General features: G+C 56.4%; 38 protein-coding genes (1 of these 38 cut by a window edge). 13 read left to right on the top strand and 25 right to left on the bottom strand.

Annotated elements, in window-relative coordinates; all coding sequences use genetic code 11:
- Positions 1-12: 12 nt before the first annotated feature.
- The 4 genes from AS89_RS0115205 to AS89_RS0115190 form a co-directional block, all read right to left on the bottom strand.
- Positions 13-711: a hypothetical protein gene (locus AS89_RS0115205; protein ID WP_010133578.1), complete on the bottom strand. Its 699-nt coding sequence runs from the start codon at positions 709-711 to the stop codon at positions 13-15.
- A gap of 57 nt (positions 712-768) precedes the next feature.
- On the bottom strand, positions 769-1,722 hold the full coding sequence (gene corA / locus AS89_RS0115200; protein WP_010133577.1) for a magnesium/cobalt transporter CorA: 954 nt from the start codon (positions 1,720-1,722) through the stop codon (positions 769-771).
- 227 nt (positions 1,723-1,949) lie between these two features.
- Positions 1,950-2,384, bottom strand: a complete 435-nt coding sequence (locus AS89_RS0115195; RefSeq protein ID WP_010133576.1) for a host attachment protein — start codon at positions 2,382-2,384, stop codon at positions 1,950-1,952.
- A 76-nt stretch (positions 2,385-2,460) separates the two neighbouring features.
- A complete protein-coding gene (locus AS89_RS0115190) occupies positions 2,461-2,850 on the bottom strand; it encodes a hypothetical protein (RefSeq protein ID WP_010133575.1) in 390 nt (129 codons plus the stop codon).
- A gap of 263 nt (positions 2,851-3,113) precedes the next feature.
- Between AS89_RS0115190 and AS89_RS0115185 the strand changes: the two genes are divergently transcribed.
- Entirely contained in the window at positions 3,114-4,241 is a 1,128-nt protein-coding gene (locus tag AS89_RS0115185) for an S-(hydroxymethyl)glutathione dehydrogenase/class III alcohol dehydrogenase (protein ID WP_010133574.1), read from the top strand.
- Between the two features lie 9 nt (positions 4,242-4,250).
- A complete protein-coding gene (fghA, locus tag AS89_RS0115180) occupies positions 4,251-5,096 on the top strand; it encodes an S-formylglutathione hydrolase (protein WP_010133573.1) in 846 nt (281 codons plus the stop codon).
- A 136-nt stretch (positions 5,097-5,232) separates the two neighbouring features.
- On the opposite strand, the gene AS89_RS0115175 is transcribed toward fghA, so the two are convergent.
- On the bottom strand, positions 5,233-5,799 hold the full coding sequence (locus AS89_RS0115175; RefSeq protein ID WP_010133572.1) for a BON domain-containing protein: 567 nt from the start codon (positions 5,797-5,799) through the stop codon (positions 5,233-5,235).
- A 307-nt stretch (positions 5,800-6,106) separates the two neighbouring features.
- On the opposite strand from AS89_RS0115175, the gene AS89_RS0115170 reads away from it, so the two are divergent.
- Complete coding sequence (locus AS89_RS0115170) at positions 6,107-6,736, top strand: MliC family protein (RefSeq protein WP_010133571.1); 630 nt, start codon at positions 6,107-6,109, stop codon at positions 6,734-6,736.
- Between the two features lie 17 nt (positions 6,737-6,753).
- On the opposite strand, the gene AS89_RS0115165 is transcribed toward AS89_RS0115170, so the two are convergent.
- Positions 6,754-7,254: a hypothetical protein gene (locus AS89_RS0115165; RefSeq protein WP_010133570.1), complete on the bottom strand. Its 501-nt coding sequence runs from the start codon at positions 7,252-7,254 to the stop codon at positions 6,754-6,756.
- A gap of 153 nt (positions 7,255-7,407) precedes the next feature.
- Here AS89_RS0115165 and AS89_RS0115160 point away from each other — a divergent pair, with 153 nt between their 5' ends.
- Positions 7,408-8,847, top strand: coding sequence for a sigma-54-dependent transcriptional regulator (locus AS89_RS0115160; protein WP_050901717.1), 1,440 nt, complete (start codon positions 7,408-7,410; stop codon positions 8,845-8,847).
- A 113-nt stretch (positions 8,848-8,960) separates the two neighbouring features.
- Here the strand turns inward: AS89_RS0115160 and AS89_RS0115155 are convergent, their stop codons facing one another.
- Positions 8,961-9,167, bottom strand: a complete 207-nt coding sequence (locus AS89_RS0115155; protein ID WP_010133568.1) for a hypothetical protein — start codon at positions 9,165-9,167, stop codon at positions 8,961-8,963.
- A gap of 499 nt (positions 9,168-9,666) precedes the next feature.
- On the opposite strand from AS89_RS0115155, the gene AS89_RS17860 reads away from it, so the two are divergent.
- Positions 9,667-11,175: a mechanosensitive ion channel family protein gene (locus AS89_RS17860; protein ID WP_158217376.1), complete on the top strand. Its 1,509-nt coding sequence runs from the start codon at positions 9,667-9,669 to the stop codon at positions 11,173-11,175.
- A gap of 108 nt (positions 11,176-11,283) precedes the next feature.
- The gene (locus AS89_RS0115145) at positions 11,284-13,491 is read left to right on the top strand and encodes a S9 family peptidase (protein ID WP_010133566.1); all 2,208 of its coding nucleotides are present in this window, start codon (positions 11,284-11,286) and stop codon (positions 13,489-13,491) included.
- A gap of 71 nt (positions 13,492-13,562) precedes the next feature.
- Here the strand turns inward: AS89_RS0115145 and AS89_RS0115140 are convergent, their stop codons facing one another.
- The 6 genes from AS89_RS0115140 to AS89_RS0115115 all read right to left on the bottom strand — a co-directional run bounded on the left by AS89_RS0115140 (position 13,563) and on the right by AS89_RS0115115 (position 20,857).
- A complete protein-coding gene (locus AS89_RS0115140; RefSeq protein ID WP_010133565.1) occupies positions 13,563-14,582 on the bottom strand; it encodes a cytochrome d ubiquinol oxidase subunit II in 1,020 nt (339 codons plus the stop codon).
- On the bottom strand, positions 14,579-15,967 hold the full coding sequence (locus AS89_RS0115135) for a cytochrome ubiquinol oxidase subunit I (RefSeq protein WP_010133564.1): 1,389 nt from the start codon (positions 15,965-15,967) through the stop codon (positions 14,579-14,581). Before AS89_RS0115135 ends, AS89_RS0115140 begins: the two co-directional genes overlap by 4 nt.
- Before the next feature lie 114 nt (positions 15,968-16,081).
- A complete protein-coding gene (locus AS89_RS0115130) occupies positions 16,082-16,666 on the bottom strand; it encodes a GbsR/MarR family transcriptional regulator (protein ID WP_010133563.1) in 585 nt (194 codons plus the stop codon).
- A gap of 96 nt (positions 16,667-16,762) precedes the next feature.
- Positions 16,763-17,701: a DUF1853 family protein gene (locus AS89_RS18310; protein ID WP_010133562.1), complete on the bottom strand. Its 939-nt coding sequence runs from the start codon at positions 17,699-17,701 to the stop codon at positions 16,763-16,765.
- Between the two features lie 65 nt (positions 17,702-17,766).
- On the bottom strand, positions 17,767-20,118 hold the full coding sequence (locus AS89_RS0115120; protein ID WP_010133561.1) for an autotransporter family protein: 2,352 nt from the start codon (positions 20,116-20,118) through the stop codon (positions 17,767-17,769).
- Positions 20,108-20,857: an OmpW/AlkL family protein gene (locus AS89_RS0115115; RefSeq protein ID WP_010133560.1), complete on the bottom strand. Its 750-nt coding sequence runs from the start codon at positions 20,855-20,857 to the stop codon at positions 20,108-20,110. The genes AS89_RS0115120 and AS89_RS0115115 overlap by 11 nt, the downstream gene beginning before the upstream one ends.
- A gap of 335 nt (positions 20,858-21,192) precedes the next feature.
- On the opposite strand from AS89_RS0115115, the gene AS89_RS0115110 reads away from it, so the two are divergent.
- Positions 21,193-21,906: a tRNA-uridine aminocarboxypropyltransferase gene (locus AS89_RS0115110; RefSeq protein WP_010133559.1), complete on the top strand. Its 714-nt coding sequence runs from the start codon at positions 21,193-21,195 to the stop codon at positions 21,904-21,906.
- A gap of 38 nt (positions 21,907-21,944) precedes the next feature.
- Here AS89_RS0115110 and AS89_RS0115105 read toward each other — a convergent pair whose 3' ends face one another.
- Together AS89_RS0115105 and AS89_RS0115100 are read right to left on the bottom strand one after the other, a co-directional pair.
- Complete coding sequence (locus AS89_RS0115105) at positions 21,945-22,949, bottom strand: CobW family GTP-binding protein (RefSeq protein ID WP_010133558.1); 1,005 nt, start codon at positions 22,947-22,949, stop codon at positions 21,945-21,947.
- A gap of 94 nt (positions 22,950-23,043) precedes the next feature.
- Entirely contained in the window at positions 23,044-23,442 is a 399-nt protein-coding gene (locus AS89_RS0115100; protein ID WP_010133557.1) for a MerC domain-containing protein, read from the bottom strand.
- Positions 23,443-23,664: 222 nt separating this feature from the next.
- Between AS89_RS0115100 and AS89_RS0115095 the strand changes: the two genes are divergently transcribed.
- Positions 23,665-25,257: an arylsulfatase gene (locus AS89_RS0115095; RefSeq protein WP_010133556.1), complete on the top strand. Its 1,593-nt coding sequence runs from the start codon at positions 23,665-23,667 to the stop codon at positions 25,255-25,257.
- A 37-nt stretch (positions 25,258-25,294) separates the two neighbouring features.
- On the opposite strand, the gene AS89_RS0115090 is transcribed toward AS89_RS0115095, so the two are convergent.
- On the bottom strand, positions 25,295-26,839 hold the full coding sequence (locus tag AS89_RS0115090; protein ID WP_010133555.1) for a glutamate synthase-related protein: 1,545 nt from the start codon (positions 26,837-26,839) through the stop codon (positions 25,295-25,297).
- Positions 26,840-27,133: 294 nt separating this feature from the next.
- Here AS89_RS0115090 and AS89_RS0115085 point away from each other — a divergent pair, with 294 nt between their 5' ends.
- Both AS89_RS0115085 and AS89_RS0115080 read left to right on the top strand, forming a co-directional pair.
- Positions 27,134-28,726 (top strand): MFS transporter, encoded by a 1,593-nt coding sequence (locus AS89_RS0115085; protein WP_010133554.1) that lies wholly within the window; start codon positions 27,134-27,136, stop codon positions 28,724-28,726.
- A gap of 62 nt (positions 28,727-28,788) precedes the next feature.
- A complete protein-coding gene (locus tag AS89_RS0115080) occupies positions 28,789-29,742 on the top strand; it encodes an aldo/keto reductase (protein WP_029250076.1) in 954 nt (317 codons plus the stop codon).
- Positions 29,743-29,744: 2 nt separating this feature from the next.
- Here AS89_RS0115080 and AS89_RS0115075 read toward each other — a convergent pair whose 3' ends face one another.
- The 8 genes from AS89_RS0115075 to AS89_RS0115035 all read right to left on the bottom strand — a co-directional run bounded on the left by AS89_RS0115075 (position 29,745) and on the right by AS89_RS0115035 (position 38,372).
- The gene (locus tag AS89_RS0115075) at positions 29,745-31,397 is read right to left on the bottom strand and encodes a M56 family metallopeptidase (RefSeq protein ID WP_010133552.1); all 1,653 of its coding nucleotides are present in this window, start codon (positions 31,395-31,397) and stop codon (positions 29,745-29,747) included.
- Positions 31,390-31,761 carry a BlaI/MecI/CopY family transcriptional regulator gene (locus AS89_RS0115070; protein ID WP_010133551.1) on the bottom strand — a complete coding sequence of 124 codons (372 nt, stop codon included), beginning with the start codon at positions 31,759-31,761 and terminating at the stop codon, positions 31,390-31,392. Before AS89_RS0115070 ends, AS89_RS0115075 begins: the two co-directional genes overlap by 8 nt.
- A 271-nt stretch (positions 31,762-32,032) precedes the next feature.
- On the bottom strand, positions 32,033-32,797 hold the full coding sequence (locus AS89_RS0115060; RefSeq protein WP_010133549.1) for an SDR family NAD(P)-dependent oxidoreductase: 765 nt from the start codon (positions 32,795-32,797) through the stop codon (positions 32,033-32,035).
- A 199-nt stretch (positions 32,798-32,996) separates the two neighbouring features.
- Entirely contained in the window at positions 32,997-33,878 is an 882-nt protein-coding gene (locus tag AS89_RS0115055) for a hypothetical protein (RefSeq protein WP_010133548.1), read from the bottom strand.
- Positions 33,875-36,457 carry a fimbria/pilus outer membrane usher protein gene (locus AS89_RS0115050; RefSeq protein WP_010133547.1) on the bottom strand — a complete coding sequence of 861 codons (2,583 nt, stop codon included), beginning with the start codon at positions 36,455-36,457 and terminating at the stop codon, positions 33,875-33,877. Before AS89_RS0115050 ends, AS89_RS0115055 begins: the two co-directional genes overlap by 4 nt.
- Positions 36,457-37,143: a fimbrial biogenesis chaperone gene (locus AS89_RS0115045; protein ID WP_010133546.1), complete on the bottom strand. Its 687-nt coding sequence runs from the start codon at positions 37,141-37,143 to the stop codon at positions 36,457-36,459. The genes AS89_RS0115050 and AS89_RS0115045 overlap by 1 nt, the downstream gene beginning before the upstream one ends.
- Position 37,144: 1 nt before the next feature.
- Positions 37,145-37,822 carry a fimbria/pilus periplasmic chaperone gene (locus AS89_RS0115040; protein ID WP_010133545.1) on the bottom strand — a complete coding sequence of 226 codons (678 nt, stop codon included), beginning with the start codon at positions 37,820-37,822 and terminating at the stop codon, positions 37,145-37,147.
- Positions 37,823-37,910: 88 nt separating this feature from the next.
- Positions 37,911-38,372, bottom strand: coding sequence for a hypothetical protein (locus tag AS89_RS0115035; protein ID WP_010133544.1), 462 nt, complete (start codon positions 38,370-38,372; stop codon positions 37,911-37,913).
- Between the two features lie 351 nt (positions 38,373-38,723).
- Here AS89_RS0115035 and AS89_RS0115030 point away from each other — a divergent pair, with 351 nt between their 5' ends.
- Complete coding sequence (locus tag AS89_RS0115030) at positions 38,724-39,869, top strand: C45 family autoproteolytic acyltransferase/hydolase (protein WP_138976419.1); 1,146 nt, start codon at positions 38,724-38,726, stop codon at positions 39,867-39,869.
- 38 nt (positions 39,870-39,907) lie between these two features.
- Here the strand turns inward: AS89_RS0115030 and AS89_RS0115025 are convergent, their stop codons facing one another.
- A complete protein-coding gene (locus tag AS89_RS0115025; RefSeq protein ID WP_010133542.1) occupies positions 39,908-41,977 on the bottom strand; it encodes an alkyl/aryl-sulfatase in 2,070 nt (689 codons plus the stop codon).
- Between the two features lie 234 nt (positions 41,978-42,211).
- On the opposite strand from AS89_RS0115025, the gene AS89_RS18490 reads away from it, so the two are divergent.
- Both AS89_RS18490 and AS89_RS0115015 read left to right on the top strand, forming a co-directional pair.
- Positions 42,212-42,385, top strand: a complete 174-nt coding sequence (locus AS89_RS18490; protein WP_010133541.1) for a light-independent protochlorophyllide reductase subunit B — start codon at positions 42,212-42,214, stop codon at positions 42,383-42,385.
- A 74-nt stretch (positions 42,386-42,459) separates the two neighbouring features.
- Positions 42,460-42,465, top strand: partial view of a DUF429 domain-containing protein gene (locus AS89_RS0115015; protein WP_033230621.1) — the start only. The gene runs 810 nt beyond the window's last position; the window shows 6 of its 816 coding nt (coding positions 1-6); the start codon lies at positions 42,460-42,462; the stop codon falls past the right edge of the window.

Genomic DNA, 42,465 nt, shown 5'->3' with positions numbered 1-42,465 from the left:
CTAGGCCTTCGCTCAGTAATGCGTTGCGTGCTGGCGCTCGGCTGCGTTTAGCACCTTGCCCAGCAGTCGGGGATCGAGCTTGGTGCGGTCGCTCAGTTCGTCGGTTAGCCAGTTCAGGTCGTGGGGATGTTCGTGGGGCCGGCCATTTTCCATGGCCATCTGTTCCAGCTGCCAGATCACGTCCAGCAACAGGCCCGCTTCCAGGGGCTGCTCGCCTTCGTCGGTGAGCATCTGGCTTTCCAGGTTGTCCAGATCCCGGCGTCTCACCACTAGCTCGGAATAATTCGGGTACCAGCGGCCGCTGAATGGTTCGGGGCGGTCGTGGAAGCCAAAGGTGATGCGCAGGCGATTGCCCTCGGCATCCAGCAGGGTAGGGGTGTCGTTTTCCGTCGCCGGCAGGGCGGGCTGGTGGCGCAGGATACCGACGATCGCTCGCCAGTCTCCGCGGTTGTCGGGGGACAGGCGCAGGGGTTCGCTGAGCTCGATGGTGCTCCAGCCTGTTTTATCGATGTATTTAAGGTGCTGGCCCGGACGGTACCAGTAGAGATCCAGCTTCTGGTCTTCCACGAGACGGGCCAGGTCGTCGCTGGTGAGCTGCTCTTCCGTTAGCACATTCAGGTGGTCGACGGCCTGCTGCGCGCTCAGCCAGCGGCGCAGATGGAAAGGTTTGTGCGTGGATTGCTCTGAATTGTTACTGCCCGCCGTCGCCATTATCGTCCTGCTTCCCTGTTATGGCTTTCCAACGCATTAAGGTTAGCAGGTGGTGGCCTAGAGCCACCCTTTCTTTTTGAAATACAGGTAGGGTGCCATGCCCGCCAGAAGCATCAGTAACAGTGCCCACGGATAGCCCAGCAGCCACTCCAGTTCCGGCATGTGTTCGAAGTTCATACCGTAAATGCTCGCCACCATGGTCGGCGGGAGGAAAACCACTGCGGCGATGGAGAAAATCTTGATGATTTTGTTCTGTTCGATGCTGATAAAGCCCTGGGTGGAGTCCATCAGGAAGTTGATCTTTTCGAACAGGAAGGTGGTGTGGGACATCAGGGTGTCGATATCACGCAAAATTCCCCAGCAGTCCTCGCGCAGCTCCGGATCATCTTTCAGGTGGCGTTGCAGGAAGGCAATGGAGCGCTGGGTATCCATCAGGCACAGGCGGATCTTTCCGTTGGAATCCTCCAGCTTGGCCAGGTGATCGATGGCATCCTCCAGGTTGCCTTCCTCTTCCTCCAATACCAGGTGGCTGACTTCACCCAGTTTGAGGTAGTTGTCTTCCAGCGCGTCGGCGAGGTTTTCAACCTTCTGCTCGAAGAGTTGGATCAGCAGCTCCTGCGCGTTGTGTGCTTCCACCTGGTTGCGGCGGGCGCGCATGCGCAGCAGGCGGAAGTCCGCCAGTTCCGTGTCGCGTACGGTGATCAGGCGTTTGGGTTGCAGGATGAAAGCGGCGGTCGCGGTATCGTGCCGGCCCTCAGAATGGGTGAGGTACAGGGAGTGGACATGGATACCGGCGGCGTCAACGAAATAGCGCGCAGAGGACTCGATTTCATCCACGTCATCGGATTCAGGCAGTTCTGTGCGCAGCAGCTGTTCCAGCAGATCGCGCTCGTCTTCCTCCGGTTCCTGCAGGTCGATCCAGGCGGCATCTTCCAGAGACTGGCTGCGATAATCGCTACCGGCGTAGGTTTCTCTGATTTTACCGTGCTGGATTTCGAACAGTCGTAGCATGCCGCTTCCTTGGAGATGTGACTTGTGTGCCGAGCGGAGCCGAGGCGCATGGGCTCTCGGGCTGGATGGAAGGCATGGTCGCAGGGTGGCGATAACAAATCAAATCCCTCCAGCAGGCAGAAAGCCCGGTGGAGGGATAGTTTTCAACTAACCAATACAGGCGCGAAGCACCGCCGGAAGTGACGCGTCAGGCCCAGCTGTGCACGCCTAGCTGGGCAGACGTAGCATCACAACCACATGGGTAACTGTGCGCGAATTTCCGCCGTATCGCTTTTGGTCAGGTTTTTGCGCGCCTCGCCGGCAATAGTGGCCAGGCAGGGAGAGCTCATGGAGAGGCGCAGATTGCCGGCCATTGAGGGTTCCGCGACGATGTACAGGCGGTCAAATCGACCCTGCTGGCGCCCCTTCTCCAGGGTATGCGCAATATCTTTGGCGAAGCGTTTGGCGCCCTGCTTGCGGACGCTGGGAATCTCCATGGCATGGCGGCCATCGCCGCGGCTGTCGAAGGTGCGCCCGGGTGCATCGCTAAGTAGCTCCTGCCCCTTCATACGCCCTTCCGGGTATACCAATGTTTCGATCTCGTTGAGGGTCCCCGCGCGTTTTTCCGCCTCGAACAGGCGGGCGTGAGTGTGATTTGCTACCAGAACCCAAGCTTTTGACATGGCGGTTACCTCTGTTTTTCTCAGTTTTACCGCTGAATAGTAGGGCCGGCGGAGACGGGTTCCTAATTGTTGATGTTCAGTTCCTGACCGCACGCCCGCGGTACATTTTTACCGGGGTTTCCGGCTGCTTGTCCTGCCCGCCGTGTAGCGTGAATTCGTCACCATAGATCATCTCGTAGATGTCTTGTTTCCGCCCCTCCTCCACTAATACCTGGCGCCCGCGATACAGGCGCTGAGTGCCTTCGTCATCGGTTTGAAAAGGGGTGCCGCGCAGCGCTTCGAGTTCGGCGATTAACTCGCGGCTCTGCTCGTCCTGTGTGCGCAGCTTCAATGCGGCGAGGTGTGATTCGAAGTCAAAATCGGAAAAACGCAGGGTGATATCAAATTCTGCCTGAATACGCTTGCGCAGCTTACGCAGAGTATTGAGTGCTTGGGAGCTCATCAGCCACTGGTGGTCGGTCATCATCTATACGCCTTAGAGGTTCTTCTTTTCATTGTGTTTGCACCAGCAAGGAACGGGCCAAGTTAATTTTCGATGAACTCTGCGCCAAATGAGGCGCTTTCGCGCGGACTTGGCACTGACTTGATGCGCCAAACCTGTGCTTGGCATGCGTTGGTGCGCGCTTCTGCACTATTTGGATGCGTCTCACGGCCCGGATTCTCCCCCCAAATCTGATAAGCTGGATGGCGATTGTCAGGACGATAAACTCTTAGCCCAGGAGAACAGGAATGTCAGCAGAACCCATAACGTGCAAAGCGGCGGTTGCGTGGAAGGCTGGAGAGCCGTTGTCGATCGAGGAAGTTGTGGTGGCACCGCCCAAGGCGGGCGAGGTGCGCATTCGGCTGCTGGCTACCGGGGTTTGTCATACCGACGCCTTTACGCTGTCTGGCGCCGACCCGGAGGGCGTGTTTCCCGCGATTCTCGGGCACGAGGGCGGTGGCGTGGTCGAGTCCGTAGGCGAGGGAGTCACCAGTGTGGCGGTGGGGGACCATGTTATCCCGCTCTATACCCCGGAGTGTGGCGAATGCAAATTCTGCCTGTCCGGAAAAACCAATCTGTGCCAGAAAATTCGCGCCACGCAGGGCAAAGGCCTGATGCCCGATGGCACCTCGCGCTTTACGGTAAACGGCAAGCCTGTATTTCATTACATGGGGACCTCGACCTTTTCCGAATACACGGTACTGCCTGAAATTTCCGTCGCCAAGGTCAACAAGAACGCTCCGCTGGAGGAAATTTGCCTGCTGGGCTGTGGCGTTACCACAGGTATGGGGGCGGTCGCCAACACTGCGAAAGTGGAAGAGGGAGCATCGGTTGCGGTGTTTGGACTGGGTGGTATTGGCCTGGCGACGATTATTGGTGCCAGGCTGGCAAAAGCCGGCCGGATCATCGCCATCGATATTAACGAAGGCAAGTTTGAGCTGGCGAAAAAACTTGGTGCCACCGACTGTATCAACCCCAAGAGTTTCGACAAGCCGATTCAGGATGTGATCGTTGAGCTTACCGATGGTGGTGTGGACTATTCCTTCGAGTGTATTGGCAATGTCGATGTAATGCGCTCGGCCCTGGAATGTTGCCACAAGGGCTGGGGTGAATCGGTGATTATTGGCGTTGCCGGCGCGGGTAAGGAAATTTGCACGCGCCCGTTCCAGCTGGTGACCGGCCGTGTGTGGCGCGGTACGGCTTTTGGTGGCGTCAAGGGGCGCTCACAGTTACCCGATTATGTGGAACGCTATCTGGCTGGTGAGTTCAAACTCGACGACTTTATCACCCACACCATGCCGCTGGAAAAAATTAACGAAGCTTTTGACCTGATGCACGAAGGTAAAAGTATTCGCAGTGTTATCCATTACGCGTGAGGTTGGCCGATGACTCTAGAACTTGTCAGCAAGACGCAGTGTTTCGATGGTAGCCAGTGCCAGTATGCCCATCGCTCCAGTGTCCTGGACTGTGCGATGCGCTTTTCCATATTCCTGCCATCACAAGCGGAGAAAGATCAGCGCTTCCCCGTGTTGTACTGGCTGTCTGGATTAACCTGTACCGACGAGAACTTCTCCCAGAAAGCGGGTGCGCAGCGCATGGCCGCCGAGTTGGGCATTGTCCTGGTCGTCCCGGATACCAGCCCCCGCGGTGACCAGGTGGCGGATGATGACGGCTACGACCTCGGCAAAGGCGCGGGCTTCTATGTCAACGCGACCCAAGCCCCCTGGAAACCGCACTACCAGATGTACGACTACATCGTGGATGAGCTGCCAGGTCTGGTCGAGCAAAATTTCCCGGTTAGTGATCGTCGCGCGATAAGTGGACACTCTATGGGCGGACACGGTGCCCTGACTATCGCGCTGAAGAATCCCTCTCGCTATCAGTCTATTTCGGCATTCAGTCCAATCTGTAATCCTATGGCGTGTCCCTGGGGTGAAAAAGCCCTAGCCGCCTACTTGGGGGCGGATCGAGGCCTGTGGCAAGAATACGACGCGACAGCGCTATTGAGCCGTGCCACCGAGCAGCTGCCGATATTGGTGTCGCAGGGGGAACAGGATCAGTTCCTCGAAGAGCAGTTAAAGCCCAATGCGTTGGAAGCTGCAGCGCGGGCGGCAAACTACCCGCTCAAGCTTGAATACCATGCGGGTTACGATCACAGCTATTATTTTATCGCTACCTTTATCGAGCAACACCTGCGCTTTCACGCTGACCATTTACTGCATAACGAATGACCTGCGAAATCCCCACCGTCTACATAAAACTAAAAAAGGCCGGTGGGGAGCCGGCCAAAAGAAGGGGAGGTTAGGGTGGTTAGCGGTGGTTAGAGAAACCACATAAAATCCTGTGAGAGATTTTGTGTGCGCCGGATCAGCCGGCGATTTTCAGTTTGTTTTCCACTTTTTCAACATCATTGGTGTTGCGGGCGATGGCCTCCGCCAGATCCCGTTCTGCATCGGACTGTACAAAGCCGCGCAAAATAATTGTACCGCGCCGTGAGGAAACGTCGATGTCAGTACCGGCGACCTCCCGATCCATTAATAAGCGTGTCTTTACCACGGTGGCGATTTTTGTATCGACATACTTGCGATTAATCTTTTCACCGAGCGGCTCATGACTGGCGACCGTCAGTTTGTTGTTCACGCTCTTCACGCCGTCAACGCTCGCAATCAATTCCTCAGCTAGTCTGCGATCGACATTGCTCTCGACTTCGCCGGTGAGCAATACAACGCCATCCGAGACTTCGGTGTCGATGATAAAGCTATTTAGGTTCTGGTTTAGCAACAGCACTGCTTCCGCTTTCCCATCCAGCCATGCGTCATTCGGCGAGTCGCCTTGCGCTTGCTCTCCCGCATAGGTCATGGCCGAAAAACCGAAAGCCGTGCCCGCTAAAGCAGAGAGCAGAGTGGATTTGGAAAAGTGTGTTTGGCGTTGCATAAATTCAATCCTTTATTGCCTGTTTCACTACCTATACTGCAACCCCTGTGCCAGTTTTATTGGCAGGTACGATCCACCGCCAAAAACTCCATAGCTAGCCGATATTCAAAAGCGAAAGCACTACTCTGCCGTCGCAGATGCAGGCTAGGTAATGGGTTTTTTAGGGTATTGAGACTCCGCTATGGCTCGTCAAAGGATTTGGGGAGAATATTTTTCAGGGGGCCATGTAATATTTTCTGGCGCATGGGCTATCCTCTAGCCGATTCCTCTAGCCGATTCCGCGCGTTTAAACTCCAGGAGTGTTTCCATGTTGGCCTCTTCCTCAGCCTCCCCACTGATCGCCAGGTATTTAATGGTCATGCTCGCCATAGGGACGGTGGCTTGCAGCGCGGACGCTCCGCAGGCGGGTCCCAGTTTTGATTGCGCTAAAGCGCGGGGTGAAGTAGAGCAGCTCATCTGTAAAGACGAGAAACTGGCCGCCCTGGATAATCAACTGGCCAGTGTCTACACCGCCGCCGCGGCTAAAGCGGCCAACGAGCATCCACCTGTGCTCAAGGCAATGCAAAGAGGGTGGATCAAGGGGCGCAATGATTGCTGGAAAAGTGACGATAAGCAGCAGTGTATTGCTGAGACATATCAGAGGCGAATTGCAGAATTACAGGCAAAATATCGGTTGGTGGAGAGAAGAGGGCCGATTTTCTATGCATGTGAAGGCAACCCGGCGAATGAGGTGGTCATCAACTTCTTTGAGACCACCCCACCCACGCTCATTGCCGAGCGTGGAGACAGTGTTGCACTGATGTACCTGGAGCCCAGCGCTAGTGGTACGCGGTATAAAGGCAAAAACGATAGTTTCTGGGAGCATCAGGGGCAGGCCTCATTGGTGTGGGGGTATGGGGCCGCCGAGATATCCTGCATGCCCAATCCGAATCAGTGACCCCGCCCCGGTGCCATCTATCTTGCAGACATATCTTCCATGAGAAGTGAGTCCAATTTGTCGATGGTGATCTGTAACATCGCGGTTTGCGCTGACAAGGCAATTTTCAACGGGGAGTCACCCAATTCTTCCAATATCTGTGTCTGCATCCGTTTCTGCCGCTGCTCGGTGGCGATGAGGTAACTGAGTAACTCAGATCCGGGGCGCGGACTCAGTATGGCGATCGATTGATACCGCAGTGCTATATCGGCCGACTCGGCATCGGTGTCAGCGGCTGAAACTGCCAGAGTGTGGCGCTGGCTCTCCGTTTCTGGGGAGAGTAGTTTCTTCACGGCCCCGTGTAATTCTTTCAGATCGCGGAAGCAATGACGCAGCGGATAGTCGACGTGCAAGCTAAGCCGGGATCCGTAGAACTGGAGTGCATGGCCGCTCGCCTGCCGGATTCCTGCCAGTTTCTTTTGCAGTTTTGGCGGGAACCCTGATTGATCACTGCGCTGTGTGGATATTTTGCTTTTCACATGTACCTCCTATGTGCCTCCTCGAATGGCTCTTGGCGAATCGGAGTGCAAACGCATTCACGTTAGCAAGGTGATACAATTCAAGCTCTGTGCCAGTCAGGCTGCTCTGGCTGAGAATCGCTGAGATTCGTGAGATTCTAAGAGGAACCTGATATGAGTCGGAGTCGAATATTCCTGCGGGTTAAGGACGCCTCGCTACGAAGTCGAGTGCTCGACGTGGTGGTCAGTTCGATTGCGGTGGATGATTTCAGCGAAGATCCAGATTGGTTGGAACCGCTGTTGGCCAATCGCTACGACCTGGCCATCGTCGATACCGGCGAGGTTGAAGAAAGCACTCTGGCGCCTTTGGCGGACTCGCCCGTGCTGGCCGGCTGTGACTACGTGTTCCTCAGTGACGGTGCGCCCAACGCGGTGCTCGACCGCGCGACCTCCCGGTCTGGAGGGTTCCACTTTCGCCAGCCCTATTGCGCCGAAGACATCTGCGATGCGATCGAAGAGATTGTCGCTGAGCTGGACGTTGCGGGGGTGGTAGAAGAGGGCCCTGTGAGCAGCCAGTTGGACCAGTACGGTTTGCTGGTGGGCTCATCGCGTCCAATGCGCAAACTGTACCGCACACTGCGCAAAGTCGCGGCGTCCGATGCCAATGTGCTGGTGGTGGGTGAGAGTGGTGTTGGCAAAGAGCTGGTAGCCAATACGTTACACCAGGCCAGTGAGCGCGCGTTGGCGCCTTTTGTTGCAATTAACTGTGGCGCACTGAGCCCGGAGCTTGTGGAAAGCGAGCTGTTTGGTCATGTCAAAGGTGCATTTACCGGCGCGCACAAACAGCACGAGGGTCTCTTTGCCCAGGCAGAAGGTGGCACCCTGTTTCTTGATGAAGTGACGGAGATGTCTCTGGATCATCAGGTCAAGTTGCTGCGGGTGCTTGAAACCGGTGAGTATCGGCCGCTGGGTGGCACTCAGGTGCGAAAAACCAATGTACGTGTGGTGTCGGCGACAAACCGGGAACCCGAGGCCGCGGTCACCGAAGGCCTGTTTCGCGAAGACCTCTACTTCCGCCTGGCGCAGTTTCCGGTGCGCGTCCCGCCTTTGCGGGAGCGCGGAAACGATGTTGCCGGGCTGGCGCAGCATTTTCTGGTTTACCGCAATAGTGAAGAAGGCGCCGCCAAGGCATTTTGTCCAACTGCACTCAAACGGCTGGAAGAGTATTACTGGCCGGGCAATGTGCGGGAGCTCAAGTACTGTGTCGAACGGGCCTTTATCCTCGCCGAAAATATCATCGAGCCTCGGCACATCATTCTTGGAGATATGGAGCCAGCATCCGATCAACAATTGGATGCGGTAGCGAGTGGGAAGGTACCTCCGGTGCCCGCTGGTGTGCCTTTAGATGTGCTCGAGAAAATCGCCATTGAGCGCACACTTGAGCAAAACGCGGGCAATAAAACCGAGACGGCCGGGCAGCTGGGGATTAGCGTAAAAACCCTGTATAACAAGCTGGAAAAGTATGAGCAGCAGGCCACTGAGCAGTCTGACTCCAAGGGCCGCAGCAACGCCACTGAAAAATCGAATGGCAGTTCTTCGGTTGAACTCTCCTAGGTGAATGTGTGATTCCTTAGAGAGATGTTTTCTCCCACAGTAGAATGGCCAAAAAAAGGAGCGCACTGCGCTCCTTTTTTTGTTTAGGGTTTGCTCTCTGCGGGCGGCCTGAATTAGCAGTCTGTGTCTTCCGCGTTCGCACTTTCCTTGGCTTCCTCACAGGCATCCTCAATCGCATTGCCGGTATCGGTAATGGTGTCGTCAATCGCCTCACCAATGGATTCAGCGCTTTGTTCCTCGCTGCATGCGGCCAGTCCGGCAGTGGTGGCGATGGCGATTGCGAGATAAAACGCTTTGCTGGCGTTAGTGAACAGTTTCATAGGCTTCTCCTTGGTCAGTGTTAAGAGTGGCTGGTGCCGTTGCGTAATTTCAGTATCGCAATTGCCATGCCAATGTTGTGAAAGGCAAGTACCACGGCGTTAGCGAGTGAGAATGACCTTTTTCTGATGTAGCTGGCGTGGGGCTACCGGAAGATATTTCAGGGTGTTGTGAAATCTTTACCGACATTGCGGTTGTGTGGACTTGCCTGTGGCTCGTTGGGCGTACGAGTAAGCGGTTGGCACTCTGCTTGCACTTCCACTGGTAAGTAGAGCAATGTCGAGTACCTGGTAGATGAATTTATTGGCGCTTGCGCAAATTGGCAAAAGGTTGTTAGCGGAACTAGCCGGTGCGCTTTGGGACGCATGCCGTATCTGGCGTGACCGTGATTTCCCAGTGAGCGTGCCGCTACTGCTTGTATCTCTTCTGTTGACCAGTTTCATCAGTTCCGCTGTGGCGCAGCCGGCGGGTGGTGCCGCGGCGCTGTCCACACAAGCATCCATGCAAGCATCCACGAAAGTATCAACGGAAGAGGCTAGTGCTGTTACTGACTCCGCGGGCGCCATCTCAGCGGATGAGCTGGATCGATTTATCCAGACACTGGAAAACGAAAACCAGCGCAAGCAATTCGTGGATAACCTGAAAGCGCTCAATCAGGTGCAGTCGGGATCGGTTGAGGAGAACCCGCTTGCGATCGCGGATGCGCTGCTTCCGGAGGAGACGGCCGGTCGGCTTGTGGACAAATATGGCGAGCTCCTTGACGCAGTGGGCATTAGCGCAAGTAGTGCGGGGAAGCTGCTGGTGACGCTGGTAGCGCTCTCATTGATCGGTGTTTTCGTTTGGTTGAATGGCCGCATTGCGAAAAATTTCGATCGCAAGTTTGGTCGGGTACGCCGGGCACTGGGGCTGCATCGTCGCCGCTTCTCTAGCTATTTTCAGATGCAGGTATTTGCCGGCTACGCCATTGCTGGCTTGCTTGCACTCTACACCCTTTCCCTCGTATTCAATCGAACCTTTGGCGTGGTGCTTGATGACGACAGCCTGGTCAGTGCCGCGGAGGTCGTGTTCTCCATTCTGCTGGTGATCCTGATATTCAGTAGTATTTGGGAAATAATTAACGGCGTCATAGAACACTATACGCGTAAGAATCAGGGCGCGGTCACCGCGCGGGTGCGCACGCTAATTCCGCTCATCCGCAATGCCTTGTTATTTTTCCTGACGGTGCTCTCCTTGCTGGTGGTGCTCTCCGAGATAGGCATTGATGTTATGCCGCTACTGGCTGGTGCGGGTGTCCTGGGTATTGCGGTGGGTTTTGGTGCCCAGACGCTGGTGAAGGATTTTCTTACCGGTTTCACCATTCTCATCGAAGACCTTTTGCAAGTGGACGATGTGGTAACGGTGGGTGGGCGCACCGGCATTGTGGAAAAGATTACCCTGCGCAAGGTCGAGATGCGTTCGCTGGATGGAACCGTCCACACGGTCCCGTTCAGTGAAATCAGTATTGTGGATAACCTGACCAAAGACTTTAGCTACTACATGCTTGAGGTCGGCGTAGCCTATCGGGAAAACACCGACGAAGTGATCGCATGCCTGGAGGAAATTGATCGGGAACTTCGTGCTGACGAAGAGTTTGGCCGCTACATTCTCGACCCGCTTGAGGTGCTGGGTGTGGACCGATTTGACGATAGTGCTGTTGTCATCAAGGCCAGGACACGCACCCGTGCCCATGAAAAATGGTTGGTTGGCCGCGAATTCAATCGCCGTATCAAGCTGGCATTTGATGCACGCAATATCGAAATTCCATTCCCGCACCAGACGCTGTATTTCGGCGAGTCAAAAGGAGGGCAGCCCACCTCTGCCGATATTCGCTTGGTTTCCGCAGACCCCTCACAGGAGAAAGTGGAGAGCCGCAGTGTGCAGCAGGGTGCCGGAGAGGTACGCAAGAGGGTACAGGGTTCTGCCGCGCGCGATACGGCAATGCCGGAGGCGCACGACCAGCAGGACACCTGATGCCTGCTGATCGCGGCGCGGGTAGCGGCTCTCAGCACCGTAACCCTACAAATTTTGCGTAAATTGTGTCATTTTCCCGGCTCAGAATTTGATTGCCGTAGAACAGCTATGAACCGATTTCTTTTGTCACTGGTATGTGCGGGTTTTTCCGGATTTTTATCTGCGGAAAGCCTGACGATTGACCGAATATTTTCCGACCCTGCATTGAGTGGCACCAGCCCGCGGGCGCTGCAGTATTCCCCGGACGGCAGCCGCGTGACCTTTCTGAAAGGGCGCGAGAACGACTACAACCGTTACGACCTGTGGGAGTACAGCCTGCAAGATGGCAAAACCCGCGTACTGGTCGACTCCGACACCCTGCACCAGGGTGAAGAAACCCTCTCTGACGAAGAAAAGGCCCGGCGCGAGCGCCAGCGTATCTTTGGCAGCGGCATCATGGAGTACAGCTGGTCAAAGGACGGCAAATCGCTGCTGTTCCCTCTGGCCGGGGATGTTTTCTACTACGCACTGAGCGACGGCAAACCCAAGCGGCTGACACAGACGGAGGCCTTCGAAACCGATGTGCGGGTTTCCCCGAAGGGCAACTTCGTTTCGTTTATCCGCGACCAGAATATTTATGTGGTTGACCTAAAGACCGGTAAGGAGCGTCAGTTAACGGCTGACGGCAAAGGGCCGATCAAAAATGGCATGGCCGAGTTTGTGGCGCAGGAGGAAATGGGCCGCATGACCGGCTACTGGTGGGCGCCGGATGAAGAGCGCATTGCCTACCTGCAGGTAGATGAGAGTCCCGTCGACGAGGTAACCCGCAGCGAAATCTATGCGGATCGTATTGAAATGATCAGCCAACGCTACCCGGCGGCCGGCCGTCCCAATGTGACCGTCAAGCTGGGTGTTCTGGATCTTACCAGCGGCCAGACCCAGTGGCTGGATTTGGGCAAGGACCAGGATATTTACATTCCGCGGGTTCAGTGGGCGCGGGATGATTTGCTCTCTTATCAGTGGCAGAACCGCAGCCAGCAGCAACTTGCGCTGCGTTTTGTGGATATTCCCAGCGGCGATACCCGCGATGTGCTGGTGGAGTCCAGCGATACCTGGGTGAATCTGTTTGATGACCTGCGCTTCTTGAAAGACAGTGAGCGTTTCATCTGGTCTTCGGAAAAAGATGGCTTCAAGCACCTTTACCTGTACGATTTTGACGGCAAGCAATTGGCCCAGCTGACCGGTGGTGAATGGGCAATTGACGAGCTGGAAGCACTGGATGAAGAGTCCGGAAAGGTGTACTTCTCTGGCCGCAAAGATACGCCGCTGGAGCGTCATCTGTACGTGACCAATCTGGAAGGCAGCGGCAAAATCGAAAAGGTTTCCTCCCGTGCGGGCATGCACCAGTTTGAGTTTGCCGGCGATGCCTCAGGTTACATCGATACCTATTCCAATCCGACCACGCCTCCGCAGGTCAGTTTGCACGCGGTTGATGGCAAGCGTGTGACCTGGCTGCAGGAAAACAAGGTGCAGGAGGGGCACCCGTTGCACCCGTATATGGCCGACTGGATTGCGCCCGAGTTTGGCGAAATTGCCGCGCCGGAGGGGCACACCCTGTATTACCGGATGTACAAGCCGGCGGATTTCGACCCCAAGAAAACCTACCCGACGATGGTGTTTCTGTATGGCGGTCCGCACGTACAACTGGTAACCAACAGCTGGGACAGGCCCTTCAACCAGTTTATGGCACAGCAGGGCTATGTGGTGTTTACCCTGGATAACCGTGGCTCTGCCAATCGCGGTAAGAAATTTGAAGACCCCATCTACCAGAAGATGGGCGTTGTGGAAGTCGTGGATCAGGTAACCGGCGTGAAGTTCTTGCGTACTTTGCCGTTCATTGATCCCGAGCGTATTGGTGTGTTCGGCCACAGCTATGGCGGGTATATGGCACTGATGAGCATGTTCAAGGCCGGGGACTATTTCAAAGCAGGCATCTCCGGTGCCCCGGTAACCGACTGGGGGCTTTACGATACCCACTATACCGAGCGCTATATGGGTAACCCGAACCAGGTCCCGGCGGCATACGAGGCTTCTTCTGTATTCCCTTACGCGGAAAACCTGAAGGGCCCGATGCTGATTTATCACGGTATGGCAGATGACAACGTGCTGTTCACCAATACCACCAAGCTGATCAAACAGTTGCAGGACAGTGGCCAGCAGTTTGAATTGATGACCTACCCGGGTAAAAAGCACAGCCTGCGCGGCAAGGAAACCCGCAAGCACTGGTATCAGATGATGAAGGACTTCTTTGACCGCACCCTCAAGGCCGATCATTGACCTTTGTGTATCCGGTGATGAGAAAAGGGGCTTCCATTGGAAGCCCCTTTTTTATGGAAGTTGTTTTTGCGTTAGTGATAGTCCAGCTGCGTTGCCTTGCCCCTGAACACATAGTAAGAGAATGCGGTATACATCAGGATGACAGGAATGACGACGAGTGCACCCATCAGGATAAACTGCAGTGAGTTACGCGCACTCGCGGCTTCCCATATGGTGATTTCACCCGGTACGATATACGGATAAAAGCTAAAACCGATACCACTGAAGCACAGGGTGAAAATAATCGCGGTGATAAAAAATGGCAGTGCGCTGTGTCTGTCATTGTCTTTGGGCAATCGCTTTAGCAGGATGTCGTTGAAGATAAATCCAAGGAAGCAGACGGCGGGAATCAGCAGGACAAACATCACTAGCGGATAGGTAAACCAGCGGTCAAACACGCCGGGGTTTACCAGCGGGTTGATGAGGCTTACCGAAATAACCCCGAGCAGTGCGGCACGACCGGCCTGGCGCGCCCAACGTACTACGCGGATTTGTAGGTCTCCTTCGGTTTTCAGTACCAGCCAGGTTGCGCCGATATAGCTGTACGCTGCGGTGACGCCCAGCGCTGAAAGCAGGCAGAACATCAGTGAGGGCACACTGTAATCAAACCCCATGACGTATTGTCCCAGCATATATCCCTGGGTGAGGGTGGTGATTAGAGAGCCGATCTTAAAGGTGCGATCCCACGCGAGTTTGTGATCCACCGCCGCCTTGGCGCGGAAGTCGAAGGCAACGCCGCGCATAATTAGCCCGACCAGCATTAGCGCCACCGGAATATACAGGTGCATCAGGATCACGCTATGCGCCTCAGGAAAGGCAATGAGCAGTACCCCCACTGCGAGCACCAACCAGGTTTCATTGGCATCCCAGAAGGGGCCAATGGAGGCGATCATGGTGTCGCGCTGCAGCTCATCCTGTTCCCCCATCGGCAGGAGAATGCCGACTCCGAGGTCGTAGCCATCGAGAATCGCGTAAACCAGCACTGCCAATCCCATCAGACCGATAAACACTACCGGAAGCCAGTCGCCACCGTGATTTACAAATTCGTTCATGCGATACCTCCACTGACGTTGGTTCCGGGGTTCGGCAGGTTAGGCAGACTGCCGTGCGCGCGCGGCTCGGCGGTTTCAAACTCCTCAACATAAACCGCCTTGCGCGCCATACGCTTCAGCGTGTGGATGTACGCCCACATCAGGACGGCGTAGGTGGTCAAATAGAGTGTGAGAGATAACCCCACATTCGCCGGCGGAATCTTCGTTACCGCATCTGCTGTCTTTAAAATCCCGGTGACGAGCCACGGCTGACGACCGATCTCGGTCACATACCAGCCCGCTAGTGTTGCCACCCAGCCGGAAAAGGTCATGACGACCAGCCACTTGAGAAATAGGTCGGGTAATGTTTTTCTGCGGCGTAGCAGGTAACACCCGGTCCATGCGGTGACCAGCATCAGCACACCCATCCCCACCATGATGCGAAAGCCATAGAACATTGGTGCCACCGGCGGGTGATTGCCAGGGAACTCGTTCAGGCCAGGAATTTCACCATCGGGTGAATGCGTCAGTATCAAACTTGCTAATTTGGGGATTCCGATTGCGAAGTCGTTGGTTTGTGTTTCTTCATTGGGAATGGCAAACAGGAGCAGGGGGGCACCGCGCTCGGTTTCCCAAACGCCTTCCATGGCCGCAATTTTCTGGGGTTGGTGTTTGAACGTATTGAGTCCGTGGAGATCGCCTACAAAGGCCTGAACAGGGGCGAGAATCGCGGCGACGATTAAACCGGTTTTCAGGGCAACACGTGGTGCCTGCTTGGAATCGCCTTTGAGTATACGGTACGCGGAGATCCCGCTGACAAAAAAGGCGGCTGTCAGGCCAGACGCCAGCAATATATGTGTCAGACGGTAGGGAAAAGATGGGTTGAAAATAATTTCCATCCAGCTGACCGCATACACAACTCCATCGCGAATTTCATGCCCAGCGGGTGTTTGCATCCAGGAGTTGAGTGCGAGAATCCAGAATGCCGACATGGTTGTGCCCAGGGCAACCATCAGGGTGGAAAAGGTATGAACCTTGCTGGGAACGCGCTTGATGCCGAAAAGCATAATGCCGAGGAAGGTTGCCTCAAGGAAAAATGCGGTTAGCACTTCATAGCCCAGCAGCGGGCCGGCAATGTTGCCGACGGTTTCCATATAGCCTGGCCAGTTTGTGCCGAACTGAAATGACATTGTGATACCGCTGACCACACCGAGGGCAAAACTGAGGGCAAAAATCTTTACCCAGAAGCGATACGCGCGCATCCATACGGGATTTTGAGTGATATCAAACCGCAGTTTAAAAAAGACCAGGATCCAACAGAGTGCGATGGTGATGGTGGGAAAGAGGATATGAAAACTGATATTGGCAGCGAATTGTATTCGGGAGAGCAGCAATGTATCCAGCATGGGTACCTCAGAAGAGCAACCACGACCGGTGTGGCCGCGGTTTGAAACAGCAAGCGGCGATGTTTAGTCCGGTGCCGCAAGCCCGGATAGCGTGCACTGGCAAGCTCGGCGAAACTACGTGCGCGACGTACCTTTTTTACTGCCAGAACCTTTACTAACAGAACCGGTGGCCTTGGCCTTCAAGTCCAGTAACTTGTTGAGCCCAGACCCGAGCTTCATCAGCTTGAGCAGGTCCTTTTCATCCAGCTTGCTCAGGGTATTGGCAAACTGATCAAGCATTTCCAGCAGGCTGTACACTTCCTGGATTTTCTTCTGGGCTACGGTTTCCTGTTCGTCCCGCGGCTCGGTGAGCAACAATTGGCGCAGCAGAGTGAGGGTTGGGTCTAACTCACGCTTGCGGCGCTCCTCAAATACTGTGCGCGCCAGATCCCAGATACTGCCAGCGGCGGTGAAGTAATCTTTGCGGTCGCCGGGCTGGTGGTGCAGCTCGATCAGTCGCCAGGCCTGCAACTCTTTCAGGCCCATGCTGACATTGCCGCGGCTGATCTTCAGCGCCTCTGCCAACTGGTCCGCATTCATTGGCCCGTTGTTGATGGTAAGCAGGGCAAACATCTGGCCGACGGTACGGTTAAACCCCCAGCGACTGCCCATTTCCCCAAAATGTAATACGAAGGCTTGCGCCTGACTGGAAAGTTTCATTAATTTTGATTTCTTCTTAACTTTCAGAAATTTCTGAAAATTGTAAATGGTTGTTGATCTATGTCAAGCGGGATCGCTTTTGCCGGTGCCCGGCGATCAGGTGTGAGCGGCTGTGGAGTTCAGGGCGCGCGCATGCCAGTCGGCGGGAACCAGAAAACCGCGTTGTCGCTCCCCGTCCGGCGACACGCGGCACACGCAGATGGGGCCACGCGCTAATAGTGCTTCAGAGATTTCAGGCGCGACGGGCGCAGCTGGGGGCAAGGAAACCCCTGTCGGCTGACAGGGCGCCAGCCAGCATGGCTTGGGTAGCTGATACCAGGCGGCGGAACTGCCCGTAGAGTCTGCAGGAGAGTCGTTGTGCAAGGGGGCGAAGGCCTGGAAGGTGGCGAAGGCCTGGAAGGTCGCGAGGTCGGCCCACCAGTAATCTTCCGGGGGGTGGCCACATGCGGCGAATGACGCCAGAGGCCGGAACAGGCGGCCGGGCATGAGGGCCCACTGGCGGTCGAGCTGGATACCGCGGGCACCCAGCACCGCACTGGCGGTGTCACTGAGGGCGATTGGCAGCTGGTGGTCGTGCATGCGCTGCAGTTTGATATCGAGACGATCCTTGAGCCCGGGGCCGACCCAAAGGTGGTCAATCTGCAGATAGAACTTGAGCGCTAGCTCCCAGTGTTCCACTGCGCTATCCGGGTGATGGCGCACAACGAAGTCCAGCTCGCCCAGGGTCTTACCTTGTGCGCGAATGGGAAGGTTACGGGCCAGCAGTGTGTAGTCCGGGTGATGGGTAAAGGCAAAGGCCCAGAGCTGCTCGAAGTAAATACCCAGGCGACGGCTGGTGCCTTGCTGCAGCGCTTGCAGCAGCAGACCTTCAAGCTGTGCGCGCACGCCGGGGCCTGAGAAGTATTCCGCCAGTGCTTGCCGTCGTGCCGGTGGCAGCCACGGCAGTGGGAATTCCGGTGCGATGTCGTCCGCACCCAGCATCCACAGAAAGTTTTCCCAGTGATCCGGGGCGGCAATAGGCAGAAGGTCGCTCATGGGGCGAGTATAGGGAATTCGGCGGGCGCTCGATACGTGCGCACTCGGGATTCAATGGGAGGCGGTTACCACTTGTAGCGGAAGCCGAGGGTTAGCTGCACGCTGTAACTGTCTCCCAGGTTATTCAGGCTGGTCGCGTAGTCCAGTTCACCATAAACCGAGCAGCCGTCACCGCACTCATCGTAGGTAAAGCCCGCGCCAAGTTGTCCCCACCACTGGTCCCGTTCCTGAAACAGTGCGGTGCCGGATACGTTCACTGCGGTCTGGTCGTCAAAATAGAAATAGGTATTGGCGATGGCGTAAAAGCCGATACGTTCCAGCAGCAGGTTGCCATACATATTGCGGTTTATCCGCTGACTCAGGCGTTGCTCGAATGCGACGCCCAGTCGGGCAAAGCCCCCCTGGTTTTCCGCATCTGTCATGCTGGCACCGTAGGGGTCCTGGTTATCGTCAATGTCTTCCGCGGTGAACGCGAGCTGCAGTTGTGGGGTGAGGGAGTAGAAGTCACACAGTTTGAAACTGTGCCCGCCTTCGACGGAAAAGTTAAACCCGACGGCATCATTATCTCGGCCCAGGTACCAGAGCTCGGTGGAATACAGGTCTGAATCAAACCAGTTGAACTGCGCCTGTATATCGGCGTAACTGCCCTGGCTGCCATGCCAGGTCAGGGATGTACCTACACCGAAGTAATCGGTATCGATATCGCCGTGGCCAAAGAAGCTGTCCAGCTCGGTACTGCCACTACCGTACTGGGCAAAAACCCCGAGCATCATGCGGCCATAGTAGACCGCAGGATCGAAGGAGAAGTCGCTACCGATTTGTACCTGGCCGAAATCCTGCTGCCACTCGGCGTGCGCGGTCGACTCTTCTGGCGCATTGTCGTTGTATTCGGTATTCACGCGCATCCACCAGCCGCCACCATCGATGGTGCGTTCTACCGCTTCGCCATAGCAGCAGGTACCGCGGTCCCGGAAGCTGGTGCCGGCCCAGAAGCGATTGCCCACACGTTTGCGCAACGTGGTCGGCGTGTTCATACGGCGAATGGACTGGGCATAGGTTTCGTAGAGCACGGCGCCCGGTTGCCAGCGCGGGATCAAATTGCCACTGCCATTGAACGGATCGCTGATGGTCGAGCGCAGGAACCAGGTATCGTTGCTCCCTCCATCGATACCGCCGCGATGCAATGTGTAACCGTAGGCGCCGCCAACGATCGCCGGGCGCCCGTCGAGTCCGGTGTAGTCCGGGGCGAGGCGAAACGCGCTCTGCGGGTTGCTCCCCCCAACCTGGATGATGGGGATACCGTTGCCGGCGGTGAGGGCACCATTTCCGCCCCGGTTGAAGATGCTGACGAAGGTGCGCCCGCTCGCATCGCCCGCGATGGAGAGAAAATCGCTCGGCGCATTGTCGCCGGCAAGTTGCGTATCCATCCACAGGCGCCCATCGCGACCGTGATAGGAACCAAAGCGTCCATCGTCGTGGGTGGCAATATTGAGCTGGTTGAACGCGCCGCTTTCCAGATCCAGCGTGCCGGCATTTTGCACATCGCCAAAAATGGAAAACTCTGCATCGGTCGGTTCGAGAATGCCGCCGAAACGAATATCCAGACCCAGTGATTCACGCCCGCTACGGCCGCCACCAACAGTCAGGTTGTTGAACATGCGAAGCTTCGAGCTGCCATTGATAATCAGGTTTTCCCAATTCAGCAGCTTGCTGCCATCCAGCAAATGGTCGAGCTTGAAGCGCAGGGTATCGATATCGCCATCGTCTGCGGTGGCATCATCACCGCCATCGAGTATGGTGTCTTCCTCATCATAGGCGCGTGCATCGATTTCCACATAATCCGATCCGCTACCGCCGAGGAAGTGGTTGATAAGACCCTCATCGTAATAAAACGTATCGTCGCCTGCGCCCATGTCTGCGGTTTCGAATATGAAACCACCGTCGAGTAACAGCGCATCGTCGCCGGCACCCGCGTCCAGGCGAAAAACCAAGCCGTCGTAGATCTCAACGCGGTCGTCCCCACTGCCGGTATCCAGGCCTCCGCTAAAAAAATTGCCGATCCGCGATTCGCGATTTTCCACCGTCACCGTATCGTGGCCATCGCCGGTGAACAGATTGGTATCGACCACCGCACCATTGACGTTGATCTGGTCGCTGCCGGTACCGGCGTCGGCGATACCAATGGTGCCACCATCGAGGTTGAGCACATCGTCGCCGCCGAGCGCATTGACGTCGGCACCGGCGGCATCATTGTCAGTGTCGCAGAGAATGGTATCCGGGCCTTCGGTGCCGATATTGCCCGGTGTGCAATCGGCGCTGGCAGGCATTGGTAACAGCAGTAAGGCACTCAGCCCTGCTACCCAGCATACAACGGTAGTCAGGCAGGTGGTGCCAATAGACCGGGTGTCAGAACTCATAGGTGACGCCCAGGTTGAATGTCCACGGGTCGGTGTTGAAGTCCGAATAGAGTCGTTCGTGGCCGAGTGTTATGGGGAAGGTCACCTCCGCATCGACACTGGAGTCGACGTAAATCACCGCGGCGTTGATAAGCCAGGAGCGCATCTTGCCCCACCCCAGCCGCCAATCCACGCCCAGTTGTGCCGTGGCCCCCCAGGAGTGGCCAACGCCGAAGTACCCGGGGCCTGTCGCCATGCCGCGATTGATCAGGTAGTTCTGAAATTCCGGGTACAGATGGTCGTCATGGTAATCGGAGTAGTTCACGCCGATGCCCAGGTAGGGTTGCCCCAGGCAATCCAGGTCTGTCATATACCAGTTTACGAACAGGTTGGTAGAAGAAAGGCTGAATCGCCCAAACTGAATGTTGTCGCGGCCAGGGCGTGCGCGAAAGTTTTGCAGGGACAGCGGGTGGCCGGAGTCACCAACATGCATGAGCTCCACACCGAGGTAGGGCAGTGGCCGCCATACACCGGAAATGTTCCAGGTGGTTTCGTCGTCGGTTTCCCAGGTGGTGCGGTAGAGCTCCCAATCCTGGAACAGGTAGTACTTCAGTGAGGTATGGCTGTCATCGGGGTGTACCGAGCTGGCACCGACACGCAGGTAAAACCGGGTGAGGTCGACATCGGAAACAGGAATCTGGGCAGTTGCAAAAATTGGGAACAAAATTGCCAGACAAGCGGCCAGCCTGAGTCTTTTCATGGTTAACTCCATGTCACACCGGTTGATGCAGGCGATCTGGTTATCGTGATGGATCGCACGCCGGGTCCTGATAAATCTTCGGGCCTGTTTGTGTTTAGGTGGCCCAGCAAGCAGCGCACGCACGCTGTCCTTGAATAAGAGAGCTGCGCGAGAGCATTGTTAAGAGCAACACTAAAAGTAGCAGGACGTGAGGAAGTTGCCGGGGTGTTCGTCGCGGACGAAATCGCTGACCGTTGAGTAACAAATGGCGCTGGGACATGCGCGGAACCAACGTGTAGAATCTCGCCGTTTCCCGTTACGGAAAAGTGACAGCAATTCCGCTCACTGCGAAGTTTATGAACTCCAATAGCTATACCCGCCTGCGCGACCAGGAACTGGCAAAATCCACTAAACCTTTCCAGGCCAAAGGCAAAAGCGTCAAGCGTTGCCCTGAGTGCCAGATGGGCGAGTTTGCGTGTATGTGTGCGTGGCGTCCACGGGCGCAAAGTGATTTGGATTTCGTGTTGCTGATGCACCGCAAGGAGCTGTTCAAGCCCACCAATACCGGGCGCCTGATCGTGGATGTGTTCCCCGATACGCCGGCTTTCCTGTGGAACAGGCTGGAGGCGCCAGTAGAGCTAAAGCAGCTGCTGCAGGATCCAGCGCGCAACTGCTTTGTGGTTTTCCCCGCAGATGGCACAGAAAACTGTTCCCGCGAAGTGGTGCACAGCGTGCCGGCGAGCGATAAAAAGACCACTTTGATTATTCTCGACGGCACCTGGAAGCAGTGCAGTCGTATGATCGGCCTCAGCCGTTGGCTGGATGAGGTCCCGTGTCTGAGCCTGCCGGAAACCCTGGTGCGTTCCTACTCGGTGCGCGACTCCGGCAAAAGCCATCGTTTTTCCACCGCCGAGGCCGCGATCAGTTGCCTAATGCTGGCGGGTGAGGAACAGCCAGCGCTGACACTGCAGCATTACTTCAGGGTGTTCAACCAGCATTACCTGGCCACGCGGGGTTGTTGCTTACCGGAGATTGGTGAGAGCCACCGGTTTTTGGATGCAGCTACCTGAACATTGCGCTGCTCAAGGAGCATCTGCCAGCGCGCTGATTAGGCGTTAGACAGCCGGCATTGCATCAGCTGCGCTTCCCACTCCTCTTCCAACTGTTGCGCAATGATTTCGATACGGCTTTCGGCACAGTCATCGAGTTCAACTTCGGTGAGTGTGTCCGGAGTCAGGTTGTAGCCGAGCACGCCTTCGTCGGTGATAAACACCGCTTTCATGCGCTCCACGGTCAGACCACTCAAGAAATTGAACAGCTTTTTCTGGTTGAATACGATATCCGGGGCAAAGCGCCATCCAATGCTCTGATAGTTTTCACCCTGATTTACTGCCTTGAGGAAACCCGCCTGCGGAATTTCTTCTTCCTGCTGTGCGGAGGGTGTGCCATGGCTTTGATGGTGGTGCGGGGAGACGCGCGTGATGGTAGCGCCCGCGAGAATGGAAAAATCTACCTGGCCCTGTTCGGCAAAAAGCACCTCGGTTGCATTTGGGCTGTGCGCTTTGACGTAATCGCGCAGTGCCGCCTTTTCCTTGTCACCGTAGAGATCCTGCTTATTGCCGACCACTATGTCCGCAATCGCGATTTGCTGATTGAAGGTCTGGTGGCTGGTGTAGCGTTCATCCGCCAGCTTGCGCGCATCCACTAGGGTGAGAATCTTTTGAATGGAGAGCACGTCTCTGTAATGCTCGGCAGAGAGTGTCTCCAAGACCTCAATCGGGTGGCCGAGGCCGGTGGGTTCAATAAGCAGGCGATCGGGCTTGGCGCGAGTGAGCAGCTGGTTCAGGGCAATTTGCATGGGCAGGCCCGCGGCACAACACATGCAGCCCCCGGGCACTTCGCGAATAAATACCCCGTCCTCTTCCCGGTGGGTGCCCTGGAACAGGCTGCCGTCGATTCCAATCTCCCCGAATTCATTCACCAGTACCGCCCAGCGCTCATTGGCGGGTTTACTCTTCAGCAGGTGCAGAATGGAGGAGGTTTTTCCAGCGCCCAGGAACCCCGTAATGATGTTGGTTGGAACGGCAGAAATCTGTGTCTTGTCGGCGCCCATGCAGTATTCCCTCGCAAAATGCAGTTACCCATACGCAAGTACAAGAGTCATGGGTGGCTGTTGAAATGTGACGTGCGCCTGTTGAGTGTGCGCTTTAGTGGCAGTCGCAGTTGCTGTGTTGTTGCTGGCAGCGGCGATAATTCTGCAGGTGGGCAATGGCGAGCAATGTGGCGCCAGCCAAGGTGAGCCCCTTTTCTGCGAGTTCACCGGCTTCCTCACCCAAGACGAGGGCGAGGAGGAGCAATGCCAACCCGGCCACGCCCATGGCGGCGAATCGAAACTGCTTGTGGCTTTTACACCCCATGGCCAGTGCAAAAATGCTGGTCGGAAGGACGGCCGCAACCATCCACTGGTGAAACTGTTCGCCAGCAATGGTGAGCGTGGCGATGCTCGGCACCAGCAGGATGAGCAATGGCAGCAGCAGACAGTGTGCCGCACACAGGATAGACAGGCTGATGGCTGCCTTATCGGTAGTTGGTTGGAGTGTATTCATGTTGTGCTGCGTATGGTTGGTCAGGCGGCGCCCAAGTGTATCTCACAAGAATGTTGCATCATAACATTATTGGCGCAGCAGGGTGAAATTCGGTGCCGTGACCAGGCAGTGCCAGGCGGTGGTCGGCTGCGGAACCCAATCACCGGAGTGTGAAAGAAACTAGACTGAGGGGTGGGATTTTATTTTTGTTGCTGTCATTTTGCGTAGAGGGATGCCACGAAAATGCAGAGAGTTGTCTCGTTCGCACTCGGTTTATGTGCATTCAGCCTGCTGTTTTCGCACAGCAGCGTTGCGGAAAAAAGCGTATTTGACCTGAGTGTGGTGGAGCGCAAGAACTTCGAACCCGCTATTCCCCGGCCCCAGCAGGAGGCGCTGGCCGCCAAGAAGCTGGCGTCGTTTGAGCAGCGCGCCGGACAGAAGCCCAATATCCTTATATTTCTTGTGGATGATATGGGCTGGGGAGACCCCGGGGCCTTTGGCGGCGGGGTCGCGATTGGTGCACCAACGCCGAATATCGACAAGCTGGCGCGCGAAGGCCTTAAATTAACCTCGATGTATTCCCAGCCAACGTGCACCTCCTCGCGCGCCGCGCTGATGACCGGGCGGTTGCCGGTTCGCAGTGGCCTGGTGCGCCCGATACTTACCGGCGATGTTGTCACTAAGAACCCGTGGCGAATCGAGCAGTCCAGCGGCAAGATGCTCACCTCTGCCGGCTACAAGACGGCGGTTATTGGCAAGTGGCATATTGGCGAAGCCGAAGGGATGCTGCCGCATGAGGTTGGCTTCGATTACTTCTACGGATTGCCGTCGGTGCAGTCGGATTACACCCAATTCCTGTTGAAGCGGCAGTATTCGGACATGATCAATAATCCGGAGCTGAGCAAATTAGCATTTACCCTGCGCCCGGAGGGGTTGATCGAGGGTGAAAAGGGTGGTCGGCGCAAGGTGGCATACCCCATCAACACGATCGACGACATGCGCAAGGTGGACCAGGTATTGCGCGATCAGTCGATTAAGTTTTTGCAGGACGCGAAAGCAAAAGGCACGCCGTTCTATCTGGTGCACTCATTCTCCAAGATTCACAACGATTCCCTGGTGGCGCCGGAATATATTGGCAAAAGTCCCGCGGCCATGCCGGTGCGCGATGCGATGGTCGAGGTCGACGATATTGTGGGCGAGATCATGCAGGCGCTGGAGGAGAATGGTCAGCTGGAAAATACGATTGTGTATTTCACCTCCGACAATGGTGCCAATGAGGACGTGTGGCCGGACTCCGGCTATCACCCCTGGCGCGGTGGCAAGGGCACCACTTGGGAGGGCGGCGTGAGAGTGCCGGGCATTGTGTTCTGGAAAGGCATGATTGAACCCGGGCAGGTCAGCAATGAGCTGGTGGATCTCATGGATATTTATATGACCTCCCTGCGCATGGCCGGTGTGCTGGATAATTTACCCAACGACCTCTACTTTGATGGCATTGACCAGACGGCATTTTTCCTTGCGCCCAATGGCCACTCGCGGCGACAGGTCGTGTATATGTGGAACCGTTACGACTTCTGCGCACTGCGCTGGCGCGACTACAAAGTGCACTTCAAGGTTTTCGATGTGAAGGTGCCGCGAAGAAATCTCGACGCTGCGGTGCTGTCTGATGTGGGAACCGCGCTCTGGGTATTCAACCTCAATGTCGACCCCAAGGAAATGTCGAGTACCGGGCACCAGTTCTTCGAGTGGGGGATGCCACAGGCGGTCAAGTTTTCCAAACAGCACCAGGCAACCATGAAAGAGTACCGCAACACGGATATCGGCCTGGGGCTGTAGACCTGGATTTGTGGATTTAGGATTGTGGGCCTGGTTTTTAGGGATGTGGGCTTAGCAGCCCTGCATAGGCCACCCCGGAGAGCAGGGCCATTTCCCGGTTCCAGGTGGTGAGGTCGGCGGGGTTAAAGGCATTCAGGTTGTGGTGGCCGCACGCGCGGGCCATTACCTGCATGAGTTCGACCGAGGCCTCGAAAAAGTTGCACAACTGCTTGGCCGACTTTTCCACATTCAAGCGTTGGCGCAGGTCTGCCTTTTGTGTCGCGATACCGGCGGGGCAGTTGTTGGTATTGCAAATGCGCGCAGCGACACAGCCGATGGACTGCATGGCGCTGTTGGCAATGGCCACGCCATCGGCGCCCAGCGCCAGTGCCTTTACAAAGTCCATGGGAACGCGCAGGCCCCCGGTAATGATTAGGGTGACGTCACCACTGACTCCTTTTTCGTCGAGGAAGCGTCGTGCACGTGCCAGAGCGGGGATGGTGGGCACACTGATATGGTCGCGAAACATCGCGGGTGCAGCGCCGGTACCACCACCACGCCCGTCCAGAATGATGTAGTCAGCACCCGCATCCAGTGCAAACTGCATATCGTCTTCGATGTGGTTGGCGCTCAGTTTGAACCCGATCGGTATGCCGTCGGTAATGTCCCGAACGCGATCGGCAAAGCGCTTGAAGTCATCGACGGTATGCAGGTCTTCGAACGAGGGGGGAGACACCGCAGGCTCTCCTTCTGGAATACCGCGCACCTGGGAAATCTTGCCTACGTTTTTCGCTCCCGGCAGATGACCGCCGGTGCCTGTCTTGGCACCCTGGCCGCCTTTGAAGTGGAAGGCCTGTACCTTGAGCAGTTTCGATTCCTCAAAGCCAAACTTGGCACTGGCGAGCTCGTAAAAATATCGGGAGTTGGCTTCCTGTTCCTCCGGCAGCATCCCACCCTCACCAGAGCAGATACCGGTGCCTGCCATCTCGGCACCTTTCGCCAGCGCGACCTTGGCTTCTTCCGACAGGGCGCCGAAGCTCATGTCGGACACAAATAGCGGTATTTTCAGCTTGAGCGGTTTGTTGGCACGGGGACCGATGACCAGCTCCGTGCCGACGGTGGCGTCCTCCTGCAGTGGCTTTGTGGCCATCTGCGCCGCGAGCATTTGAATGTCGTCCCAGTGTGGCAACTGGTGGCGCGGTATACCCATCGCGGTCATGGGGCCATGATGGCCCATTTGCGACAGGCCCTCGCGTGCGAGCTGGTGAATAAATTCTACGGTGGGCTCTTCTTTGGTGGCCTTTGCGGTGGGGCCGCCATCATTATCCTGACGGACGCCCGGTCCCTCCTTACCCAGCATTTCATCGGAAAATTGTTTGTGGGTGCCATCGCAGTAGGGAAGGTTTGCTGAATGCTTGCATTGGCAAAGGTAGGCCTCCCCGCTTTCCTCGGGCACAAACAGCTTTGGCTCCATTCCAGTGCCAGCGTGGGAGCCATCACAAAATGGCTGGTTACCGGACTTTCCGCATACACAGAAAAAGTATTCTTTGCCCTGCTCAAGGGTGACTTTGCTGGGCTTATTATTGGCAATGATAGGGTTCATCAGTGGGTGTATCCGATTGCTTGGTCAGGAGAAGATTGTAGTTATACACATGGTGGTCACTTTTTGGATTGCTGGGTGGCCTGAAAGTCGCTTTCGTGATGTTTTGCGCGCCATTTTCGCCCGCAGCCAGGTTGTTCTAAACCGTTGGCGGTAGGCCAGCGTTTATCGCAACAACTACGCTTCAATTTTCTGGTTGCACGATGTCGCTGCGGTAACAGCGTATCTGGTGTGCTTCGGGTCAGCGTTGGCTGAGCGAAACACTGGCGTGTGGATCGATTGACACAAGGAGACAATGTGAGCGCAGAAACCTCCGTACCGGATGAGCATTCAACGCGCGGTATGTGGGTCGTACTTGCCATGACGGCGATGTGTATGACCGTGGTCGCGTACAACACGACGGCGATCACTACGGTCATCCCCATGCTGCGCAAAGACCTGGATCTTACGCCCAGTGAGGTACAGGGGGTCATGGCGGTGTATATGGTTGCCACATCGTCACTGATGCCAATCATGGGGCGCTGTGCTGATCTATTTGGCCGGGTGCGTATTTTTGTGCTCGGTATGCTGACCTTCGCCTGTGGTTCGCTGCTGGTCGCTATCGCGACCGATGGTGTCGAGCTATTGCTCGGGCGCATGCTGCAGGGGTTTGGGGCTTCATCCCTGTTTGGTACCTCTCTGTCCCTGCTGACATCCGCTACCCCACCGAAAAACCGGCCAGTAGTGGTTGGCGTCTGGGGTGCGATGATCGCGCTGGGTATGAGCCTGGGGCCGATTATCGGCGGCGCACTGGGGCAGTATCTGAGCTGGCGCTGGATCTTTTACATGGACCTCGCGGTGCTGGGGTTAGCGTTGATCCTGGTGCGCATTGTCTCGCGCAACGGGTACGTGCCGGTGTCCCAGAAACTGCATAAATCACTGGATGTTCTCGGTGGCCTGCTACTGATTTTGACTCTGGCGCCGATTGCCTATGGCCTCTCGAACAGCTCCCTCGCTGGGTGGTCGAGCCCAGTCACACTGGTATCCATCGGGATTGGAGTAGCCTCGGGTATTGCCTTCTGGTGGCGTGAGCAGCACTGCCAGAGCCCCCTGTTACACCTCGACTACTTTCGTCACCCGCGCTTCAAAATGGCAACCCTGGGCATTTTTATTGCGGGCTTTAACCTGCTTGGTTTCTTTATTTTTTACAATTTGTTCGTGCAGTCCCCCGCGGCGTTCGGACTGAGTCCGGTGGAGGCTGGAGCCGCGGTGTTGCCGATGACCGCAGTCATGCTGGTCTTTTCCATTTGGGGACCGAAGATACTGGGCCCTTACAGTTACCGCTGGCCAATTACGATTGGCATGCTGTGTCTCGCCTTGAGCGGCATCTTACTATCCACCGTCTCCAACGAGTCCACATACCGCGACACCTGGTGGATGTTACTGGTGACCGGTGTCGGATTTGGGCTCACTATTCCGCTCCTGCCTCGCATTGGCTTGCGCCTGTGTGCAGAGGAGCACACAGGGCAGGCGTCGGGCATGGTGAATGCCTGCTTAACGTTTGGCGCATCAGTGGGTTCCGTCGTCGCCGGTGCCGCACACGTCGCATCGATACGCAAACATCTGGAGACCGTTCTCCACGCCCTGCCGGTCAAGTCGGAGCAGCGGCACGAACTGGCCCAGGCGCTCGCCAATGGTTCCAACAGCGACATATTGACCAAGCTCGGCACCTTAAAGCCTGAGACCAGCCGCGCACTACAACAGGCCCTGCGCGATGTGCAGGATGACGCATTTAGCGCGGCCATGCTGACCTGCTCTGTGGTTTCCATTATCGGGGCAATTATTGCGGTGTACTTGATGCGTGGCCCGGTGCCGGAAGAGGGCAGTGCCAAGGCGCTGTTGCGGCATTAGTTTATTGATAACCGCCCATCGAGGGCTGTTCCGTTGAGGGCCATTTCATAGAGAGGCATGCCATGTCGACGAATCGAGAAATAGGCAAGACCGGGCTGACGGTGCCGCCCATCTGTTTTGGCTCGACAGGCCTTGGAAGTATCCCCGACCTGTACGGCTATGAGGTGGATGAAGGCCGTGCGCTGGACACGATCCGTGCGATCCTCGAGCGCCCGGACGGCTTTATCGACACCGCTCGTGTTTATGCAATGGGACGCAGTGAGGAGCGCATCGGCAAGGTGGTCAGTGGGCTGGGTGGGTGGCCAGAGGGGCGGGTCCTTGCCACCAAACTGGATATGGACGCTAAGAGTCGAGTGTTCGACGGGCAGCAGGCGCGTCGCTCATTTGAACAGAGCTTGGAAGCACTGTGCGTCGATCGCGTGGATATCCTGTATCTACACGATGTCGAGTATGCCGCGGACTTAGCTGATGTCACCCGCGAAGGTGGCGCGCTGGATGTATTGTTCAAACTCAAAGAGGAGGGGCTGGCTACTGCTGTTGGACTCGCCGCGGGCAATATCGACGTGATGATGCCGATCGTGCGCGAGCGGGATTTCGACGTAGTACTCACCCATAACCGACATACGCTGGTAAACCACAATGCGGCACCACTGATTGAACTGGCCAAGTCAAAAGGTATCTCCGTGTTGAATGCGGCGCCGTTTGGGGGTGGGATCCTGTCAAAGGGCAGTGCGGTGCAGAGTCACTATGCATACCGCGCCGCCGATGCCGACACCCTGGCGCTGGTGCGCGCCGCCGAGGAAATCTGTGTCCGTCACGATGTGCCGCTGGGTGCCGTCGCTTTGCAAACTTCGCTGCATGACAGTGACATTACCTCAACCGTATGCGGCGTAACTTGGCCCGAACATGTGCGCCAGGTATACGAGTGGGCCGCTTGGCCCATACCCGAAAACGTTTGGGATGCGCTGAGTAAACTTCAGCGCATCGATCGCAACCCTGAGGCGGTGGCGAGCTAACTTCAGGTGCCGGGGTTTGCGTTGGATTTCTTTAACTTGGTGCGATCAATACCCTTGTCATAATTCGCAGGTTCCCAGAAGAGGGTGACCCTTACATTATCGACCTGCCGCCCCGTATTGTTTCGAAATACGATCAAGTCATCGGCCTCGCTTTGTGCGATCGTGCGGAATGCTTCTTTGTATTCGTCCGGTGCATCCACTCGGATTACCCGGGCGTTAACACCGATACCGGACTCTCTTACGTCCATTTCAACAACTGCAGTTGCAGTAATGCCCAATTCCTCCAACCCCTGCGGGTAGGACGGGAAGTGATTTTTCGTGGTGGAGAGCTGCGGCTTTCCAGAGAGTGCAATTTCGCTGGCCGATGTTGGAATGGAATGAGGCAGCAGGTGAATGATTCTATGTGGCATTCTCTCCCGTGCTTGCTGGAGTGCTATGTCTGATGCGCCGACGCCGGCAAGATGAAAGCGGAAAACGCGCTCCGCCCGATTCAGGTTGGTATTTTCGTTCACAAATGGCAGGCGCTTTAAATACTGGGTTGCCGATTCGATAAATGCCTGTTCATGCCCGCCGGATGTCACAGTTTGCAGTACATTGATCGAAGATACTTCGCCGTCTACGACATCGAATTGCAAGTGGACTTCACCCTGCACGCCCTCGTAAAAAGCGGCGCGTGGATACTGGGAATATACCAGCTCGGCATCTTTTAGATTCAGGGTGATTGGCGAATTCGCGGAAACCTGCCCCCAGAGTAAGGCCAGGGACAGCATAAAGGCACCGGCCCCTCCGGCTAAAATTCGCGCTGCCTTTGATGGTTTAAATGCATTTTTCAAACGATTAATCCGCTTAATCATGGTCACTTTATCTCCATAGTGTGATTGGATTGCCCAAAAACCATTCCAGTGCTCGTAAGACTGCACCATAGCCTTGGAATATTGGATTTTTTTGTCTTTGTTTGCCCCTAATAAAACCTCTTCGTCACAAGCGCATTCCTGGGTCAAGCGGAACCTCAGGTAAGCGAACCAAACGACAGGGTTGAACCAGAAGGTGATGACAAGAATCAGTGCGCATAGATTCCATAGGTTGTCATAGCGTTTTGCATGCACAAGTTCATGTGCAAAAACGTAATCCAGCTGATTGGCGGTATAGCTTTTCTTGAAATCTTTGGGGAGTATGATCTCGGGACTGAAAATACCTTTCAGAATCGGACCTCTCACTTTTTGCGAGATATAAAAAACACCGTCGGGTAGGCGTTCATAGAACTGGGTATCAAGGATCGGCTTTTTCGGCAGCGTAAATAATTTTGCCAAGCCAACAATGAGCGCTGCGATAAGAAGGGAGGCACCAGCTAGCCACACATAGCCAACGAAGTTTCTATTGGTTGCGGTAATAACCTGCTGGTTTTGCAAGCCGCTCACGGCCTCTAAGGTGCTGACTACTGGTGCATGGATCACTGGCGTTGCTTCTAAAGCGGGTCGCCAACTGTCGAGTGAAATTGAAGGCAGGTTGGCAGCCAGCAGGGCGACGGGAACGAGCGCGTACAGGCGGTAGGTAAATCGCGAACCCATACGCTTTGCCAGGGCGAGATCGCTGAGCCAAATGACGAGAAGTACAAAGGTGAGTACTTCCTGCTGCGCTAGGACCCAGTTAATCATTATCTTTTTCCCATTGCTTGATAATGTCTTTGAGCTCTTCGATGTCCGACTTTTTCAAGTCTCCACCTTTTACGAAACCGGATACGAGCATGGACAGCTGGCCACCGAACAGCCGGTTAACCAGTTTTCTGCCCTGTTTGACCTGATACTCTTCACGCTCAAAGCAGGGAGAATAAAAATAGGTTCTATCTCGCTGCTCGTAGCGGATGGCTCCTTTCTTGGCCAGGCGGCTGAGCAGGGTTTTCACCGTGCGCTCTTGCCAGTCTTTGCGCGAGAGCAGGCGCTGGTATATTTCCCGGGCGTTCGCTGGTGCCCCGCTCCATAGCGCTTCCATCACCTCATACTCTGCTTCGGTAATCTCCATAGCCTTCATCCTTTATGTGTCGACTACATCTGTAGTCTTGATGACTACAAATGTAGTCTATCGAGCTGCACTTGGAAACGCCACTTATGAAATATAAAAATGATTTTATATTCGATTTGCGAATATCGAGGTGTCTGAGTCAGGAGGTCGACACGTTGCAAACGGGCACGCGGGCACGCGGGCAAGCGGGCAAGCGGGTAAGCGGGCATCGATTTATTGCCCTGAAACTGCTTGCTCAGGGCTTTGTGGAGTGCGGCCAGGACGGGTATCGCTAGTTCGGTTTTAAGGGATACTTAAAGTTCTCAAACCCGTCCGAGGCGTACACTGTGGTGCCGTTGATGCAGTTGGCGGCGTCGCTGGCGAGAAAGGCGATTACGTCTGCGATCTCTTCCGGCTTGGTGAATGCATCGCGCATTTGCTCGTGCCGGATGTGCTCCCACAGGCCCAGGTCTTTGTACTGGTGAAGCATCGGCGTATCCACGCGACCGGGCGCTACGGCACATACGCGGATTTTTTGCGGCCCGTACTCCAGGGCGGCACATTTGGTCATCATATCCACGGCGGCTTTACTCACGTTGTAAGTAAAGCTCAGCTCCGAGGCCATGGTGCCGTAGACCGAGGACGTATTGATGATGACGCCGCCTGTGCCTTGTTTTTGCATCGCCTTGCCGGCGGCCAGAATACCGTGGTAGACACCTTTTTGATTGACCGCCGTGATCGCGTCGAAGTCTTTGTCCGGGTCGTGTTCAAGTAGCGGCTTCGGGAATGCAATACCGGCGTTATTGATGACGATATTTACCTGGCCGAACCGGTCGACAGCATGCGCAATCATTGCTTCGACATCGGAGTACTTGGTGACATCTGCCGTTATCGTGGTCACCTCATCACCATAGTCGGCCTGGAGTGCATCAAGCTGTTCGCGCGAGAGATCTACGGCAACGACCCGGGCGCCCTCCTCGACCAGCTTCCTCACAATGTACTGGCCGATACCGCCGCATACGCCGGTGGCCACGGCAACTTTTCCCTGTAAGCGCATAAATAGCTCCTGATAGCGGGTTTGCTTATCAGGGTAGGTGGTTGGTGTGTGTACTCGGTTATTCGAGCGCCATTTATGGCGGGATGGGTAGAGTAGGGGACTCGTGAACAGAAGGAAAAAGAGAGAAGAGAGAAAGAAGAGAGAAGAAATCCGGGGGCGATGTTGAAATCTACACGCCCCGGGAAAACTGAAAAACGAATCAATCGAGAATGGTGACTGTCACGCGGAGGGTATCGCGGTATTCACCGGCCCTGCGGTTACTGGTATCGCCAATCTTGACCAACACCTTGGAAACCCGCTGTCCGGAGTCGGGCAGGTCATAGCGTTGGTTGCTGCCACTGTTGCTCAACAGCAGTAATTGATTGTCGAGCCAGGCACTGTAAGGAATTTTCCCAAGTTCACTCTGCTCATTGGTGTGTTGTAGGAAACCGCCGTTTTCCGATTCCACGGCCAGGTTGTACGCACTGTTGGCATTGACCGAAAGAAGTGCGGTCAGGGCTTTGTCTTTTCTCAGCTCACCAAAGTTCAGCCCCGCGGCACGGCCTGTGCGCGACTGGCTGTTGCCTGCGAGCTTGAGGTCTGCCTCGGGCATCACCGACGCATTGACGGAGAAATCCAGCTCATTCACGTTGCGGCCGCTTTCATAGAGTCGCAGGGCAAAGGTGTTGCGATACTGGCCGGGGCGCAGTACCTGTTGCGCGCGCAGCTGCGTCGTGAGCACCGCTTCGAGGAATTCGCCGTTGGGCACAAAGCTCACCGCGCGGGATTCGGTACCGGAGGCGGGCAGCCGCTGGCCGCGTGCATTCAGGAAGGTGATCCCGAGATCACCGCCCGGGCCTTGCAGGCTTGAGCGCGCATTCCCGGCGATGCCGACACCGAGATTGCACTGTCCACTGGTTTTCACACGCAACCGCAGCACGCCGTTCTGTTGGCGATCGCGAAACGGAAAATAGGTGAGCGCGGTGGGCTGCTGTAGCTCGACCTCTTTGATGTCACATGCGCCTGCTTGCGCGTATGTGGGCTGAGCAGGCAGGAACAGGCAAAGCACAGCCAAGACACTGAAGAAATGTGGCCTGATCATAGTTTGGTTTGCTCCTGCACATTGCCCAGCTCGGTGACACCGACGGCAGTTTCTTCGATGTTAAACGGGATCTGCATGTCCCCCAGGGCGGGGAACTTCAGCACGTAGGCGCCCGGTGCCAGGGCTTGGGCAACGAATCGGCCCTGGCGGTTGGTAAAGGTGCTGACCGGTGCAAACTCGCGGCCATCGCGGGGATAGATGTAGCCGACCGCCATGGGGACCGGTTGCCCCCGGTGATCCAGCGCGACGCCCATTGCCGTGATAGAGGCGTCGGACCCCACGGTATAGGTCACTCCGGAGCGGTAGAACGGCAGGGCGCTGGCTTCGATGTCGCCCACGTCATATCCATGGGGTGGTTCTTCCGCTTGCCAGAGCACGCGGCGTGGCAGGTAACTTTCAACGCGCGGCACAATGGCCGGGCCCCAGTCATCCGCGATGGCGGTGGCACCGCCGTCGCGGTCATCAATCAGGATGCGGGTGTCTGCCAGTGTTGGATGGCGGCGCACCATGACAAAGGCATCTTCAATCGGGCGCCCGAATGCGGTGTAGCCATCGGCATAGGCGAGGCTGGTGGCGAAGCGGCCGCGGGTGACATGTGCACTGCTCAGGGCCGGATCCGAGAATTCGGTAAAGCTGTGGTCGGCGCCGGCGATAAAGCGGTTACCGTGATAGGTGACGTCGGCATCGGCACGGTAGTTATCGAGCTCCGAGCGCACCGCAAAACCGCCAGACCAGTCATCGACCTGATCGCGGGCGAAGCGGCCCCAGGTGACTTCGCCCAAATCGCGCTGTGTGTCCCACTGAGCCGACGACAGGCTGCGGCGCCCAATGGGCAGGGAAAAGCGCATTACCATTCGGTTGTCGTTTTCCACACCCGTTTCGCGCTCGATACGCAGCGTGGTGCTGAGTGCGCCAAAGCGGCGACTGAAATCGATACTCGCCGCGCGCTCTTCCGGGGCGCTCGCGCTGAACGGCTCCGCGTAGCGCAGGCTTGCGCTCACATACGTATTGAACAGGGTGGGGGCTGAGTAGCGCGCGCGCCATTCTTTGCCGTAGCGTTCTGTTGGCGCGCCCTGGGCGAGGGAGTAGAAGTTGTCGCTGCGATTCACGGCGACCACGTCCAGTTCATGCGGGCGGAATTGTTCGATGCCAAATGCTTTGCCCGGGAAAAAGTCGAAGGACCAGCGCAGCGATGAGGCATAGCCGCGGCCATACACGTCGGAATCACTTTGGCTCAGGTTGCTGGAGAATATGCCCGCAGGCGTGGCGAGAGTCGTCTCAGCACCAACAATTTGTGCGTCGCGCGTGCCCTGCAGGCTGGCGCCGAGGGTGAGGTTGTCACTGATGCCGTAGCGATAAAAACCAGAGAGCAGTGGCAGGTCGTAATCGTAATCGAGTTCGCCCTCCGGTGAGGTCTGGCGCTGGTAGCCGAGGTTGACGGAAAACTCGGAAAGCCCCTGTGAGAGCTGCGCAGGGTCCGCAAACAGCGAGAAGTTTACCCGTCGCTGCTCACCGGAGGCATCGGTAATCACGAGCTCTACTTCGTTGACCCCGGTATTGAAAGCAAAGTCGCTCAACTGGTAGCGGCCCGGGTCTACCTGCAGCGTGCGCTGGAACAACCCGTTCACATAAACATCCACCGAGGAGCGCTGATTGACGGCCACCGTGCGTGAACCGGTGGGAGTGATGTTACGCAGCGGCTGAATGTCCTGGTAGGCACGCTCGACAGAAACCCCGAGTAGCTGCGGAGATGACTGAAAGTCGGTTGCGCGGTAAAAAATATCGCCCAGTGAGTAGCGAATTGCGCGGCTGATATCGTCGTGCAGTAAGCGCACATCGCCGCGCTGCCAGCGGCTGTCTTGAAACGCGGAGTCGTAGCGCGCGGCACCCTCGAGGATCACCCGCGGAGACTCCATCAACACCAGCGCGCCGTCGATCTCGGTCTGCATCGCCTCGCGCTTCTGGAGTTGATTGTCATCTTGCCAGCGGTATTCCGGGGTCAGGCTGAAGTTGAGGTACGCGGAGCGGCCGGGCAGGTCTACGCCATCCAGCGCGTCGTAATCCAGAGTGTATTCCCGCACCGCCAGTGTCTGTGCAAGGCGCTGGTCGTCTAGCAGGTTGAACTCCAGTGACAGGCGGCTGAGGTCAAAGACAACGTCGATTCCCAGCTCGCGCAACACCTCGATGCGGATATCTGATTCAGTATTTGATTCGGCATCTAATGCGAAAATTTGCGCGACTACTTGGGGGTCAAAGTGCTCCCGCGCGAAGGTTTCCAGTTGCGTGCGATCAAAGGAGACCGGGTCGCTGCCAGCGATGGCGGTCAGCAGCGTGCCGGCACTTATGCCATTCACCGAGGCTGGCAGGCTGATTTGGAAATCTGGCGTTGGCACAGGAGTCTGCACCGGTGCCGGCCGCACTTCGAGCGTGGTTTCACTAGCCGCTGCAGTTTGCGTAACAGACGGTCCCTGGTGGGTTTGCGTATCGGTTTCCGCCTGTGCCTGCCCGGTAAACGGGAGCGCAAGCGCCAGTGCGCTGAGCAGGGGGGTGAGTGATCCAGCGGGGAACAAGCTCTTCATTACTCCTCTCCCTTTCGCGCGTGCGCAATACGTAGTGATGAAAGTTGCGAGGTAGGTAGCCCGAGATCTGCCACTGGCAACGAAACTGTTTCACCGGGCAGGAGCGCATCGCGGTTCAACAGGCGAGCGATGGTAATGCCATCGGTACTGGTGTTTTCTGCTTCCAGGCGATAGTGGCTGAGGCGTGCAAAGCGTGCGCCTGTATTACTGAGCTGGATTGTCGCTGGGGATTCGCCGGGTGTAGCGACCAGGGTGGCTTCGCCACCGTGAAACACATGCAGCGGCATTTTGAATGTGGTCAGCAGGTTGATTTGCCCCGCATCGTCGCTGTCGCGCGTACGCAGGTTCAGCTCTTCAATCACCAGGTAGTAAGACTGGCTTTGTTGCGGTTGCTGTGTGCCATGCCAGCGTACCCGTACCTGCCGGGTGTCGCCGGGTTGCAGCAGCAGTTGCGGTGGTGAAACCGAAAACGGGGTCTGTGCTTTTTCTGCGTCTTGCGCAGTGCGGTATGGGCGCACACTCAGTTCCAGTGCCTGAGCCGCTGGGTGAGTCGCGGTCAGGGTGAGGACCGCTTCGTTGCCCTCGCGCAAATCCAGGTCGAGGCGTGTCGGGCTCACCGACTGGCCGTGGACAAGCGAGGGTAGCAGGATGGCGCTCGAGAGCAGCGCCGCGAGAAGTCGCCGCACGTTACTTTTCCTGCAGTAAGGGCTGGGCGCGCAGCTCGGGAATGGTAAAGGTGCGCTTGCCTCCAGGTGGCAGCAAAGTGCGACCTGCGGCCTTGGCCAGCTGGAACCCGCTCAGGTTGATTTTGTCGAGGCGCAGGCTCAAATCATCGATATACACAAATTCATCCCCGCCATTGGAAAGCGTCACCGAGGTGCCGTCTTCCAGCACTTCATGGTCGCTCACGACAACTTTGGGAGAAAACTGTTCTGCAGTTACATGGATAGACGCACCGATGCGGAACAGTGTCTTCACGCCGGAGTGGGTCGGCTGTTCAATTTTCAGCGGCTGCTCGCTGGCGTACAGGGTGAATGACTTGGATTGGTCCAGTGCGCCGCCGGCCCATTGGATGCGAATGGATTGGGCCTGGCCGGGCTGTACCACCACTTGTGGTGGGAAGACGATAAAGCGGTCGTCCGAGGGCGTCGCCAGTTCTGAACCATCTTCGTTAATGGTGCGTTCGGCCACTTCAAAGATGACCGGCAGCGCGGTATCGCGTGGATTGCGCAACACCAGTGTCGCGCCACCGGCATCAACCGGCATGCTCAGGACCGTTACCGACGGCTCAAGCGTATAGGCGTGAGCGCTACCCGATAAGTACAGGAACAAGAACAGAAACAGGTTGCACAGTTTCAGCTTCATTGTGTCAATTCCCAAGCGATGCCAGTAAAGAGATTGCTTCGGCCTCACCCGGTAACCAGGCGGGGCCGAAGGGGAGCAGTTGTGACTCTTAGTTCGGAGTCACAGTTGCAGTGATGGTGTCGGTGTAAGTGCCCGCTACGGTTGCAGCGCTTACCAGGGTGACGCTCATGGAGCGGGTCTGGGCACCATTGGCGACCGCTGGCCAGTTGCCGACAACGGCGGGGGAGCTCAGTGCTGCGTTGTTCAGCAGGCCGCCAGAAACGCTGAAGGTGTAGGGTACAGTGTTGCTGCCGCTCACCAGCGCGCCATTGTTGGCGGAGCTGAAGGTTACGGTCAGGGTGCCACCGTAGTTACATACCGGGCTCAGGGACTCGGAGCCCTGCTTTTCGGTAGAGGTCATGTCCAGCGCGTCGAAGGGGCCATTGATATAGGCGGAGACGTCGCAGGACTTCGGCAGCACGCCGGACAGCGGGATCTGGATGGAGTCTGCAGCCATGGCGGAGGTGGAGGCCAGTGCCAGCAGGGCGGTAGATGCAATGATGGATTTCATTTCGGGGTTCCTTGGAGTTATCCGTGGTAGATCGGTCAGATTTCGAACTTGTTAAAATTGGACGGGCGTGTGCCGATTCGCATTTAGTGTGTGACGCCTGTCACATTTTGTGGGGGCGATTGTATTGCGTCGAATTGGTGCGGCGCAATACAGATCGCGCGAATTTGGCGGAAATTACGCTAACTATTGAGGAAATTTGCTGAGGTTTTGCTAGGTAGCCCATGTGGATGGGTTTTGCCTAAAAAATGAGCGTGTGCCCTCACGCTTGCGCTGCCGGGATGCCACTTGGCCAGAGGGAGCGAGTCTAGACTGAAACAGGTGAATGAAACGGGCTGCATGAAGGGGGCATCAGTGCAACTACTGTACAGCTTTGGCGCGGGCAAACTGTTTGAGAGCAATGGCTTCCTGATCCCGGTGCTCTCTGGCGGTTCCCATGACATGGGGGTGCAATACGGCGCCCTGATGGTGGACGCCATGCAAAAAACCTGGGACGTACTGGTGCAGCCGCAGCTGGATTCGGGAGCGCTCACGCAAGAAGAAATCCAGCGTTGGGCGCGACGCGCCTACATCTCCTGCTCAACGCGCAACCGCCAGTGGTACGACGGTGTTGCCGAAGGTTCATCCTGGCCGACGGAGCAAGTCTGTATGCTCGATCAGGTGATGGAATATGGCATCTTCCAGTCCAAGTGCCATTCCTTCGCCGGTTGTACCTCGATCCTGTCCTGGGGCAAACATTCTGCCAACGGGAATATGGTTATCGGGCGCAACATGGACTGGAGCGAAACCTTCAATGAATTTCCGCAGGTGTTGACCGTGCGCAAACCCACCGATGGTTCCTATCGCTTTGCTGCGCTTGGCTGGCCCGGCATGTATTGTCCGTTTACCGTGATAAACGAACACGGCGTGTATCTTGATGTGCACGATGGCACGAGTATGGGCGGCTCTGTGGTTTATGTGGAGCGACCTTCCATTCTCAACGAGCTGACGGACATGATGAGTGAGGCGCACACACTGTCGAGTCTAGTCATGCGCCTGAACGGCATCCTGACCAGCACCTCCATGATCCTGACCCTCGGTGATGAACACCGTGGCGTGTCCATGGAGTGTTCTTCCCTCGGTGGTAATCGTCTGCGTGCACCCGATGGGCATTCACTGGTTGTGGTGAATTCATTTATGGGCGAGCACTGGGGGCTGGGCAAGCGCGAGACGGTGAGTAACTCGCTGCGCCGTTTTGCGAACATGACCGAGCGCTTGAACGAGAATGCCGGCGCGATGGATGCAGACAAGGTGCGCGAACTAATGGACCTGCGCCTGTTCAATGACGATGGCACTTTCGCGACTAATGGTGGGTCGACCAAACCGATCAAGCAGGATGCCGATTTAACCACCCACCAAATGGTCACCGATGTTGCCCAGCGCACCCTGTGGCTGAAAGTGCCAGTGCCCGATTACTTCAGCGACTGGACCGCCATCGACCTGAAACAGTTATGGAATTGAACGTTTCAGGCCGGGACAGTGACTGTGTGTAGACAGGGTTATTCCCCGGGCAATTCGATCACTGCCTCGTACGGGTTTTGCGTACGTTCCGCACCAGATTCTTTACTCGGGATCATCGGGAAGTTCGGCGTGAAGGTGACCAGCGCCTGGCCGAGCTGATACAGCAGTTGTACGCTGCCATCGGCCTTGGCCGTGCCGTCTTCAATCGTCGCTTTCAGCGTCTTCTTGCCCATCATGACCTGTTCGAGATCGGAGCGATTGATACGCAAGGTCACGTCTGGGCTGTCTGCTTCGAAGCCTTCGATATTGGTCAGCGTGCCATGGGATAACTCAATCGCATATTTCTCTCCATTGTCCGGTGTGACCAGTGTCATGCGGAAGCCGAGATTGCCGACTTTTGCAGGATCGAGGCGCACGCCGAGAAAATCCAGGAACTGCCCGGTGGTCATGGCCCGGATTACGTCAGGGCTGCTGGAGTTTGGCGGGGCACCCTTGGGTAAACCGTTGCGCAGCTCATACGCACCCTGCAAAAAGCTGTTGCGCAGGCCGGGGTTCTCCTGCTGGTAACCGATTTGCTCCCAGACGTCGGCCAGCAGCAGTCGCGCCTTGCGATTATCGGGTTCTGCCTGTACCAGTTTGTCGAGAATTTCCTGAGCGAGAAAGTATTCGCCCGCGTCGTGTAGCTTTTGCCCCTCGCGCAGAATTTTGTCGGAGCCGCCCATCATCTTTACATAGAGCGGCGCGGAGTCTGCAGGTGACAGTGGAATCAGGGTGGCCGGGTTGCCATCCCAGTAGCCCAGGTAGCGATTGATTACCGCGCGACTGTTGTGTTCCGGTGAACCGTGGTAGCCGCGGTTGTACCACTGCTTGGCGATTCCCTCGGGAGTTTCGAACACATTGTGGATCTGGTTGATGGTAACGCCCTGGTTGGCGTGGAACAGCGAGTAGTTGTTCATATTGGCGTAGAGGTCGCGCTGCCCGCGCAGTACTTCCTGCACGCGGGCATTGCCCCAGCGTGGCCAGTGGTGGGAGGCGATCATCACCTCGGCGTTGCGCCCATAGCGGTACAGCGCGCGGTTAATATGTTGCGACCACACGTGTGGATCGCGCACCAGTGCGCCGCGCAGGGTATACACATTGTGGAAAACGCCGGTCACGTCTTCGCCGGTCCAGTAGACTTTGTCTTTGGGAAACCAGATATGCGCCTGCGAGGGTGCTTCCCCGCCCGGTGTGTTCATAAACTCCATCTCCACACCGTCCACGGTCAGTGTTTCAAAGTCGTCTTCGATGATTGTGGTGGGCGAGATCAGGCCGGTCGCGCCATTGGCGACGTTCATGTTCAGGCCCTGGCCGGCGTGGCCAAATGGGCTGGCGGGTAGTTGGGTGCCGTACTGGTACTGCACCCGTCGGTTCATGGCGTTGCCGGCAAAGACGTTTTCCGACACCGCATGTTCCATAAAGCCGCGCGGTGCGATGATCTTCACCTTGCCCGCTTGCACATCCTTTTCATCGACGATTCCGCGCACACCGCCCCAGTGATCCACATGGGAGTGGGAGTACACCACCGCCACCACCGGGCGCTCTCCCAGTTCAGCATCCACCAGTGCCTTGGCCGCGGCTGCAGCCTCCGGTGCGGTTAATGGGTCGAGTACGATCCAGCCGGTCTTGCCGCGCACAAAGGTGATATTGGCGAGGTCAAAACCGCGTACCTGGTAGAAACCTGGAATCACCTCGAACAGGCCTACTTTCATATTCAAACGGGATACCCGTTGCAGCGACGGATGGATGCTCGGGAAATTCTTGTCACTACGGAAGAAGTCGTAACGGTCGAGGTCCCACACCACATTGCCTTCCGGGCCGGTTACCTTCCAGGTGTCTGGCTTGGCGATAAACCCTTTGTTGGCCTCATCAAAGTCGCGTTTGTCGTCAAACGGCAGCTTGGCGCTGTCTTCGGCAATCACCTTCAGTGTGTGTTCTGATGGCGGTTTACCCAGCGGGTCGAAGTGTTTCGATGCATCGTCTGCGGCGTGTAGCGGGTAAGTCGCCGAGACACCGAGAATAAAGAACAGGACGAAAAGCGGGCATCGGATATTGTGAGAAATAGGCACAGGCGGCTCTTCCGGTAGCTTGCGGTAAGTTGGCGGCTTAATCGAGACTCGAGTATAGACACCGCCCCTAGTATTCCGGCGCCAAGTAGGTTTCCACAGGCGTTTTTGACAAACCGCATGGCAGCACCGTCCGCGCGATGGCTTGATAGATGTAATCGTGCCCGCCATCCATTCGGAGCTGTCGGTCCCGGTTATATACCTAACCTGACAAATAATGTGTAAGTGAGCTGTGTTATGAGTGAGTCTGAGATCAAGTGGGATATGGCTGCGGAGCTGTCGATGGACTTTGTTCCGGCATTTGTGCGTGGCACCGTGAAGAAGAAAGTAGAAGCGGCCGCGCGCGAGAGGGGTATCTCAGAGATCACCGTGGATTTCATTGAGGAAATTCGCAAAGAAAAAGGTCGTTGAGTCACCGTTTCCTCCGCTTGCCGCCCCAGCTTCCTTTATCCTAGGTGGATCAATATTGACCTGGTTTGGAAGCGATGCAC

It is taken from the genome of Microbulbifer agarilyticus S89, assembly GCF_000220505.1.
Classification (GTDB): domain Bacteria; phylum Pseudomonadota; class Gammaproteobacteria; order Pseudomonadales; family Cellvibrionaceae; genus Microbulbifer; species Microbulbifer agarilyticus_B.
The sequence above is the reverse complement of the archived record's forward strand: the minus strand, read 5'-3'. Positions and strand labels throughout refer to the sequence as shown.

Bases quoted from the DNA above. Each gene is read 5' to 3' on its own strand.
- AS89_RS0115205 (WP_010133578.1), bottom strand. From the start codon at position 711: ATGGCGACGGCGGGCAGTAACAATTCAGAGCAATCCACGCACAAACCT.
- corA (WP_010133577.1), bottom strand. From the start codon at position 1,722: ATGCTACGACTGTTCGAAATCCAGCACGGTAAAATCAGAGAAACCTAC.
- AS89_RS0115195 (WP_010133576.1), bottom strand. From the start codon at position 2,384: ATGTCAAAAGCTTGGGTTCTGGTAGCAAATCACACTCACGCCCGCCTG.
- AS89_RS0115190 (WP_010133575.1), bottom strand. From the start codon at position 2,850: ATGATGACCGACCACCAGTGGCTGATGAGCTCCCAAGCACTCAATACT.
- AS89_RS0115185 (WP_010133574.1), top strand. From the start codon at position 3,114: ATGTCAGCAGAACCCATAACGTGCAAAGCGGCGGTTGCGTGGAAGGCT.
- fghA (WP_010133573.1), top strand. From the start codon at position 4,251: ATGACTCTAGAACTTGTCAGCAAGACGCAGTGTTTCGATGGTAGCCAG.
- AS89_RS0115175 (WP_010133572.1), bottom strand. From the start codon at position 5,799: ATGCAACGCCAAACACACTTTTCCAAATCCACTCTGCTCTCTGCTTTA.
- AS89_RS0115170 (WP_010133571.1), top strand. From the start codon at position 6,107: ATGTTGGCCTCTTCCTCAGCCTCCCCACTGATCGCCAGGTATTTAATG.
- AS89_RS0115160 (WP_050901717.1), top strand. From the start codon at position 7,408: ATGAGTCGGAGTCGAATATTCCTGCGGGTTAAGGACGCCTCGCTACGA.
- AS89_RS0115155 (WP_010133568.1), bottom strand. From the start codon at position 9,167: ATGAAACTGTTCACTAACGCCAGCAAAGCGTTTTATCTCGCAATCGCC.
- AS89_RS17860 (WP_158217376.1), top strand. From the start codon at position 9,667: ATGCAAGCATCCACGAAAGTATCAACGGAAGAGGCTAGTGCTGTTACT.
- AS89_RS0115145 (WP_010133566.1), top strand. From the start codon at position 11,284: ATGAACCGATTTCTTTTGTCACTGGTATGTGCGGGTTTTTCCGGATTT.
- AS89_RS0115140 (WP_010133565.1), bottom strand. From the start codon at position 14,582: ATGAACGAATTTGTAAATCACGGTGGCGACTGGCTTCCGGTAGTGTTT.
- AS89_RS0115135 (WP_010133564.1), bottom strand. From the start codon at position 15,967: ATGCTGGATACATTGCTGCTCTCCCGAATACAATTCGCTGCCAATATC.
- AS89_RS0115130 (WP_010133563.1), bottom strand. From the start codon at position 16,666: ATGAAACTTTCCAGTCAGGCGCAAGCCTTCGTATTACATTTTGGGGAA.
- AS89_RS18310 (WP_010133562.1), bottom strand. From the start codon at position 17,701: ATGAGCGACCTTCTGCCTATTGCCGCCCCGGATCACTGGGAAAACTTT.
- AS89_RS0115120 (WP_010133561.1), bottom strand. From the start codon at position 20,118: ATGAGTTCTGACACCCGGTCTATTGGCACCACCTGCCTGACTACCGTT.
- AS89_RS0115115 (WP_010133560.1), bottom strand. From the start codon at position 20,857: ATGAAAAGACTCAGGCTGGCCGCTTGTCTGGCAATTTTGTTCCCAATT.
- AS89_RS0115110 (WP_010133559.1), top strand. From the start codon at position 21,193: ATGAACTCCAATAGCTATACCCGCCTGCGCGACCAGGAACTGGCAAAA.
- AS89_RS0115105 (WP_010133558.1), bottom strand. From the start codon at position 22,949: ATGGGCGCCGACAAGACACAGATTTCTGCCGTTCCAACCAACATCATT.
- AS89_RS0115100 (WP_010133557.1), bottom strand. From the start codon at position 23,442: ATGAATACACTCCAACCAACTACCGATAAGGCAGCCATCAGCCTGTCT.
- AS89_RS0115095 (WP_010133556.1), top strand. From the start codon at position 23,665: ATGCAGAGAGTTGTCTCGTTCGCACTCGGTTTATGTGCATTCAGCCTG.
- AS89_RS0115090 (WP_010133555.1), bottom strand. From the start codon at position 26,839: ATGAACCCTATCATTGCCAATAATAAGCCCAGCAAAGTCACCCTTGAG.
- AS89_RS0115080 (WP_029250076.1), top strand. From the start codon at position 28,789: ATGTCGACGAATCGAGAAATAGGCAAGACCGGGCTGACGGTGCCGCCC.
- AS89_RS0115075 (WP_010133552.1), bottom strand. From the start codon at position 31,397: ATGATTAACTGGGTCCTAGCGCAGCAGGAAGTACTCACCTTTGTACTT.
- AS89_RS0115070 (WP_010133551.1), bottom strand. From the start codon at position 31,761: ATGGAGATTACCGAAGCAGAGTATGAGGTGATGGAAGCGCTATGGAGC.
- AS89_RS0115060 (WP_010133549.1), bottom strand. From the start codon at position 32,797: ATGCGCTTACAGGGAAAAGTTGCCGTGGCCACCGGCGTATGCGGCGGT.
- AS89_RS0115055 (WP_010133548.1), bottom strand. From the start codon at position 33,878: ATGATCAGGCCACATTTCTTCAGTGTCTTGGCTGTGCTTTGCCTGTTC.
- AS89_RS0115050 (WP_010133547.1), bottom strand. From the start codon at position 36,457: ATGAAGAGCTTGTTCCCCGCTGGATCACTCACCCCCCTGCTCAGCGCA.
- AS89_RS0115040 (WP_010133545.1), bottom strand. From the start codon at position 37,822: ATGAAGCTGAAACTGTGCAACCTGTTTCTGTTCTTGTTCCTGTACTTA.
- AS89_RS0115035 (WP_010133544.1), bottom strand. From the start codon at position 38,372: ATGAAATCCATCATTGCATCTACCGCCCTGCTGGCACTGGCCTCCACC.
- AS89_RS18490 (WP_010133541.1), top strand. From the start codon at position 42,212: ATGAGTGAGTCTGAGATCAAGTGGGATATGGCTGCGGAGCTGTCGATG.